The sequence below is a fragment of the Bacillus massilinigeriensis genome (genome assembly GCF_900117315.1).
Taxonomy (GTDB): domain Bacteria; phylum Bacillota; class Bacilli; order Bacillales; family Cytobacillaceae; genus Bacillus_BE; species Bacillus_BE massilionigeriensis.
This window is the reverse complement of record NZ_LT630337.1, coordinates 1,216,604-1,274,274: the sequence shown is the minus strand read 5'-3', so window position 1 is coordinate 1,274,274 and position 57,671 is coordinate 1,216,604. Positions and strand designations below refer to the sequence as shown.

Genomic DNA, 57,671 nt, shown 5'->3' with positions numbered 1-57,671 from the left:
AACGGTAAAAAATGAAGAACAGGACCAACCAAAAGAAGATAAACCATCATCTTTGATAGAAAAAATTCAACAATTAGGTCAAACGAATGTGCCTCAATTATCTCAGGATTCGAGAGTACATTGTCTAACAATCGTGGGTCAAATTGAAGGTCATATACAATTACCTCCACAAAATAAAACAACGAAGTACGAGCATTTAATTCCACAATTAGTAGCAATAGAACAAAATCCAAAAATTGAAGGATTGTTAGTCATTTTAAACACAGTAGGTGGTGACGTGGAGGCAGGCCTTGCTATTTCAGAGATGCTAGCATCCCTATCAAAGCCTTCTGTCTCCATTGTTCTTGGTGGGGGTCATTCTATCGGCGTCCCTATCGCTGTTTCTTGTGATTATTCCTTTATAGCTGAAACAGCAACGATGACGATTCATCCAGTCAGATTAACCGGTTTAGTTATTGGTGTCCCTCAAACCTTTGAGTATTTAGATAAAATGCAGGACCGAGTCATAAATTTTGTGACGAAGCACTCAAACATATCTGAAGAGAGATTTAAAGAGCTTATGTTTGAAAAAGGAAATTTAACAAGGGATATTGGTACAAACGTGGTTGGAACAGACGCAGTTAAATATGGTCTTATAGATGAAGTAGGGGGTCTAGGGGCTGCAATGAGAAAATTAAATGAGCTCATCGATCTGAACAAAGAAGAAAGTGAGGGAATGGTTCAGTGATTCTATATACGATGATGCCCCATGATTTAATTTTCCCTATGAATCAGGAGGATATTGGAAAGACAAAAATGGTTTCCTTTGAGGGTATTCCCTTACTTGTGGAATCAGGAGAAAATCATCAATATCGAGTGTTGAGAATTTTAAGTAGTGATCCAGTTCATTACTTAGACGCTAGATGTGAACCCGGATCTTATATTTCCATTCCATAATTAAGAAAATCGAAAAAAGATGTGATATAATGAGGACAAACTTCACGAGCAGCCAAATTGGGCTGCTTTCTTATTTCATACATAAAGGATAATAATGGAATAACAGGTATGGGGTCTTCCTGTTTTGCAAAAGATGTTATTACGATAACTGATAAGGTGATTATATGGCAAAGAAGAAGAAAAGAAAGACGAGACAAAAAGAACAATTTAAACGAACTGTACAATACGAGCTCATCGGTATTATTTTGATTGCCCTTTCTGCTATTTCAATGGCCAAGCTCGGAGCAGTAGGAACAGCTATTGTACTCTTTTTCCGATTTTTTATTGGTGAATGGTATATGGTTTGCCTCATCGGTTTAGTTGCTTTAGGTGGTTATTTCATGTGGAAAAGAACCCTTCCATTTTTTTTTCACACCAAATTAATAGCTCTATATTTAATCCTTGCAGCTCTGCTATTGTTAAGTCATTTGACATTATTTGATCTACTATCCAATGGGGAGAAATTTGAAAACCCTAGTGTAATTGAAAATACTTGGGAGCTTTATCGGATGGAGATCAGGGGAGAAACAAGCACTACGGACTTAGGTGGAGGAATGATCGGTGCGGTTCTCTTTGCTGCATTTCACTATTTATTCGATGCAGCAGGTACAAAAATTGCGGCATTTGTATTATTAATCATTGGATTTATTCTTTTAACAGGAAAAACATTTGGAGAGGTAGTAGGTAAGATTTTTATGGCATGCTTCCAATTTATTGGACAGCAATGGAAGGCATTTAAAGAAGACACGAAGGAATGGAAGAACAATCGGGCGAAGAAGAAAACTGAAAGAGTGGAGAAGCGAAAGGAACAAATCAAAATTGAAAAGTCAAAAGTTCATCAGCCCGTTGATGTAGTTGAGCCACAATCAGAGCCTATTATTTCAAGCTTTTCACAAAAAGTCAATCATCCACCCCATGCTAATGAGAATAATCAGAGAGAACAAATAAAAGAAATCGAAACTGAAGAGGTAGAGGACCACTCTCCACCAATTTCATTTACTGAAGTTGAAAATGTTGATTATCAATTACCACCTATGAATATATTAAAATTCCCAAGACATGCGGACCAAAGTGGGGAATATGAAATGATTCATGCTAATGCAGCCAAGCTTGAAAGAACATTTCAGAGCTTTGGTGTTAAGGCTCGTGTGACACAAGTTCATCTTGGACCAGCTGTAACAAAGTATGAGGTCCATCCGGATGTTGGGGTAAAGGTGAGTAAAATTGTGAATCTTAGTGATGATATTGCACTTGCGCTAGCAGCAAAGGATATCCGTATCGAAGCACCTATACCAGGAAAATCAGCAGTAGGAATTGAAGTGCCAAATTCTGAAGTCGCCATGGTTTCATTAAGAGAGGTTATTGAAACAACACAGAATGAAAAACCAGATTCCAAGCTTTTGATTGGTTTAGGGAGGGATATCACAGGGGAAGCAGTTCTTGCGGAATTAAACAAAATGCCCCATCTCTTAGTGGCAGGAGCTACAGGTAGTGGAAAAAGTGTGTGCATCAATGGAATCATTACAAGTATTCTCATGAGGGCGAAACCACATGAAGTGAAATTGATGATGATCGACCCAAAAATGGTTGAATTAAATGTCTATAATGGAGTTCCACACCTGTTAGCCCCAGTTGTTACAAATCCTAAGAAGGCTGCGCAAGCATTAATGAAGGTTGTAAATGAAATGGAAAGACGCTATGAACTCTTTTCTCATACTGGTACAAGGAATATCGAAGGTTATAACGATCACGTGAAGAGACACAATGCTGAAGAAAATGATAAACAACCCTTACTACCTTTTATTGTAGTGATAGTAGATGAGCTTGCGGATTTGATGATGGTTGCTTCATCTGATGTTGAGGATGCGATTACACGTCTAGCACAAATGGCACGTGCGGCTGGTATCCATCTCATTATCGCAACCCAGAGACCATCAGTGGATGTTATAACGGGTGTAATAAAGGCAAATATCCCGTCTAGAATTGCCTTCGCAGTTTCCTCCCAAACCGATTCACGGACTATTTTAGATATGGGTGGAGCCGAGAAACTTCTTGGCAGAGGTGATATGCTGTTTATGCCTGTCGGGGCCTCGAAACCAATCCGTGTTCAAGGTGCCTTTTTATCAGATGACGAAGTGGAAGAGGTTGTTGACTTTGTTATCTCACAGCAAAAGGCGCAGTATCAACAGGAAATGATTCCAGATGATATTCCAGAAATGAATTCTGAGGTAGACGATGAATTATACAATGCTGCAGTGGATTTAGTTATAGAAATGCAAACCGCTTCTGTTTCAATGCTACAGCGAAGGTTTAGAATTGGATACACTAGAGCAGCTAGGCTGATTGATGAAATGGAATTAAGAGGAGTTGTAGGTCCATATGAAGGGAGTAAGCCTAGAGCAGTGCTTATGCCAAAGTCCTCGGAGGAGGCTAGTTCTTCATTTTAGAAAGATACAGGATTAGTACTAATTCATATCAATGATTCATAACAATATAAAAAGTTCATAAAAAATTAACTTGAATAGAATGAATTTACAAATCATTCCATTCAAGTTTTTTTTAGCTAAGTTATGAAAACGCTTTATTTATCAGGGGTTCACATCAGAACTATTGATATTACTGACTTTGTCTGATTAATAGAATTATGACATAATCGAGAAAAATTTATAATCTCTATTTATTTATAATAGAAAAAATGGTATATTATTGACGATTAGTAGGAATGGTAAAACATCAGAGGTCTGATGTCTAAAGAGAAAAACTGGGGGAGTTCCTTCATGTCATCAATTAAGGCAGATAATCGGCATTTGTATTTACAAGTTATCGATCGGTTAAAGCAAGATATTGAGAATGGCATTTATAAAGAAAAAGAAAAATTGCCTTCAGAATTTGACTTAGCCAAACAGCTTGGTGTAAGCAGGGCAACACTACGGGAAGCGTTGCGTATTCTTGAAGAAGAAAACGTGATTATTAGGCGCCATGGTGTTGGAACCTTTGTTAATTCAAAGCCCTTGTTTACCTCTGGTATTGAACAATTGCAAAGTGTCACTGCTATGATTGAACAGGCTGGAATGGAACCTGGTACTATTTTTCTAAGCTCTGAAATACATCTGGCTACAGAAAAGGATATTCGTCGATTCTCATGTTTAAAGGATGAAGAAATGGTTGTGATTGAAAGGGTAAGAACGGCAAATGGTGACCCGGTGGTATATTGTGTGGATAAGATACCAGGAAAAATTTTGCCTACCAGGTTATCACAAATCGAAACATCTATTTTTAGTATTTTAGAAGATGTTTCAAATCGGAAAGTTACATATGCTGTTGCCCAGATAGAACCCATTGGTTATCATCCAAAGATTTCACCAATTCTTAATTGTGGACATGAATGCGCTTTACTTGTGTTAAAGCAAATGCATTACGATGAGATGGATGAACCCATTCTGTATTCAGTCAATTACTTTCGAGCAGACAAATTTAGTTTCCACGTTCTACGAAAAAGAATGTAATTCAGCAGAACTGGAAAAACTACATTTTGACGCAAGTTTAGAGCACATTTCTACCAAATCAAAATAAAAAATAGGGGGTAACATCCTTGAAAAAGCGTAAATTTGGTTTAGCGCTATCACTTGTTTTAGCTGCAGGAACAATTTTGGGTGCTTGTGGCAATAGTGAAAAAGACACTACAGCTGATAAAGGAAAAGAAGAGAGCAAATTCTCAGCTGCAATGGTTACAGATGTTGGTGGGGTTGATGATAAATCCTTTAACCAATCAGCTTGGGAAGGCCTTTCTGCCTGGGGTGAAGAAAATGGATTGGAGAAGGGTAAAGGTGGATATGACTACCTTCAATCTAAATCCGATGCTGACTATACAACTAACCTTCAACGTTTAGCTCGTGAAAAATTCAACTTAATCTTCGGTATTGGTTTCCTTCTACAAAAACCAGTTGAAGAAATTGCTAAACAACGTACAGATACAAATTTTGCAATTGTTGACTCAGTTGTAGAACAACCAAATGTTGCTAGCATTACATTTAAGGAACATCAAGGTTCATTCCTTGTTGGAGTTGTTGCTGGATTAGCTACAAAATCTAATAAAGTTGGATTTATTGGTGGCGTAGATAGTGACCTTATCAAAAAATTTGAAGTTGGCTTTATTGCAGGTGTAAAATCTGTTAACCCTAAAGCTACTGTAGATGTAGAATACGCGGCTTCTTTCGCTGATGCTGCAAAAGGTAAGTCTATTGCTGGTAAAATGTACGGGTCTGGTGTTGACGTAATTTATCATGCAGCAGGTGGTACTGGTGAAGGTATGTTTGCTGAAGCAGTAGAATTAAAGAAAAAAGATTCAAGCAAAAATATCTGGGCAATCGGTGTTGATAAAGACCAATATGACCTAGGTAAAGTTGATGAAAATACGAACATCGCTTTAACTTCAATGGTTAAACGTGTTGATATCGCTGTTAAAGACGTAACTCAAAAAGCAAAAGACGGAAAATTCCCTGGTGGAGAAGTACTAGCATATGGTCTTGAAGAAAATGCTATCGGAATCGCTCCATCTCAAGATAATTTAACAGATGATATGAAAAAGGCTGTTGAGGAATGGACAGCTAAGATTAAAAACGGTGAAGTAGAAGTTCCTCAAACAATTGATGAATTAAATAACTTCATTAAATAATTGATGTAAGGTTTCAAGGGCTATTTCTTTAGATGATAGCCCTTGATTTTCTAAAACTGTTCTATAAAATCACAAGGGAAGAATTGAAAATGGAAAAACGATTTCTATTCTTCCTTTAGGATTTTACCTAATAAATCGTATAGTTTTTTGTACATATGAGGTAAGACCTCTAACAACCTACAAGATTATTAGTTTGTTTTAAGGAGTGAAACAGGGTGGAATACGTAATTGAAATGCTTAACATTCGTAAAGAGTTTTCTGGTTTCGTTGCAAACGACAATATTACCCTGCAGCTGAGAAAAGGAGAAATACATGCTCTGCTCGGTGAAAATGGTGCTGGAAAATCTACATTAATGAATGTTTTGTTTGGGTTGTATCAACCCGAACAAGGAGAAATCCGCGTGAAGGGTAAGCCCGTAAAAATTACCAATCCAAACATCGCTAACGATTTAGGAATTGGAATGGTTCATCAGCATTTTATGTTGGTTGACAAATTTACTGTTACTGAAAATATTATTCTTGGGAAAGAACCAAAAAAAGGTACAACGGTAGACATTAAGAGAGCTGAAAAAGAGGTAAGAGAAATCTCGGAACGATATGGTTTAGCTGTAGATCCACAAGCCAAAATTTCTGATATTACAGTTGGTATGCAGCAACGTGTAGAGATTTTGAAAACACTCTACCGCGGTGCTGAAATCCTTATTTTTGATGAACCAACCGCTGTGTTAACTCCACAAGAAATTGTAGAATTTATTGGGATCATGAAAACCCTGATTAAAGAGGGAAAATCCATCATATTAATTACTCATAAATTGAAAGAAATCATGGAGGTAAGTGACCGAGTAACTGTTATTCGTAAAGGAAAAGGGATTGGTACACTAAATGTTTCTGATACAAATGTACATGAGCTAGCAAGCTTGATGGTTGGCCGTGATGTTGTCTTTAAAACCGAAAAAACTCCTGCAGAACCAAAAGATGTAGTTTTAGAAGTAGATAACCTAGTGGTCAAAGATTCACGGGGAATTGAAGCGGTTAAGGGTCTTAGCCTTTCTGTTCGCGCCGGTGAGATTGTTGGGATTGCTGGAGTCGATGGTAATGGTCAAACTGAATTAATCGAAGCCATTACAGGACTCAGAAAATCTGAAAGTGGTTCAGTAAAAATTAATGGAAAAGAAATACGTAATTTAACACCAAGAAAAATTGCTGAATCCGGTGTTGGACACATTCCTCAAGACCGGCACAAACATGGACTTGTGCTGGATTATCCAATTGCAGAGAATATGGTCTTACAAACCTATTATAAGCCTCCATATTCCAAGTCAGGGATTTTAAACTTCAAAAAAATCTATGAGCAGGCATCTAAAGTTATTAAGGAATTTGATGTCCGTACACCTAGTGAAAGAACATTAGCTCGCTCGCTATCGGGGGGTAACCAACAAAAGGCGATTATTGGGCGGGAAGTAGATAGAAATCCAGATTTACTTATTGCAGCTCAGCCTACTCGTGGTTTGGATGTTGGAGCAATTGAATTTATTCATAAACGCTTGATTGAACAAAGAGACCATGGTAGAGCTGTGTTACTAGTTTCATTTGAACTTGATGAAGTCATGAATGTAAGTGATCGTATAGCTGTCATTTTCGAGGGTCAAATCGTTGCCATTGTAAACCCTAAAGAGACAACTGAACAAGAACTTGGCTTATTAATGGCGGGAAGTAAAGGTAAGGGAGCAGGTGAAGAGAGCCATGTCTAATCGCATACAAAGAATAATTGTTCCAGTAATATCAGTATTACTAGGGATTATAGCCGGAGGAATTATCATGGTAATTAGTGGCTATAATCCGATTAGTGGCTATGCAGCACTTTGGAATGGAATATTTGGTGAAGTATATTATGTCGGGGAAACAGTAAGACAGATTACACCATATATATTGGCAGGTTTAGCTGTTGCATTTGCATTTAAAACAGGTCTCTTCAATATCGGTGTTGAAGGACAATTTATCGTTGGTTGGACAGCAGCTGTTTGGGTCGGAGTCACATTCGATTTACCAAAAATTATCCACTTGCCTTTAGCTTTATTAGCAGCTACTGTAGCAGGGGCGCTATGGGCATTCCTTCCCGGTTTATTAAAAGCAAAGCTAAAGGTTCACGAAGTTATCGTTACAATTATGATGAACTATGTTGCTTTACATGTGACAAATGCTTTTATTCATGCCATCGCTAAAGGCGATACTACAGAAAAGATTCATGGTTCAGCTTCCCTTCGCTCATCTATTTTAGAAGGATTAACTGATTATTCTAGGATGCATATAGGTATCTTTATCGCTCTTATTGCCGCTTTCATTATGTGGTTTCTTCTTGAAAAAACAACAATGGGATATGAGCTACGTTCGGTTGGATTTAACCAACATGCTTCTCAATATGCCGGGATGAATGTAAGTAGAAACATTATTCTATCCATGGTTATTTCCGGTGCCTTTGCGGGTCTAGGAGGGGCAATGGAAGGTTTAGGAACCTTTGAATATGCTTCCATAAAATCGGCCTTCACTGGCGTAGGTTTTGATGGTATCGCAGTGGCCCTTTTAGGAGCAAACTCAGCAATCGGTGTTATTATCGGTGCAATTCTATTTGGAAGCTTAAAGATTGGTGCATTAAATATGCCTCTTGAAGTCGGAGTTCCAAATGAATTAGTTGATATTGTTATCGCATTAATCCTTTTCTTCGTTGCATCTAGTTATATTATTACATGGACAATTAATCGCTTTAAAAAGGGGGCGAAATAAATGGATTTCATGCAGGTATTAGAATTCCTAATTTCATCTACGATATTTATGGGTGCTCCCCTTGTATTTACTGCATTAGGTGGGGTTTTCTCTGAACGTTCTGGTGTTATTAACATCGGATTAGAAGGTTTAATGATCTTTGGTGCATTTGTTGCAATCGTATTTAACCTCACATTTGCAGACACGCTTGGAGATTCTACGAAATGGGTAGCGCTACTCGTTGCAGCAATAATCGCTGGTGCCTTTTCATTAATCCATGCCGTTGCTTCCATTTCATTTAGAGCCGACCAAACGGTCAGTGGTATTGCTATCAACTTTTTAGCTCTAGGATTATCAATATTCCTAGTAAAGAAATGGTATGGCAAAGGTCAAACTGACGTAATTACAGATCGTTTTTATAAAACAGATGTTCCTATTTTAAGTGATATACCGATTATTGGAAGACTTCTCTTCTCTAATGTGTATTACACTTCTTTTATCGCAATTGGTGTTGCAATTCTAGGATGGTATATTTTGTATAAAACCGCATTTGGTTTAAGATTACGTTCTGTCGGTGAACACCCAATGGCCGCAGACACAATGGGTGTCAATGTCTATAAAATGCGTTATCTTGCAGTTGTAATAAGTGGATTCCTTGGTGGTCTTGGTGGAGCAGTATATGCCGAAACAATTACAATGAACTTTGGACATGCAACTATTAGTGGTCAAGGTTTCATGGCAATGGCCGCGATGATATTTGGTAAGTGGCATCCAATTGGTGCACTTGGTGCAGCTCTATTCTTTGGTTTTGCACAAAGCTTAAGTATTGTCGGATCCAGTGTTCCATTCCTTAAAGACGTACCAGATGTATATTTAAATATTGCGCCTTATGTCTTAACAATTTTAGCACTGGCAGGATTTATCGGCCGTGCTGAAGCACCTAAAGCAGATGGTGTTCCTTATATTAAAGGTCAAAGATAATTATTTAATAACCTATCAGTCTTGCGGGCTGATAGGTTTTTTTTACCCCACACATTATTTCCATTTTATCCAAAACTTGATACGATGAAGGATCACAAGTTATAGTAAGAATAGGTTTAAAAATTAGAGCAAAATATATACTTATTAGGTTCCTCATCTTACTTATGGTATTTTTGAGAAAACTAAATGATTTATTATTGAATTACATAGAATGAATAAACAGACTAGAAGGAGGATGGCTATGGCGATTATTTCTGAAACAGTGAAGGTAATGAAGGGATACACCCTTCATATCGTTAAGACTGAAAAATATAAAACAAATACATTCGTTTGGAAGATGAAATCACCATTAAAGAAAGAATCCTTAACTGAAAGGGCCTTATTGCCGTATGTTTTACAAAGCAGCTCCAAAAAATATCCAACGACAACTAGTTTGAGGACGTACCTTGATGATTTATATGGTGCTAGCTTATTTGTTGATTTAGCTAAGAAAGGTGAATATCATATCATTAGTTTTTCCATTGACATACCAAATGAAAAGTTTTTGTCTAATCAAACCTCTCTATTGCGAAAGGCGATTGAATTACTTGCCGAAATATTGAAAAATCCAAATATGAACGAATCTTCTTTTGATAAAGATACAGTTGAAAGAGAAAAGAGAACGTTAAAACAACGTATTCAATCTATTTATGATGATAAAATGAAATATTCGAGTAATCGTCTTGTCGAGGAAATGTGTGAAGGAGAATTGTATTCCCTTCCTACTCATGGGCAAATGGATCATGTAGATTCAATTACTCAAGAAAGTCTATACAACTATTATGAACAGGCATTTAATGAGGATGAGCTTGATTTGTATGTAATTGGGGATGTCAATGTTGAGGAAGTGACAGCTGTTGCAGATGAATTCCTTCAATTTTCTAACCGAACTCCTCAAATAGTGGAAAAACAGGCCGCGTCAGCAGCCATTGATCAAGTAAAAGAGGTAAAAGAAAACCAGGATGTAAAACAGGGCAAATTAAATATCGGTTTCCGCACAAATGTTTACTATGGAGATCAGGATTATTATGCTCTTCAGGTTTTTAACGGAATATATGGTGGATTCTCACACTCCAAATTGTTTATTAATGTCAGGGAAAAAGCAAGTCTGGCCTATTATGCAGCCAGCAGACTTGAAAGCCATAAGGGCTTAATGATGGTTATGTCAGGTATTGACAATAAAAATTACGATCAAACGGTTTCAATTATAAAAGAACAAATGGAATCGATGAAGAGCGGTGATTTTTCAGATCAAGAGCTTGAGCAGACTAAAGCCGTAATTAAAAATCAAATGCTTGAAACGATTGATTCCGCGAGGGGAATTGTCGAAGTCCTTTATCATAATGTAGTAGCCAAGGCAAATGTGACTTTAGACTCCTGGCTAGAAGAAACGGATAAGGTATCAAAAGAGGATGTTGTGAAGGTTGCGCAGAAGACCCATTTAGACACCATCTATTTTCTTACTGGATTGGAGGCGGGTAAATAGTGGAGAAGATTAGTTTTGACCAGCTTCAGGAAGAGTTGTTTCATGAAAGATTAGACAATGGACTTGAGGTCTATATTTTACCGAAAAAAGGTTTTAACAAAACCTATGCAACGTTTACGACAAAATATGGTTCTGTCGATAATCATTTCATTCCAGCCGGAAAGACAGAATTTACGAAGGTTCCAGATGGCATTGCTCACTTTTTAGAGCATAAATTGTTTGAAAAAGAGGATGGAGATGTTTTCCAGCAGTTTAGCAAACAGGGTGCTTCAGCAAACGCCTTTACCTCATTTACAAGGACAGCCTACTTATTTTCGAGCACCACAGATGTTGAAAAAAACCTAGAAACGCTCATAGACTTTGTTCAGGATCCATACTTTTCAGAGAAAACAGTTGAGAAAGAAAAAGGAATTATCGGTCAAGAAATTACCATGTATGATGACAATCCGGATTGGCGTTTGTATTTTGGATTAATTGAAAATATGTATAAAACCCATCCGGTAAGTATTGATATTGCAGGAACCGTTGAATCTATTTCACATATCACAAAAGATTTGTTATATGAATGCTATAATACGTTTTACCATCCGAGCAATATGCTTTTGTTTATTGTTGGACCAGTTAATCCAGAAGCCATAATGAAACAAATAAAGGATAACCAAGCAAAAAAGACATATCAGGAGCAACCCGAAATCAAGAGGCAATTCGATGAGGAAATTCACGGGGTTGCTGAGAAGAAACAAGTGTTAAAAATGAATGTCCAAACTTCAAAATGTTTAGTTGGTGTAAAAGCAGTTGATGTCGAGCTTCAAGGTGAAGAAATGCTGAAGAGAGAACTGACTATAAACCTTCTTCTTGATTTGTTATTTGGAAAAAGCTCGGAAAATTATAAAAAACTTTATGAGTCTGGATTAATTGATGACACATTTTCCTTTGATTATACGCAAGAAAAAGGCTTTGGCTTTTCGATGATTGGGGGCGATACAAGCGACCCAGACAAATTAGCTGAAACATTAAAGCAAATGCTTTTTGAGGCTCATGATGGGAAGATCACTGAAGAGGCATTAGAACGAACAAAAAAGAAGAAAATAGGTGGATTTTTACGTGCGGTGAACTCTCCAGAATATATTGCCAATCAGTTTACTCGCTATGCATTTAATGAAATGGATCTTTTTGATGTCGTTCCTACCTTGGAAAAAATCACTCTTAATGATGTATTATCCGCTGCTAAGGATTTTATTGATGAAGAGCGTTTTACGGTTTGTCAAGTCATTCCAAAAGGATAATGATAAATGGGTTCTATTCCTTTTAAAAGCGGTGGTTTTTGATTGGAATAGAGCCTGTTTTGATGTATCCCTGAAATATTAAATCTATGCTAAATAATTGAAGAGAAATAACGGAGTGGAGAAAATGCATAAATATATATTAATAACAGGAGCAAGTGGAGGGATTGGAAAAGCCATAGCTAAAAGACTGGCAAAAGAGGGATACTCCCTTTATTTACATTATTTTAAAAATAAAAAGGCAATCGAGGGTCTCTTAGATGAACTGAACCAATATGGTGGTGAATATTTGCCTATTTGCGCCGATTTATCCACTTCTGATGGATATAAAGTCGTTTTAAATAATATCTTTTCCCTTCATGGTATTGTACATAACAGCGGAAATAGTCATTTCGGAATGTTGATGGATGTAAATCAGGAGGACCTTGAGAAACTCTTTCGTATTCATGTGACATCTCCTATTCTATTAACAAAAGAATTATTGCCAAAAATGCTTCATCATCAATCAGGGAATATCATTTTTATATCCTCCATCTGGGGTCAAATTGGTGCAGCCTGTGAGACAGTTTATTCAGCTGCGAAAGGGGCACAAATTGCATTTGTAAAGGCCTTAAGTAAAGAGGTGGCATTAAGTGGTATTCGGGTAAATTCTGTTGCACCAGGAGCAATTGAAACAGCCATGCTTGAAGGCTTTACTAAAGAAGAATTAGAGGACATACAGGGAGAAATCCCAATGGGGAAAATAGGGAGTCCAGAAAACATTGCTGATGCGGTACATTTTCTGTTATCTGACCAAGCATCTTATATTACTGGACAAGTATTATCTGTGAATGGTGGTTGGTTTATGTAGATAACAAAAATGAAAAAGGGCAGATGTGTATATTTTCCTTATGCCTATGCAAAATATATATGTACTATCTAAAAAGGAGGATTTTACATGTCTGTACTTGATAATTGGCAACAATGGAAGGACTTTCTTGGTGATCGTTTAGATCATGCTCAAAATCAAGGAATGAATAAAGAAGTCATTAACGATCTTGCATTTCAAATTGGAGATTATCTAGCAAAACAGGTTGAACCAAAAAATGAACAAGAAAGAATCCTTGCCGATCTTTGGTCTGTAGCTACTCCAGAAGAGCAACATGCAATTGCAAGTATAATGGTGAAACTTGTTGATAAATAATCACTTATGTAAAAAAAGGGAGGGGGACCTCCCTTTTTTGTTTTAGACAGAAGATTTCTTGTGATGTACTATGGAAAAGGAGATTTTGAAAGTGGATAAAAGCTGTGAAAGAAACCCTAAAACGACAAAAAGTGGCATTATTTTAACATTTTAACTCAGAAACCGGTTTTTTCTTTCATCTTAATGGAAAATCATATATTATAGTATTTGAAATCTATTATGATTGTCATACCTAGCATTCATTGGGGGTTTTTTAGTGGAAAAGAAAGAATGGTATTTAGAATATGAAATTCAAAAAAACCGTCCTGGTCTGCTTGGCGATATTTCTTCATTATTAGGAATGCTTTCTATTAATATTGTAACAATAAATGGGGTAGATGAAGGTCGTAGAGGACTATTAATTTTGGCTAAAAATCACGACCAAATCGTTCGGTTAGAATCAATTTTAAATACAATGGACACAATTAAAGTAATAAAAATTCGTGAACCTAAATTACGTGACCGTCTAGCAGTTCGACATGGAAGGTACATACAAAGGGATGCGGATGATAAGAAAACCTTTCGATTTGTTAGAGATGAATTAGGATTACTGGTTGATTTTATGGCTGAATTATTTAAACAAGAAGGTCACAAATTGATTGGTATTCGCGGGATGCCTCGTGTCGGAAAAACGGAATCCATTGTTGCAGCAAGCGTCTGTGCTAATAAACGTTGGTTATTCGTTTCTTCCACTCTTCTAAAGCAGACAATAAGGAGTCAGCTTATTGAGGATGAATATAACGAAAACAACTTATTTATTATTGATGGTATTGTCTCAACTAGAAGAGCTAACGAACGTCACTGGCAGCTTGTAAGAGAAATTATGTCACTTCCTGCAGTTAAAGTAATAGAACATCCAGATATCTTTGTTCAAAATACAGAGTATTCCATGGAAGACTTTGATTATATTATTGAGCTAAGAAATGAACCAGGTGAAGAAATAAAATATGATGATGTAGAAAAAGACAATATGTTCTCTGATATGGATTTCGGGGGCTTTGATTTTTAGTATATTGGAAGGTGTTATCTTTGTCAGAACTAGGGAACAGACTCAAAGAAGCTCGAATCAATAAGAATATGAGTTTAGACGATTTACAATCGGTTACCAAGATTCAAAAGCGTTACTTAAAGGGAATCGAAGAAGGAAATTATGATATGATGCCGGGCTCTTTTTATGTTCGAGCATTTATTAAGCAATATGCTGAAGCAGTAGGTATTGAGCCAGAGGAATTGTTTTCACAATATGCTTCAGAAATACCAGCAACTCATACGGAAGACATTCCTGAAAAAATCTCTCGGGTGCAATCAAGAAGTAATATATCTCCAAATCGTTCCAAGATATTTGACATATTACCCAAAATTTTAATCGCAATAGTTGTCATTGGTGTGATTGCTGCTATTTATTATTATCTTCAAAAGAATGCTGGAGCAGAAGATAAGGAAGCTAAAAATAGCGATAACCAAACAGTTACATATGAGGAGTCTGAAAAGCTTCAAAAAGAAGACTCTAAAGCAGAAGAAAAGGCTACTGAAGAGGAAACAACTAAAGAAGAGGAAAATCCAGTTGTAGAGGATGAGAATCTTGAAGAGTCTACCCAAGAGATTTCTATATTAGAATCCAATGGCGATGAAACAACTTATGAGCTGAAAAATGCAGAGGATTTTCAAGTGAAGATTGTTTCAACTGGTGAGACATGGATTAATATGTTAAATGGGAAAGGCTATTCCTTCTTTCAAGGGACGTTGAAAAAGGGCGAAACGGATAGTAAGTCCGTTGATTATTCAAAAGAAGAAGAAGCAGTTATTATAGTTGGAAATGCTGCGAATACGGAAATTTACGTTAATGACCAATTGTTAGAGTATAAGGTTTCTCCATCAGAAGTGGTTACCCAGAATATAACCATTAAGAAGGTTTCGGAGGATTCAGTGAATGAATAGTCATCAATGGATGACTATTTTTCACTTTTTTTCCTTCTGCTATATTGGTTCATACGTTTTTTACTTACGGAGGTCACAATATGAATTTACCAAATAAGATTACTATTTCTAGGATATTTTTAATCCCCATCTTTTTAATTGTCATGTTAGTTCCTTTTTCATGGGGGAAATTAACACTGCTTGGTGCAACAATGCCAGTCACTCATTTTGTAGGTGCGATTATATTTATTGTGGCTTCTACAACCGATTGGATTGATGGGCATTATGCGAGAAAGTATAATTTAGTCACCAATTTAGGGAAGTTTTTAGATCCATTAGCTGATAAATTATTGGTTTCTTCAGCTTTAATCGTATTAGTAGATTTAGGTTATGCGGCGTCATGGATTGTTATTATTATCATTAGCCGTGAATTTGCTGTGACGGGTCTTAGACTTGTGCTTGCTGGAGAAGGTGAAGTAGTTGCCGCAAATATGCTTGGAAAGATCAAAACATGGACGCAAATAGTTGCCATATCTGCTTTGCTTTTGCATAATATTATTTTTGAGATGATTTCTTTTCCGTTTGATACGATTGCGTTATGGGTTGCAACATTCTTTACCATCTGGTCTGGTTGGGACTATTTTAGTAAAAACAAATATGCCTTTAAAAACTCAAAATGATTTACTTATACTAGATACTTTTGAATGATGTAGTGGGATAGATGAGCTTTTATTGATGGAAAAATACTTCTTAGAGGTGATGAATCAATGAACGCTGAGATCATAGCTGTTGGTTCGGAATTGCTCCTAGGCCAAATAGCGAATACAAATGCTCAATTTCTTTCAAAGGAATTAGCGGATCTAGGAGTAAATGTATACTTTCATACCGTAGTAGGAGATAACTCTTCTCGGTTACAATCGGCAATTGAAATGGCTGAAGGAAGATCCGATATCATTATTTTTTCAGGCGGCCTTGGACCAACAAAGGATGATTTAACTAAAGAAACTATAGCTAACTACTTAGGTAAAAAGCTATTAATTGACGAAGATGTCTTAATGTCCATAGAACAATTTTTTCAAAAAAGAAACCGTACGATGACTGATAATAATCGCAAGCAAGCATTAGTCTTTGAGGATGGTATCGTTCTTCAAAATGATCATGGAACGGCACCTGGGTTATTTCTTCAATCCAATAAAAAGATGTATATGCTATTGCCTGGACCACCAAAAGAACTAATACCAATGTTTTTAAATTATGGGAAACCAATGTTAACAGACAAGCTTGGTATGAATGAAAAAATTATCTCTCGGGTATTGAGATTTTTCGGCATCGGGGAGTCTATGCTGGAAACTCAAATTGAGGATTTAATTGATGGTCAAAAAAACCCAACCATTGCACCATTAGCTGGTGACGGGGAGGTTATCTTAAGATTAACAGCCAAGTACGAATCAATTGAAAAAGCTACAAGATTATTAGATGAAACGGAACAAAAAATCATGGAAAGGGTAGGTACGTTTTTCTACGGATATAATGATACTACCCTAATGAAGGAACTATTTCATGTTTTAGAACAAAAAGAACTAACCATTTCTTGTGCCGAAAGTTTAACAGGCGGTTTATTTCAAGAGAAATTCACTTCTCTTCCTGGTGCAAGTAATCATTTAAAGGGTGGCATTGTATGTTATACCAATGAAGTGAAAGAAAAAATCCTCAAGGTTAAGAGGGAGACTCTTGAAACCGATGGAGCTGTTAGTGAATCCTGTGCAAAGCAATTGGCTGAAAACGTAGCCGAATTACTACATTCAGATATCGGCATTAGCTTTACTGGCGTAGCAGGACCAGGTGCATTGGAAGGTAAGCCCGCTGGGACAGTCTATGTAGGAATCTATATCAAAAATACTCCTACAACAGTTAAAAAGCTCACCCTCGGAGGGACAAGAGAGGCAAATCGAATTCAAACGGTAAAATATGGATGCTACTATTTAATGAAACTGTTAAAAGAAGTCGCAGAAGGCGTATCATGAGCCTTCTGTGATTTTTTTGTTTAAAATAATATTTTCAGACAATGAGTGATTTCCAAATTTTACTCAGCATTTTCACTTCAAAAAATGAGTTTTCCATAGTAAAATTTCATTTTTGAACCAAAAATCCTTTCGAAAATAAACGAATGGATGTTCGATTTTTATCTCGACAAACAAATCAAAAACGGGTATAGTTAAGATAGTATTTCGAGCGAACTAGACTCGCCTGAAGGAATATTTGTTATTTAAAGGAGGATTTATTTGTGAGTGATCGTCAAGCAGCCCTTGAAATGGCGTTAAAACAGATAGAAAAACAATTTGGTAAAGGTTCCATTATGAAGCTAGGTGAACAAACGGATCGTGAAATTTCATCAGTGCCAAGTGGCTCATTAGCATTGGATGCGGCACTTGGAATTGGAGGATATCCTCGAGGAAGAGTTATCGAAATTTACGGACCTGAAAGTTCTGGTAAAACAACGGTTGCTCTACATGCTATTGCCGAGGTTCAAGCAGGTGGAGGACAAGCAGCATTTATTGACGCAGAGCATGCCCTTGATCCTGTATATGCACAAAAGCTCGGTGTTAACATCGATGAATTATTATTGTCTCAACCAGATACCGGTGAACAGGCCCTTGAAATTGCTGAGGCTTTAGTTAGAAGTGGGGCAGTAGATATTATTGTTATCGATTCTGTTGCCGCTCTTGTACCAAAAGCAGAAATTGAAGGAGAGATGGGGGATTCCCATGTGGGTCTTCAAGCTCGTTTGATGTCTCAAGCCCTTCGTAAACTCTCTGGAGCTATTAATAAATCAAAAACAATTGCTATTTTCATCAACCAAATCCGTGAAAAAGTGGGCGTTATGTTTGGAAATCCTGAAACCACACCAGGTGGACGTGCCCTTAAATTCTATTCTTCTGTACGTTTAGAAGTTCGTCGTGCAGAGCAATTAAAACAAGGTACTGATATCGTCGGAAATAAAACCAAAATTAAAGTTGTAAAGAATAAAGTAGCTCCGCCATTCCGTACAGCTGAAGTTGACATTATGTATGGTGAAGGGATTTCTAAAGAAGGGGAAATCGTTGACCTAGGATCTGAGCTTGATATTGTGCAAAAGAGTGGTGCATGGTATGCATACAATGGTGAGAAGCTTGGCCAAGGTCGTGAAAATGCTAAGTTATTCCTCAAAGAAAACCCTGATATTCGTCTTGAAATTCAAACTAAAATTCGTGAACACTACGGACTAGAACAAGCAGAACCAGTAAATGACGATGAAGGACAGGAAGAATTGGAATTAATCGATTAATGTAATGATGAAGAGAGTAACTACGGGTGAGTTACTCTCTATTGTTTTTCTTATTTTTAAATATTTACATAGTTATTAAGTTAAATTCAAAATATTAGAAATAGCATAAAGGACAAACCCTTGACAATAAAAATTCACAGCTTTACAATTAGGATGTATATTTTACATTTTTTTATGACTATTAAAACGTTTAAAAGCCTTTGAGCTGTATATTGAGGTAGAACAATGTACATGCCGACACTTTAGAAAACGTAACACAAACAAAGTTCATAGCAAGAGGAGGTGAAATGATGGATTTATTAGCAATCATCTCCATTTTGCTTGGTCTAATCGTAGGTGCAGTTGTTGGCTATTTTGTTCGTAAATCTTTTTCTGAAGCAAAAATAGCAGGAGCTAAGAATTCCGCTGAGCTTATTTTGGAAGATGCAAAACGTGAGGCGGATTCCCTGAAAAAGGAAGCCCTTCTTGAAGCGAAGGATGAGATTCATAAGTTGCGTTCTGAAGCTGAACGTGAAGTTCGTGATCGAAGAAGTGAACTGCAAAAACAAGAAAATCGTTTATTGCAAAAAGAAGAGAATCTTGATCGTAAAGACGAAACGCTAGATAAACGTGAAGCACAATTAGAAAAGAGGGACGATTCTCTAAACAAAAGACAACAGCATATTGAACAGATGGAAAGCAAAGTGGACGAGATGATACGTACACAACAAAGTGAGCTTGAACGCATCTCAGGTCTAACTCGTGATGAGGCAAGATCCATCATTTTAGAGCGAATTGAGCAAGAATTGTCTCATGAAACTGCTTTAATGATTAAAGAGAGTGAAAATAGAGTGAAAGAGGAATCTGATAAAAAGGCGAAGGAAGTCTTGTCATTAGCAATCCAAAGGTGTGCGGCTGACCACGTTGCCGAAACGACTGTATCAGTGGTCAATCTTCCAAATGATGAAATGAAAGGTCGTATCATTGGTCGTGAGGGTCGTAATATTCGTACTCTAGAGACCTTAACTGGTATTGACTTAATCATTGACGATACACCTGAAGCAGTCATTTTATCAGGATTTGATCCAATTCGTCGTGAAACCGCACGTCTAGCTCTAGAAAAGTTGGTTCAAGATGGTCGAATTCATCCAGCACGAATCGAGGAAATGGTTGATAAAGCTCGTCGTGAAGTGGATGAGCATATTCGGGAAATCGGGGAACAAACCACTTTCGAGGTTGGAGTTCATGGTTTACATCCAGACCTAATCAAGATTCTTGGACGCTTAAAATTCCGTACAAGCTACGGACAGAATGTTCTTAAACATTCAATAGAAGTTGCTCAATTATCAGGATTATTAGCAGCTGAGCTTGGGGAGGATGAGACTTTAGCACGTCGTTCCGGATTACTTCATGATATCGGTAAGGCAATCGATCATGAGGTAGAAGGAAGTCATGTTGAAATCGGTGTAGAGCTTGCTACCAAATATAAGGAGCATCCTGTCGTAATAAACAGTATTGCATCTCATCATGGTGACACCGAACCAACTTCAATTATTGCCATTCTTGTTGCTGCAGCTGATGCATTATCGGCCGCGAGACCAGGTGCGCGTAGAGAAACTCTAGAGAACTATATTCGCCGTCTAGAGAAGCTTGAAGAGATTTCTGAATCTCATGATGGAGTGGAAAAATCATATGCAATTCAGGCAGGTCGTGAAATCCGCGTAATCGTTAAGCCTGACCAAATAGATGATTTAGAAGCACATCGTTTAGCACGGGATATTCGTAAAAAAATCGAGGAAGAACTAGACTACCCTGGACATATAAAAGTAACAGTAATTCGTGAAACAAGAGCTGTTGAATACGCAAAATAAAGCGGTGCCACTGGCACTGCTTTATTTTTTGCCGTATTCAGTCTTTTTGCTTTTCCTTGAATAGAATGAACAGGGATTGTGATACAATCTTAATAAGATCTTTTTTATAATAGAAAGGGTTAGTACATGAATATATTATTTATTGGTGATGTTGTTGGTTCACTAGGAAGGGATATGGTACAAGAGTACCTACCTAAATTAAAGGAAAAGTATCGACCGCATGTGACGATTATTAATGGAGAAAATGCTGCGGGGGGGAAAGGGATTACAGAGAAGATCTATCGTGGATTTTTAGAAGCAGGTGCACAAGCAGTCACCCTAGGAAATCATACATGGGATAATCGTGAAGTATTTGAATTTATCGATAAGGCGAAATATTTAGTGCGTCCTGCTAATTTTCCAGAAGGGAATCCTGGAAAGGGAATGACCTTTATTAAACTAAATCAGTATGAGATTGCGGTAATTAATCTTCAAGGACGGACCTTCTTACCAGCAAATGATTGCCCATTTAGAAAAGCTGACGAATTAATCGCAGAGGCGAAAGAGCGAACTCCATTTATATTTGTTGATTTTCATGCTGAAGCGACGAGTGAAAAGCAAGCAATGGGTTGGTATTTAGATGGGCGTGTTTCAGCAGTGGTTGGGACACATACTCATGTTCAAACAGCTGATAATCGAATATTACCTGCAGGTACCTCCTTCATTACAGATGTAGGAATGACAGGACCATATGATGGAATATTGGGGGTAGAGAAAGACCTTGTTTTAAAAAGATTTTTAACCAATCTTCCAGTCCGTTTCGAGGTGCCAAAGAGTGGGAACACACAACTTAGTGCTGTAAATATTGAATTAGATGATAAAACGGGATTAGCAAAAAGAATAGAGCGAATTCTCATCAATCAAGATCATCCATTTTATTCTTAATTTACATAGAGCAAAAAAGCTTACCATTTGGTAGGCTTTTTTTGCCTTATGAACAATCATTACATAGGTTTATACTCTTCCATATTATAAAGGAGTTTTTTAAAAATTTTGACCAAGCCGGAATATGTGGAAAAAATAATGAATATAGTAGCAATGGAAGATATATACCTGACATGCCTAAATGGGCATCGGGATGGGAAAACAAGGAGGAGCTAGGAATGGAAATATTAAAAGTTTCAGCAAAATCTAATCCTAATTCTGTAGCAGGTGCGCTTGCAGGAGTTCTGCGGGAAAGAGGTGCTGCAGAAATCCAAGCCATTGGTGCAGGTGCATTAAATCAAGCCGTAAAGGCAGTAGCAATTGCAAGAGGATTTGTGGCACCTAGCGGAGTAGATCTGATTTGCATTCCCGCCTTTACAGATATACAGATCGATGGCGAAGAAAGAACGGCAATAAAACTCATTGTCGAACCACGCTAATAAAATTGTTAACCTGTTTGCAGTTTGCAATCAGGTTTTTTTCTTGAAATATCTATTTTTCCCAATAAATAGGTATAACTTATTTAGCATTATTTATATAATGAAAAAATATTCATATTTTCGTCAATATTTTGTCAAAAAGGGTTGCTTTTTTTAAAACATAGGTCTAGAATTGAAAGCGTTTAGTACCCCTCGAGGCATAATTATACAATTAATTCAACTAGGAAATAGTGACTAAATTGTAAACATTTATAAAGGGATACTATTCGAAAATATAAAAATATTACATAATTTTTTAGGTGTCTAAAGGGGTGTAAGTCATGATCAATCAACTTTCTTGGAAAGTTGGAGGACAACAAGGGGAAGGAATTGAAAGTACTGGGGAGGTTTTCTCCATTGCTCTGAATCGTCTAGGCTACTACTTGTATGGGTATCGTCACTTTTCTTCACGAATTAAAGGCGGTCATACAAACAACAAGATTCGCGTAAGTACTAAGCAAGTACGTTCCATTTCTGATGATTTGGATATTCTTGTGGCTTTTGATCAAGAGACAGTAGATTTAAACTACAAAGAACTTCATGATAACGGAATCATCATTGCTGATGCAAAGTTCGATCCAAAGAAACCAGAAGATACAAAAGCAAGTATGTATGCGGTTCCATTTTCGGAAATTGCAACTGAACTAGGAACATCATTAATGAAAAACATGGTAGCCATTGGAGCAACAAGTGCTATTTTAGATCTAGATATCTCTGTTTTCGAAGAAGTTATTCAGGAGATTTATGGAAAGAAAGGTCAACAGGTTGTTGACAAGAATATGAAGGCTGTTGAATCTGGATACAACTTTATGAAAGAAAAATTAGGTGCAACAAATCCACCAATGCATTTGGATAAGGCAGATGGGCAAAAGCGCTTATTTATGATTGGTAACGATGCGATTGCTTTAGGAGCTTTAGCCGGTGGATGCCGTTTCATGGCTGCATACCCAATTACACCAGCATCTGAGATAATGGAATATTTAATTAAGAAGCTACCAGCATTGGGTGGAGCTGTTATCCAAACCGAGGACGAAATTGCTGCTGTTACAATGGCAATAGGTGCAAACTACGGTGGTGTTCGAGCGTTAACAGCATCGGCTGGACCAGGCCTTTCACTAAAAATGGAAGCAATCGGTTTATCAGGGATTACAGAAACTCCACTAGTTATAGTTGATACACAACGCGGAGGTCCATCAACAGGTCTTCCTACAAAGCAAGAACAGTCAGATTTAATGGCAATGATCTATGGTACACATGGAGAGATTCCAAAAATCGTTTTAGCTCCAAGTACTGTTGAAGAAGCTTTTTATGATACGGCACAAGCATTCAATTTAGCTGAAGAATACCAATGCCCGGTTATTGTCTTATCTGATTTACAGCTTTCATTAGGAAAACAAACCGTCGAACCTCTCGATTATAATAAAATAGAAATCCGACGTGGTAAGCTCGTCAAAGACGAATTACCTGAGATTGAAAATAAAGGCTACTTTAAGCGCTATGAGGTTACGGAGGATGGTGTTTCACCACGTGTTGTTCCAGGAATGAAAAATGGAATCCATCACGTAACAGGGGTTGAACACGATGAAACAGGAAAGCCTTCTGAATCAGCTGCAAACCGTAACGCACAAATGAATAAGCGCTTCCGTAAAATAGAAAATATTAACTTTAATACACCAGTTTATGTCAATGCGCCACATGAAGAAGCAGATTTATTATTAGTTGGTTTTAACTCAACACGAGGTGCCATTGAAGAAGCAATGACACGTCTTGAAAAAGATGGAATTAAAGCAAATCATGCGCATGTTCGTTTAATTCATCCATTCCCAACTGATGAACTTTTACCTCTTATTAATAGAGCGAAAAAGGTCGCAGTAATTGAAAATAATGCTACAGGGCAGTTAGCGAATATCATGAAGATGAACGTCGGAAATGCCGAAAAAATTCATAAGCTACTAAAATATGACGGCAATCCGTTCTTGCCACATGAAATTCATACAAAAAGCAAGGAGTTGTTTTAAATGGCAACATTTAAAGATTTTAGAAATTCAGTAAAACCTAACTGGTGCCCTGGGTGTGGTGATTTCTCTGTACAAGCAGCCATTCAACGTGCAGCTGCCAATGTTGGATTAGAACCTGAAACTTTGGCTGTTATTTCTGGAATCGGATGTTCTGGCCGCATTTCCGGATACATTAATTCCTATGGTTTCCATGGAATTCACGGTCGTTCACTCCCTATTGCACAAGGTGTAAAAATGGCCAACCGTGATTTAACCGTTATTGCTTCAGGCGGTGACGGCGATGGATTTGCAATTGGTATGGGCCATACAATCCATGCAATTCGTCGTAATATCGATATTACTTATATTGTTATGGATAACCAAATTTATGGATTGACAAAAGGCCAAACGTCACCAAGATCACAAGCAGGATTCAAGACCAAGTCAACACCTGCCGGTTCAATTGAACAGCCAATTCATCCAATGGAAATGGCATTAACTGCTGGTGCAACCTTTGTAGCTCAAAGCTTTTCTACCGATTTAAAAGATCTTACCGCTTTAATTGAAGCCGGTATTAAACATAAAGGTTTTTCATTAATCAATGTGTTTAGCCCTTGTGTAACTTACAATAAAGTGAACACTTATGATTGGTTTAAAGAGAACTTAACAAAGCTATCTGATGTCGAAGGCTATGATCCTTCAGACCGTAAACAAGCGATGCAAACATTGATGCAGCATAATGGCTTAGTGACAGGTTTAATTTATCAAAATACAGAACGACAATCTTACCAAGAATTAATCAGTGGATATTCAGAAGAACCACTGAAAAATCTAGATCTTCAATTAGATGAAGCTCATTTTAATTCTTTGGTTTCAGAATTCATGTAATATTATCGATTTTAAAAGATAAAGAGGCAGTTCCACATTGCATTGTACATTGCTTGTGGAGCTGCCTTTCTTTTTTGATCAAATCTAGTAATATATCCGGGTGAGTTTTGTCACTCCAATAAATCTCCATATTCTTTATGATAAAAATGGGAATTAAATGTTTCGTTGAATCCACTTCCATTCTATTGTTTAATAGCCTAGAAACCCTTATACTATAATAATGTGCATATATCTTAGGTAGTATGCAATTGGATTGTAAAAAAGAATCTTCTCTAACCATATTCTTACCAAATAAAAGTAAAAATGAGGGATTCTTTGCATTTTGATAATAGACTTTTATCAAAGAGAAAGGAGATTTAATCTTAATGAATGAAAAACAACGATTAGAAAATCAACAAGTGAAAACGGCTAATTCTTCGGACAAAAAATCCGATAAGGATTATAGTCAATATTTTCAAAAGGTATATACTCCACCATCCTTGAAGGATGCGAAGAAACGTGGTAAAGAAGAAGTTCAGTACCATGATAATTTCTCCATCCCAGAAGAGTTTAGAGGAATGGGAAATGGTCGAAAGTTTTATATTCGCACATACGGATGTCAAATGAATGAACATGATACAGAGGTCATGGCAGGAATTTTCTTAGCGTTAGGGTATGAACCTACAGATTCAGTGGAGGATGCCAATGTTATTTTACTTAACACATGCGCGGTTCGTGAAAATGCGGAAAATAAAGTATTCGGTGAATTAGGTCATTTAAAGCATTTGAAAATGGAGAAGCCAGACTTACTTCTTGGTGTATGTGGATGTATGTCTCAAGAGGAATCTGTTGTTAATAAAATTCTTAAAACCTACCATCATGTGGATATGATTTTCGGAACTCATAATATTCACAGACTTCCAAATATTTTACATGAAGCATATATGTCAAAGGAAATGGTCGTTGAGGTATGGTCAAAAGAGGGAGATGTCATTGAAAATCTTCCTAAGGTACGCCAGGGCAATATTAAAGCTTGGGTGAATATCATGTATGGCTGTGACAAATTCTGTACGTATTGTATCGTACCTTATACACGCGGAAAAGAACGTAGCCGTAGACCAGAAGATATTATCCAAGAGGTTCGTCATCTAGCAGCTCAAGGATACCAAGAGATTACTCTACTTGGGCAAAACGTAAATGCTTATGGTAAAGACTTCGAGGACATGAAATACGGCTTAGGTGATTTAATGGATGAAATCCGTAAGATTGATATTCCAAGAATTCGTTTTACAACTAGTCATCCAAGAGACTTTGATGATCATTTAATTGAAGTATTAGCTAAGGGTGGAAACCTAGTTGAACATATCCACTTACCAGTACAATCAGGTTCAAATGAAGTCTTAAAAATCATGGCAAGAAAATATACAAGAGAACAATACTTAGAGCTTGTTAGAAAAATTAAAGAGGCTATTCCGAACGTCTCCTTATCGACGGATATAATTGTGGGATACCCAAATGAAACAGATGAGCAATTTGAAGAAACATTATCCTTGTACCGTGAAGTTGGATTTGAAATTGCTTATACTTTCATTTACTCTCCACGTGAAGGCACACCTGCTGCCAAAATGGTTGATAATGTTCCAATGGAAGTGAAAAAAGAACGTCTCCAAAGGCTCAACGCATTAGTAAATGAACTATCTGCTGAAGCAATGAAGAAGTTTGAAGGCCAAATTGTTGAAGTACTAGTTGAAGGGGAAAGCAAAAATAACCCAGATATACTGGCAGGCTACACTAGAAAAAATAAACTCGTTAATTTTGCAGGTCCAAAATCGGCAATTGGTAAAGTTGTCAAGGTGAAAATAAATCAAGCAAAAACATGGTCATTAAATGGAGAAATGGTGGAAGAATTTAAAGCGGCTGAGGTGAAATAAAATGGCGAAATTTACAAAGGATGACATTGTTGTAAAAGCTAGAGAAATTGCAAAGATGATTGCTGAAACAGAAGAAGTAGATTTTTTCAAAAAAGCAGAAGCTAAAATTCACGAAAACAAAAAGGTAACTGATTTAATTTCACAAATCAAGGGGTTACAAAAACAAGCGGTCAATCTTCAACACTATGGTAAAGAGGAAGCGTTGAAGAAGACAGAAGAAAGAATGGAAGCATTGGAACAGGAATTAGATGAAATTCCTGTAGTTAGGGAATTCAAGCAATCCCAAATAGATGTAAATGATCTTTTACAAATGGTTGCCAATACCATTTCAAATAAGGTGACAGATGAAATCCTAATTTCCACTGGCGGAAATCTATTAAGTGGAGAAACCGGAGCAGAGATTCGTAACAAAGAATGCTCACACCATCATTAATACAAAAAAAGGCTAACTTCTAGTTAGCCTTTTTTTACTTCAAAATATAGTTCCCACATCTCACCTCCCACATCTCACCTCCCACATCTCACATCTATAAATCACACATCTATGGGTAAACGCATAAAATGCACTATACTTCAAACTAATCCCGCATGAAAAAATATAATCACACTAGTCTAATATCCCGCATAGGATGAATTGAAAATGAATGAGGAGGTTCGCTCGTAATGGGAGAATACAGAGAGATTATTACAAAAGCCGTCGTAGCAAAAGGACGCAAGTTTACTCAGTCCAGCCATACCATTTGCCCAGATCGCCAACCGTCAAGTATTCTTGGCTGCTGGATTATCAACCATACGTACGAGGCAAAGAAACGTGGTAAGACCGTCGAAATTTGTGGCTATTATGATATTAACGTTTGGTACTCCTATAACGATAATACAAAAACAGAGGTTGTTACGGAGCGTGTTGAGTATTTAGACGTTATTCGATTAAAATATCGTGACCCAGATTGCCTTGATGATCAAGAAGTCATTGCACGTGTACTTCAACAGCCAAATTGCTGTGAAGCAGTCATTTCTCCAAACGGTAACAAAATCATTATTCATGTCGAAAGAGAATTTCTTGTTGAAGTCATTGGTGAAACCAAGGTCTGTGTAAAAATTTATCCTGGTGAATGCGAATGCGATGACGAAGACTGGGGATTTGAAGGCGTCAATGATGAAGAGTTTGAGGAATTAAACCCAGATTTCTTATTAGGAACTGAAGAAGAGTAAATCATAGCTAGGAAGGTAACGCTTCCTAGTTTTTTCTTTATTTTTTCATGATCCTGTTCAAGGATCTAAAAAATTCACGTTAGCTCAAAGAGTAGGAAATTATGTTATAATAAATAGCTGAAGAAATGATTTGAGAAAGTTTATTTTGGAGGATATTATGGCAACTTATACGCCGATGATACAACAATATTTACAGGTAAAGGCTGATTATCAAGACGCCTTTTTATTTTTCCGTTTAGGAGATTTTTATGAGATGTTCTTCGAAGATGCTGTTAATGCATCTAGAGAGCTTGAGATAACATTAACTAGTAGAGAAGGCGGGCTACCAGAAAGAATCCCAATGTGTGGAGTCCCCTATCATTCTGCTTCAACCTATATCGAACAATTAATAGAAAAAGGCTATAAAGTGGCGATTTGCGAGCAAACAGAAGATCCGAAGCAAGCAAAGGGTGTTGTTAGAAGAGAAGTAGTTCAGCTAATAACACCTGGAACGATGATGGAGGGTCGAGGGTTAAATGAGAAAGAAAATAATTATATTGCATCGATCTCTTCCTTCCAAGACCACTCCTATGGTTTTGCCTATAATGATCTTTCGACAGGTGAGAGTCGGGTAACAATTATTTTTGATCATTTTGATGATGTGTTAAATGAGTTATCTGTATGTGGAGCAAAGGAAGTAGTCATTAGTAGTAAGTTTGATGAAAGATTGCAGCAATTAATGAAGGAAAGATCTATTATCACTATATCCTTTGAAGATAACGAAGAAATGAATGAGAAATACAAACCATTACTAACTGATATAAATCATGAGAAGCTGGTACAAACGATTTCAAGATTATTTAATTATTTACACCGAACTCAAAAGAGAAGTCTTGATCACCTTCAACCGGTTGTTCATTATGAAATCGACCATTTCATGAAGATAGATTATTACTCAAAAAGAAATCTAGAGTTAACAGAAACCATCCGATCTAAGGGGAAGAAGGGTTCGTTAATTTGGCTGTTAGATGAAACAAAGACTGCCATGGGGGCAAGACTTCTAAAACAATGGATTGATCGACCTTTGATTAGTAGGAAAGAAATTGAAAGACGTCTTTCCATCGTCGAATCTTTAATCAACCATTATTTTGAACGTCAAGACCTTCGCGAAAAGCTAAGAGAAGTGTATGATATTGAGCGTCTTGCTGGAAGAGTGGCATTTGGGAATGTAAATGCAAGGGAATTAATCCAGCTGAAACGATCATTACAACAAATACCTCTCTTGAAGGGTATTTTGGAGCAATTTCATGATGAAGTAGTCACCTCTATTTCGAACCGTCTCGATCCTTGTGAAGAGATTTCAGACATGCTTGAAAGGGCATTAGTGGACAGTCCACCGATATCTGTGAAAGAAGGGAATATGATTCGGGACGGCTACCATGAAGATTTGGACAAGTATCGTGATGCTAGTAGAAATGGAAAAACGTGGATTGCTCAATTAGAAAGGCAAGAGAGGGAAAAAACAGGAATTAAATCGTTGAAGATTGGCTATAACCGAATCTTTGGCTATTACATTGAAGTTACCAAGGCCAATATTGGTTTATTACAGGAAGGCCGATATGAACGGAAGCAAACTTTGGCCAATGCAGAAAGGTATATTACACCCGAATTAAAGGAGAAAGAAGAATTAATATTACAAGCAGAAGAAAAAAGTATTGAGCTTGAGTATGAGCTGTTTTCTTCCATTCGGGAGCATGTTAAGGAATTTATTCCGAGATTACAAGGATTAGCAAAAACAGTCAGTGAATTGGACGTGCTTCAATGCTTTGCCACAATTGCAGAGGAACGGCAATATATAAAGCCAGTCTTTTCCGATGAAAGAACACTAGCGATTCAAGACGGTCGTCATCCAGTTGTCGAAAAGGTCATGAATGCAAGGAGCTATATCCCTAATGATTGTCATATGAATCAGGATAGAGAGGTTCTCTTAATTACTGGTCCAAACATGTCAGGGAAAAGCACCTATATGCGTCAAATTGCTTTAATCGCTATCCTTGCACAAATTGGCTCTTATGTACCCGCATCACAAGCGACCCTGCCTATTTTTGACCAAGTTTTTACTAGAATCGGTGCAGCGGATGACCTGATCTCTGGTCAAAGTACATTTATGGTAGAAATGCTTGAAGCGAAAAATGCTATTACCAACGCAACCAGTAATAGTTTAATACTTTTTGACGAAATTGGCCGGGGAACGTCAACCTATGACGGGATGGCTCTTGCTCAAGCCATTATTGAATATATTCATAACCATATCGGGGCAAAGACCTTATTTTCAACTCACTACCATGAATTAACCTCTTTGGAAGAGGAATTAATGAAATTGAAAAACGTCCATGTCAGTGCCATTGAACAAAATGGAAAGGTCGTATTCCTTCATAAAATAAAAGAAGGTGCAGCAGATAAAAGCTACGGAATACATGTGGCCGAATTAGCCGAATTACCTAAGGAACTCATTTTACGGGCTAAAGCGATTTTACAAACACTTGAGGAACAAGCACCAACAACCAATCATCAGCAAGAAAAAGCTGAGATTAATCATGTCGAAGAAGAAATAAAGCAAGTAAATGATGCTCAATTATCCTTTTTCGAGGAAATCGTTGATGAAAAGAAGCCGCAAATCTCTTCAAAGGAAAAGAGAATCCTTGATTCCATAAGAGAAGTAGATATTTTAGATTTGACACCTATGAAGGCGATGAATTTATTATATGAGCTTCATAAGAAATTAAAATAGGCGTATAGAAGGGAGGCGAATTCAATGGGAAAAATCATACAGTTGGATGATGCCTTATCAAATAAAATTGCCGCTGGTGAAGTGGTTGAAAGACCAGCCTCTGTTGTAAAAGAGTTAATAGAGAATTCGATAGATGCTGGAAGTACCGTCATTGAAATAGATGTAGAGGAAGCAGGACTAGCCCGAATTCAAATTATCGATAACGGAGATGGGATTGAAGAGGAAGATGTCCTACTCGCATTCTCTCGCCATGCCACCAGTAAAATAAAAGATGAAAATGATTTGTTCCGTATTCGCACTCTTGGATTCAGAGGTGAGGCGCTTCCAAGTATCGCTTCTGTTGCCCGATTAGAGATGTCCACATCAACTGGTGATGCTGGGACCAAGATTATTATTGAAGGTGGAAAAGTTATCGCCTTTGAAAAGGCACCAAGTAGAAAAGGAACAGATATCATCATATCGGATTTGTTCTTTAACACACCTGCACGACTTAAATATATGAAAACGATTCATACAGAATTAGGAAACATAACAGATGTGGTTAATCGCCTCGCATTATCCCATCCAGAGGTTTCCATTCGCTTGATGCATAATGGACGGAAATTGCTTTATACAAATGGAAATGGGGATGTAAGACAAGTACTAGCGGCAATTTACGGCTTAAGTATCGTTAAAAAAATGGTCCCAATCCATACTTCCTCTTTGGATTTTCGAATTTCGGGCTGGCTAGCTCTTCCTGAGATAACAAGGGCATCAAGAAACTATATAACAACGATGATTAACGGACGGTTCATTAAAAACTATCCGTTGGTCAAGGCTATTCAGGAAGGTTATCATACATTGCTGCCAATTGGACGGTTTCCAATCGTTTTGTTAAACCTTGAAATGGATCCGATTTTAGTGGATGTAAATGTTCATCCATCGAAAATGGAGGTTCGATTAAGCAAAGAGCAGGAACTAAATAAGCTAGTGACTGACTCAATTAAGGGTGTCTTTAAAAAACAAGAATTGATTCCATCAGGTTTTTCTAATGAAAAAAAAGAACGGCCGAAATCAGAACAAACAAGTTTGAATTTGGATCATATTCCTGTAATAAAGGAGGAGCCTCCTTTCAAGGATTTAATTCCAAGTGGGCAAGGATTAGCGAGTGAAGAAGTCACGAATGGGATCGTTCCAGATATAGGTTCTATGAGTGAAAAGTTTCAAACAGGCATAGATAATTCATTTGAGGCTCCTCATTTCGATTCGTTTTCTATTCCAGTTTCAGAAGAAGCATTTGAGGAATTAGATGACCATGAAGTATCAAACCTAGTTCGAGATATGGAGGAAAAAGAGTCTACAAGGGTGCCCCCACTATATCCAATTGGACAGATGCATGGGACCTACATTTTTGCTCAAAATGAGAAGGGGCTATATATTATTGATCAGCATGCTGCTCAGGAACGGATAAAATATGAGTTTTTTAAGGAGAAGGTTGGAGAGACCATTCAAGAACTTCAAGAGCTCCTCGTACCGTTGACGTTTGAATATTCAACTGATGAAACATTAAAGATTAATGAAAGTAAGGAAGAACTTGAAAAGGTTGGGGTCTTTATCGAACCGTTTGGTTTGAATAGTTTTATTGTAAGGTCACATCCAACTTGGTTCCCAAAGGGTGAAGAAAAAGAAGTAATTGAAGAGATGATTGAACAGCTTCTTTCAATGAAGGCAGTGGATGTCAAAAGGTTGAGAGAGGAAGCGGCTATCATGATGAGCTGTAAAGGATCTATTAAGGCCAATAGACATTTAAGAAATGATGAAATCCAAGCATTATTGGATGAACTAAGACAAACATCAGATCCTTTCACATGTCCACATGGCAGACCAATCATTATTCATTACTCTACCTATGACATGGAAAAAATGTTTAAACGAGTGATGTAAAAAGATAGGGAAAGGTGTCCGGCACCTTTCCCTATTTTTTTATAAAAAAAAATCCGGCACCTACAACCGGATCGAAAAATATGTTAAAAAAGGGGGCTGTGAAAAAGCTCCTCACTAGCTTCTTTCATATAATAACGGACAAAAATGAAAAAACTATGAAAAAATGATTAATAAATTTATAAGATATTAATAAATTTCATGTTTTTTCGGAGAAATTTGCAATAATTGTAAGCATATCTACCGACTTTCCATTATATTAGAATTAAGAAAAGTGAATGGAGGTGTTCACTTGGTCACATTTAGCATACTTATTGCCATAATACCGATTGTATTGATCTTTTTTATCATTGCCTACGCGATTAAAAGTAAGAATAAAGGAGATGAGGGTGTGTTCCGAAATTTATATACTTATCTAGTATTGTTTGCAACATTGATGATGGTTATTGGTGGGGGAATATCTATTTTTATGGCGGCAGCGGATTTAGTCAGTCCAACCTCTTATTATCAGAGCTATTCTGATTACCGACAAATGAGGCTATATGATAAATCAGCTACCGAACCAGCAAACATTTCAGAGGAAAAATTGCGGACAGAATACGAGCAGTTACAAAAAGATGAGAAGCAAAGGCAGCAACAGAACGCAAAGAATCAAATTATTAAAAGCTTAGGCTTCATCGTTATTCCATTGCCAATTTTTATATACTTTAATCGTAAAAGAAAACCGGAAGTTGATTAGTCAAAAAAATTTAAGGTATAAATATTTTTAGGAGCTGGTGCATTTACCAGCTCCTTTATTAATCGTAGGGATCTATTTATTTAGCCTCTTTTTGCAAGGTATTTAAATATTGTACAGCCTTCCCAGTACCAATGGCCACTGATTCCAACGGGCTTGGTGCTAGATGGACAGGAACAAAGATTTCTTGACTAATCCATTCCTGAAGTCCATTTAGCAAGGAGCCTCCTCCTGTTAAAATCACGCCACGGTCTACAATATCTCCACTTAGCTCAGCGGGGCTATCCTCTAAAGTAAGTCGGAGTGTTTCTAAAATTTGCGCTAGGGTATCCTTGATCGCGTGATGAATTTCAGTTGAAGTGAGCTCGATTGTTTTAGGTAATCCAGTCAAAAGATCTCTTCCTCGAACATTCATAGAAATCGGGTCATGGTCTTCTAGCGCATAACCTATCTCCATTTTGATTTTCTCTGCCGTATGCTCACCAATTAAGACATTATAGGCCTTTCGAACATAGTTTGATATATCCTCATCAAAACGCTCACCCCCAAAGCGGAGAGTATGACATGCAACCACTCCCCCAAAGGAAATGATGGCAACCTCCGTGGAGCCGCCTCCGATATCGACAATGACATTAGCAATAGGTTCATCAACAGGAAGCCCAGCTCCGATAGCTGCAGCAACGGATTCTTCAATTAAATGGACCTTCTTGGCACCAGCATTTCTTACGGCATCCTGAATTGCCTTTCTTTCAACACTTGTACAAACAGATGGTGTACATACAACCACGTTTGGCTTTCTGATTGAAAAGCCTAATTTTTTTGATGCGTTTTTTAATAGGAATCTCAGCATATTGGTTGTCAATTCATAATCGGCAATAACCCCGTTTTTAAGTGGACGGATTGCCTTAATCTTTTCAGGTGTTTTTCCAATCATCTCCTTCGCCTCACGACCGACTGCAAGGATTTTATTTGTGTCCGTCTCAATAGCGACAACAGAAGGCTCGTTCACAGCAACACCTTTATTTTTACTATATAACAATATATTTGCTGTTCCTAAGTCAATTCCAATATCAGATGTAGAAAACATATTTGTCTCACCCATTCCTTTCAATGTACAATTATAATTTTCATAAAGGGGTGAGCTTCTTTTGGGGGTAAAAGAGACGTTGTAATGAACTCGTAAGAAATGTAATATGTTTAAATGTTTCCATTAAAGAAATTTAATTTCCTTGATTAGAAAAATGGAAAGTGGGAATAATGCATAGATGTTCAACTGCTTTTAGTGAAATATGTTGCGGTTTATCCGAAAATGGTAATATGATTTATATGGATATAAAGTATAAGAAAGCAGTGTGAAGAGCTTTGAAGTCAAAGGAAAAATTATTGGTTATCATCGGTCCTACAGCCGTAGGAAAAACAAAGCTAAGTATTGAACTTGCAAAGAAATTTAATGGAGAAATCATTAGTGGCGATTCCATGCAAATTTATAAAGGTATGGATATTGGTACGGCAAAGATTAAAAAAGAAGAAATGGAAGGAATTACTCACCATTTAATTGATATTAAACAACCTGAAGAACCTTTTTCTGTTGCTGAATTTCAAGAAATGGTCCGAGAGAAAATTTCAGACATAACGATTAGAGGAAAACTGCCCATGATTGTTGGTGGCACGGGTTTGTATATTCAATCGGTAATCAATGATTATCATTTTTCTGATGCCCCATCCGACATACAATTTCGTGAAACACTTGAAAAAAGGGCAAGGGAAGAAGGTAATGAACGTCTTTATCAGGAACTAATGGAAGTAGACCCAAATAGTGCAGAAAAGATTCACCCTAACAATACCCGCCGAGTGATTCGAGCCTTAGAAATATTCCATTGTACAGGGAAAACGATGAAGGAATATCAAAAACAGCAAAGTCCAGATTTATTATATGATGTGGCTTTAATTGGCTTAACTATGGAACGAGAACAATTGTATGAGAGAATCAATCAACGAGTCGATCAGATGATAACAGAAGGGTTGATCGATGAAGTTAAACAACTTTATGATCAAGGACTAAGGGAGTGTCAATCGATTCAGGCAATCGGTTATAAGGAGCTATATGAATATTTTGATCAGCGAATAAGTCTAGAGAATGCAATTGATCATTTAAAACAAAATTCTAGACGTTATGCAAAAAGGCAAATGACTTGGTTTCGTAATAAAATGGATGTAAAATGGTTTAAAATGGATAATATCACTGATTCCTTTATGCTAGGAAAAAAAATCGAGGAAATTTCAGACTATATTGAAGGAAAGCTAGGAAATAAATAGAATACATAGTTATAGAGATAAAAGAGGAGGATTAAGTATGAAGCAACCCATTAATATCCAAGACCAATATTTAAATCAACTACGCAAGGACGGAACAAATGTTACGGTTTTCTTATTAAATGGATTTCAATTAAGAGGTCAAATAAAGGGCTTTGATAATTTTACTGTTCTTTTTGAATCCGAAGGAAAACAACAGCTAGTATATAAACACGCCATATCTACCTTCGCACCACAACGAAATGTTCAAATTGATTTAGAAGGTCAACAATCTTAAATATTAGTTATATAAAAAATAATGAAGAGGTCTTTTTCCAAAAGAAGAGGCCTCTTTTTTATGGTGTGAATGATCATATTTAGACAAAGAGTAAATAAAACCAAAACCTTTAATGAAATGTAAAGAACTTGAATAAATATAGTATATAGTTTGCATGCTTTGGACGAAAAGCAAAGGCAAGCGAACGGGTATATGATTTGTACCAATTCATCCTTATGATTAAGCCTTATTATCACCCCATATAGGCGAATGTCACAACTTTGAGGATTGTTGCGTATAATGTTCTTGATAAGTGAGGTGAACACTTTGGACCAACCGATACGAATGAAGAATAATGGTCAAATAAGCGTGGTTCTAAATTCGAAAAAGAAAAAGTCACTAAACCGTGTGCTACAAGATCCTGAAGTTGTTCCAAAGGTTCTTCCACCAGAGCACGCTGTATTACGAGAGATTGAAGACGAATTAAGTGCTCTCGTTGGTATGGAAGAAATGAAAAAAATGATTAAAGAAATATATGCATGGATTTATGTGAATAAAAAACGTGATGAAGCAGGTTTAAAAGTCGGGAAACAAGCCCTCCATATGATGTTTAAGGGAAATCCTGGTACGGGAAAAACAACCGTCGCAAGATTGATTGGGAAGCTATTTCAAAGAATGAACGTGCTTTCGAAAGGACATCTTATTGAAGCGGAAAGAGCTGACCTAGTGGGAGAATATATCGGTCATACAGCCCAGAAAACTCGGGACCTTATAAAAAAAGCAATTGGTGGAATTCTTTTTATAGATGAAGCCTATTCATTAGGCCGAGGGGGGGAAAAGGATTTTGGTAAAGAAGCCATTGATACGATGGTTAAACATATGGAGGACAAACAACATGAGTTTATTTTGATCCTAGCAGGTTATTCTAAAGAAATGAATCAATTTCTTACCTTAAATCCAGGATTACATTCTAGGTTTCCGCTGGTTATTGACTTCCCAGATTATACAGTGGATCAACTAATGGAGATATCAGATCGAATGTTGAAGGAAAAAGAATACACATTAAGTCATGAAGCAGAGAAAAAGTTAAGAGAACATCTCATATGGAAAAAATCGATTATGAGTTCGATAAATTTTTCTAATGGTCGGTATGTTAGAAATGTAATTGAAAAATCTATTCGAGCTCAAGCGATGAGACTTTTACTTCAAAATCATTATGATCGCCATGAATTAATGACTTTAAGGAGCAATGATCTCATTTTTGAAGAGGATTAATAGATGAGGGGCAAAAGACAAATACGGTCTTGCCCCTTTTTTGTTTTAGAAATCCTTTTAAAGACATTAGAAATATTATCTTTATTGGGAGGAATATTAAAGGAAGGAAATAATCGATGGAGGGAAACGGATGGGATCTAAATCAGAAAATGAGGGCTTTCTTCAGCTCGTAAAAAAGGGAAATAAATCTTCTGCGATTGCCATGGGGGGAAATGCATTCATTGCTGCCATTAAATGGGTGGCTGCTTCAATGAGTGGAAGTGGGGCAATGTTTGCATCTGCTACCCACTCATTAGCAGATGCTGTTAATCAAGGCTTCGTCTTTATTGGAAGTGTATTGTCTGAAAAGAGACCAACTAAGCAATTTCCCACAGGATTTGGAAGAATGATTAATATATTTTGCATGATAGCGGTAATAGTAGTAACCATCATGGCGTATGAAACCATTAAAGAAGGACTTCATTTAATGAAGCATCCAGTAACGCTAGGAAAGGGAATTTGGCTTAATGTTTTGGTTTTGATTGCTAATCTGGCAATCGATGGTGGGATTTTGGTTAAAGCGATGAAGGAAATTAATATAGAAGCTAGAGGGGAGGCAAAGGGTTTAGAAATCCTTTTTGGAGCCTTCAAAAATGTAGGTCGGGCGGCACCACCAACAAGATTAGTGTTTTACGAGGATTTAGTTGCTGTTACGGGTGCATTACTTGCACTTATTGCTGTGGTTGTAACATCCTTTACTAATTTTGCTATTTTAGATGGTATAAGTACATTATTAATTGGAATATTAATGATCGGTGTTGCATTTAAGGTAGGATATGATAATATGGTCGGCTTAATTGGTGTAGCAGCACCAAAAGAAATAGAGGAGAAAGTCGTCAATATTATTATGGGTGATAAAGACGTAACGGATATTAATAAACTCCGGATTATTCAAGAAGGTCGCTATTATCATGTAGAAGCATTAGTTGAGCTCAGAGAAGGTTTATCCTTGGCAGATGCAGATGACATAAAGTTCAAGGTACAGGATTTATTAATGGAAAATGGAGATATTACAGATGTTACATTAAGTATTATTGAGGATAATGGTGTTCAGGATTGGAAACAATCGCAAATGGAGGAATTAATATAATAAAAGGTGTCAGGCACCATTTGGTAGTGGTGCCGAACCTCTTATCGAATTCCTTTTTTATGATTCTGATATTTCCTTTTTGGCTTTCTTTTTCTTCATTCTTCCTATCATGACAACCCCTAAGACGACGATAATAATAAATCCCCATTTTAATACAGGATTATCTTCAAAAATTCCTTTTAGGAAATTTTCATCTGTGATCATTTTTGCAGCTGTATAAGCAAGAACAGCAGCTCCTAGAGTAATAATAATGGGAAATCGCTCAACCCATTTTATGATTAAGGTACTCCCCCATACAACAATAGGAATTGATATTAATAAACCACATAGTACCAGAATAAAGCTTCCATGTGCTGCTCCTGCGACTGCCAGAACATTATCAAGACCCATTAAAGCATCAGCGATGATGATTGTTTTTATAGCTGCCCAAAAGTTCTCCCCAGCTTCAACATCGTGACCTTTTTCTTCTATTAACAATTTATAAGCAATCCAAATCAAAAGAACTCCACCTATAAGGAGAAGACCTGGTATTTTTAGTAGCCAAACAACGATGAAGGTTGCCAATGCACGAATCCCAATGGCACCTACAGTCCCCCAAATTATGACCTTCTTTTGAAGACTTTTTGGTAAGTTTCGGGCAGCGAGACCGATAACAATGGCATTATCACCTGCAAGCACTAAATCAATCACAACTATGGAAAGAAGCGCAGACCAAAACTCGGTTGTAAAAAAATCCATATTTTTTTCCTCCGTTCAAATCAAATCCTTCTTAGTAATAGAATTTAAAGGGAGTCGATTCTATTTTATTCTTGCAATTGAAGCAGTAAAACTTCTCTGACAAGAAAGTTTATTAAAAATTTGGATAATCTATTGTAAACAATAGAAATAATAAGGAATAACTACTTTTAGTGTTCTCTAGCTTCTAGAATTTCATTAAGTTTGATTATTCCATTTAAACCAGCACAGAAAGAAAAAGGAAGATGGTATGATGATTAGAGTTTCTTACTTGATTTTGGTATGATGAAGATTAAGTAGAAGATAGAAAGAAGATGATTTCTTGGAGCAAAAACAGGTACAGGAAAAGGTAATTCTTGTAGGCTGTGAAACAGTTGAAGAAGAATCAAGATTTTCCTATTCGATGGAGGAACTTGCCTCTCTAACTGAAACAGCTAAAGGAGAAGTTGTAGCTTCTTTAACACAAAAAAGAGAGCGAATCCATCCCTCTACATATATAGGAAAGGGCAAGGTTGCTGAATTAAAAGCATTAGCATTGGAACTTCAGGCCGATTTAATTGTTTTTAATGATGAATTAACACCTAGTCAGGTACGGAATATTTCCAGTGAAATTGAAGCAAGAATTATTGATAGAACACAATTAATACTAGATATTTTTGCTCAAAGGGCTCGCTCTAAGGAAGGGAAGCTTCAGGTAGAACTAGCGCAGCTACAATACTTACTACCAAGACTTGGAGGTCAAGGAATACAGCTTTCAAGACTGGGTGCTGGAATAGGAACGAGGGGACCAGGTGAAACGAAGCTTGAGTCTGATCGTCGCCATATCCGCCGGAGAATTGATGATATTAAGTCACAGCTCTCTGTCATTGTTCAGCATCGTGATCGTTATCGCGAAAGAAGGAAAAAGAATAAAACCTTTCAAATTGCTCTTGTTGGATATACAAATGCAGGAAAGTCCACCCTTTTTAATCGATTAACCGAAGCGGATGCTTTTGAAGAAAATCAATTGTTTGCAACTCTCGATCCTTTAACCAGAAAATTGATACTACCAAGCGGGTTTACCACCCTACTGACTGACACAGTCGGTTTCATACAAGATCTACCTACGACATTAATCGCAGCTTTTCGTTCAACTTTAGAGGAAGTAAAAGAAGCAGATCTATTATTGCATGTGGTCGATATGTCAAATCCGGACTATTTTCAACATGAAAAAACAGTCAATGGTTTATTAGAGGATATGGATGTTATTCAAATTCCTCAATTAACCGTTTATAATAAAAGGGATTTGCAGCATCCCGATTTCGTTCCAACCGCTAAAACAGAGACAATGTTAATCAGCGCATATAACGAAGAAGACTGTAATCTTTTAAAGCAAAAAATTGAGAGTGTCATCATTAGTCAGATGGTTGCTTATGATGTAGATATCCCTGCTACTGAAGGAAAATTACTCTCCCAATTAAAAAATGAAACCATCCTTAGAAGGCTAATATTTGATGAAGAGAAGCAGCTATATGTATGCAATGGTTTCTATCTGCGAGGTCATCAAATATCAGGAAAGCTACAACAATATATAAAATAGATAGGAGAGCAACATGTTTAAGCATTTACAAAATGGGGAGAAGCTAGAACCAATCGTTCAAGCGGTTGAAAAACAAGTGTTATCCATTCATAAGAAAATAGATGAAAGAATGGAATCGAATCAATTTCGTGTATTAAAAAGCTTTCAGGATCATAAGGTGAGTGATTCACATTTTATTCCTTCAACAGGATATGGTTATGATGATATTGGCCGAGATACATTAGAAAAAATTTATGCTGATGTTTTTGGAGGTGAAGCCGGTTTAGTTCGCCCTCAAATCATTTCTGGAACCCACGCTATTTCCATTGCGCTTTTTGGAGTTCTTAGACCAGGGGATGAGCTCCTTTACATAACTGGAAAACCCTATGATACATTAGAAGAAATTGTTGGGATAAGAGGGAATGGAGTGGGATCACTAAAGGATTTTCAAATTGAGTACAATAGTGTTCCTCTTCAGGAAGATGGTACGGTAGACTTCCAAGCGGTAAAAGAAGCCATCCACTCGAATACGAAAATGATTGGAATACAACGTTCAAAAGGATACGCAACAAGGCCATCCTTTACCATCTCTGAGATTGAGGAAATGATTCGTTTTGTTAAGGAAATTAAATCGGATGTCGTTGTTTTTGTTGATAATTGTTATGGCGAATTTGTAGAGGAAAGGGAGCCATGTCACGTTGGTGCTGATCTAATAGCTGGGTCATTAATAAAAAATCCAGGAGGCGGTTTAGCCAAAACTGGGGGATATATAGTAGGAAAACAAGAATGGGTCGAAGCATGTTCCTATCGAATGACCTCTCCAGGAATTGGTGCTGAAGCAGGTGCTTCCCTTTATAGCTTGCAGGAAATGTATCAAGGTTTCTTTTTGGCCCCACACGTAGTTGGGCAAGCATTAAAAGGGGCTGTATTTACTGCCGCGATGCTTGAGAAACTTGGAATGAATTCGAATCCAAAATGGGATGCAGAGAGAACAGATTTAATTCAATCCGTTCAATTTGATGATCGTGATAAGATGGTTGCTTTTTGCCAAGCCATTCAGTTTGCCTCTCCTGTTAATTCCTACGTAACGCCATATCCTAGTTATATGCCTGGCTATGAGGATGATGTCATCATGGCAGCGGGTACATTTATTCAAGGGGCTAGTATTGAATTAACAGCTGACGGACCAACGAGACCTCCGTATGTTGCCTACGTACAAGGGGGACTTACCTATTCTCATGTCAAGATAGCAATCTGCATTGCTTTAGATCGATTACTTGAAAATGGACTGATTAAGCTTAATGAATAGAGAGAGGGGAGCAGCTGTGAGGTTGTTCCTTTTCTCCGTTTTAGCTGATTAATGGAGAAAATTTTTTTAGTTCAGAAATTTATTAAAAATACTATGTTATATTTTCTTACATTAAATTGACAACTTTTATTACATTGACATATAATGATATCAAGATTTATAGGAAATGGGGAATAGTCAGATGAGTGGAAGCGAAATTCGCCGTTCTATGCCTCTTTTTTCAATTGGAATTGTCATGAAGCTAACTGATCTATCTGCTAGACAAATTCGTTATTATGAAGAACATGAATTGATATCACCTGCAAGAACTGAAGGAAATAAACGCTTATTCTCTTTAAATGATATTGACAAATTACTAGAGATTAAAGATTTAATTGACCAAGGTGTGAATATGGCTGGGATTAAGCAAATCTTCCAAGTCAAGGAAGAACAGCACCTAGTCTCTGAGCAAGTTCAGCAAAAAGAAAAAGTAAAACGCGAATTGAGTAATGATGAATTAAGAAAACTCCTACGTGCTGAATTAGTGCAGGCAGGTCGATTTAATCGAGCATCATTACGACAAGGAGATATGTCACGCTTTTTCCATTAAGTTAAATAAATATTTTTTTTGAAACAAAAAGGAGGAACAAGGATGAGCAAGTACACAAAAGATGATATTAAAAAAATGGCAGCGGACGAAAATGTTAAATTTATTCGTTTACAATTCACAGACATTTTAGGAACAATCAAAAACGTGGAGATTCCAATTAGCCAGCTTGAAAAAGCATTGGATAATAAAATGATGTTTGATGGTTCATCGATTGAAGGATTTGTACGTATCGAAGAATCCGATATGTATTTATTTCCTGATTTAGATACTTGGGTTATTTTCCCTTGGACTGCTGAAAAAGGAAAGGTTGCCCGTCTAATTTGTGATATCTACAACTCAGATGGAACTCCATTTGCAGGAGATCCTCGAAATAATTTGAGAAGAGTTCTAAAGGAAATGGATGAATTAGGATTCACTGATTTCAACTTAGGACCTGAACCGGAATTCTTCTTATTCAAGCTAGATGAAAAAGGGGAACCTACATTAGAGTTAAACGATAATGGTGGTTATTTTGACCTAGCACCAACCGATTTAGGAGAAAACTGCCGTCGTGATATCGTTCTTGAACTAGAAGAAATGGGCTTTGAAATTGAAGCTTCTCACCATGAAGTAGCTCCCGGTCAACACGAAATAGATTTCAAATATGCGGATGCCTTAACAGCATGTGACCAAATTCAAACTTTTAAACTAGTAGTTAAAACTATTGCACGTAAACATGGCCTTCATGCAACCTTCATGCCGAAGCCATTATTTGGTGTAAATGGTTCTGGAATGCACTGTAACTTATCGTTATTTACCAGCGAAAAGAATGTTTTCTTTGATCCAAAAGGGGACCTAGAGCTTAGCGATACAGCTTATCATTTTATCGCAGGAGTATTAAAACACGCACCTGGTTTTACAGCCGTAACCAACCCAACTGTAAACTCCTATAAGCGTTTAGTCCCAGGATATGAGGCACCTTGTTATGTTGCTTGGTCTGCTAGAAACCGTTCACCATTAATTCGTATTCCAGCTTCTCGTGGATTGAGTACTCGTGTTGAGGTACGAAGTGTTGACCCATCTGCTAACCCATATCTAGCAATGGCCGTATTATTAAAAGCAGGATTAGATGGAGTGAAAAATAAATTAACTCCTCCGACCTCAGTGGACCGCAATATTTATATCATGAGCAAAGAAGAAAGAGAAGAAGCGGGAATCCATGATTTACCTGCCACTTTAGCCGTAGCATTAGATACATTATCAAATGACCATGTGATAGTTGATGGACTAGGGGAACATATTTTTGAACACTTTATCGAAGCAAAAGAGATTGAGTGGGATATGTTCCGTACACAAGTCCATCCATGGGAACGCGAGCAATATATGAAAATGTATTAATAAAAGCAGCCTTAACACTTTTTCATTCGTGTTAAGGCTTTCTTTATGCAACCATTCTTTGTTCTTCATCAAATGTACGTAATTCACTATTTGAAGAATGATCATTATGTGGTTCATCTCCTCCTTTAAAGTAGCATTATAAAAAAATGAGCGAACCATTTGTATCGTAATCCGAAGTATTTAAATCTCAAGAATCCTACTGTAAGCTAGTTTCTTGGATTCAGTAGGCTTGTAAACAGAAAAAATGCCTCCCTGAAGAAGGCATTTTTTTGATTAGCATTTCTTATTTTAATTCCCTATCAATATAAGATGCGTTCACCCAACCATTTTTTCCTGATGAAAGCTTCACTTGATACCAGGTTTTTGAGCTGTTCATCACGATATTTCCATCTTTATCTAATACTAGTTGAACATATTCATTTAAATTGAAAATACCAATCGGACTATTTACTGTGGACGCATCCGGTCGTACATTTAACCCAGAAACATTTACTCTGCCGAGATTCTTTACTGAAAGATAACTACTGTAACGGTCAAATTTGACCCCAGAAATCCAATATTCCTTACCTTGATATTGAACCCTAATCCAATAATCATTCGTTTTTTCTAGAAGGCTAAATTCAGCCCCTTTTTTTAATTTTGCAGTAGTGGTAGAATCCCCTTTTTTGTTCCTCAATTCAAGATCGGTTTTTGCGATTGCCTGTATGTTCTTTGGAAATACCTCACTTAATGCAGGAATAGGGGGGCTTGAGAATGTTCTTGTGTCTGGTGTAGCTCCTTTATAATCCGCCTTGTTATAAGGTAAGATATTTTGCATATGGGCGGCAATCTTTGCTCCCCAGCTCGGGTCTGATGCATAATAGAAGTTCATGCCCTCGCTATTTGCATCTATTCGAGTATTAGTCATCGTCTTCGTACTATATCCTAAATAGGCTCCATGATACTTCCAATTCTTCTCATTTAAGTAGGTTGCCTTCATTTCTTGTGCAATGTATTCGATATTTTCATCAACCGTTTTAAATCGGTAGGCTGAAATGAATTCTGTTGCATCATATGCCCCAAAACCAAAAAGATTGAATTTGCCAAGTGATATATTAGATGTCCCATAAGCGCTTTCATGGATAGCATGAGCTGCTAAATAAAGGGCATTTACTCCATATTTTTCTCCCGTCTGTATGAACAGTTGACCTTTCTTAGATAGAACGCTTGGTTTGCCGGTTAATTTCACATAGGATTGAATGTAATTATCAATTTGTGTAGCTGTAACCTTTGATTTTGTGCGTAAATCAATAAACTGATATCCATCACGATGACTGATTGGATCACCAGTCTTGACTTCTTGGAGATGATTCCCTAACAAATATCCAATTTTTCCTTCAAAACTGACCTTGTACCATCCGTTTGAGGTCTGATGTGTAGGTACGACCAATTTTCCTTTTGGAATAATCGCGAAGCTCTCACTAGTGTCCGATGCCATTTTTCTAAGATTTAACTGTTCCAATAGTAAAAGAGTTTTTCCTGAAATGGCTTCTTCTGTATATGGAATTTCTGGTTGGTTCGGAACTTCTTCTTGGGTTAATTCTTCAAAATCCCCTTTGAAAATATAGCCAGTTTTCTTTTCGATTGTGACTTTATACCAGTCTCCGATTGAATAGGAAGATGAAATCATTTGATCCTTTTGTATACTCGCAATCGACTTATATGCCTTCCCATATTTTTCATAAAGGGTTGTTTTGTTTTTTGCCTTGAAATTTGTACTTGAAAAAGTGGTAGGAGTTACTTTTTTAACTGAGTTGCTATTGATATAAACTGTTTTCCCACTAAAGGAAACGCGGTACCAGGTCTGACCTATGGCGTTTATAATTTTCTGCGTTGAATAAAGACCATTATTATTTGTGAGATTATAGTAAGGTTTTTTCTTCGTATCTGGAGTAGGGTAAAGCCCTGTCGATTTATTTGTAAAATAATAGGAACCATTAATCTTCATGTATTGATAGTATTCTTTTAAATAGGTTTTATTGACCCAACCACTTTTTGTTATCTTTTTTCCCTTCGAGTCAAAGGTGTACATGACCTTATACCAAGTACCATATTTTTCGGTGGCATACACGACTTTGCTTTTAGGAATAGTTAAAAGTAAGGGGTATTTTGTACCGGCTTTTGTTCGTAAATTTAGATTTGCAGTTGTCTGAAATGCTGTTTTAGTCATTTTTGTTGTACTTGCAGCTTCAGCTTTATTCAAATCATGTGCACTAAGCGATCCAGCTGAGAAAAGAATCATCAACATGGCTGTTAGAATAAACGTTTTCATTCTCGTTTTCATATCATTTTTCCTTTGCCCTTTCGTATGCTTCATGAGTTATGTGAAATCTACATGTAATCTATTATTTTATTATAATTTGAATAGAGTAAAAGATAAATATAATAGAAGGAATATAATACAAAAAACTGGATGGTACTTTTGACAAGTCATTGTACCATCCAGTCATAATTGTTATTTCAGTTCCTGAGCTAAATAAGATTTGCTCACCCAGCCTGTTTTTCCATTACTCAGTTTAATTTTATACCAGGTTTTCGAACTATTCATTGTGAGTTTCCCGTCTTTATTTAAAACCAATTGAACATATTGGTTAAGCTTTAAGGAACCAATCGGTTTTTTTGATGTAGAAGCTGTAGGGCGCACATTTAAAACAGGGGTGGTGACTCTACCCAAGTTTTTAACAGATAAGTAGCTATTATACTGATCAAATTTTATACTTGATGTCCAATATTCTTTTCCGGCATATTTAACACGTACCCAAAAATCATTTGATTTTTCGAGAATGATAAACTTCTTGCCTTTACTCAATTTTTTTACAATAGAAGTACTACCCTTTTTATTCGATAATCCCAGGTCTTTTTTCGATACGGCAATGATTCCAGAAGGGAACTTGTCGCTTCCAGTTGGTTTTGGTGGAGCTGGAAAAACCTTCGTATTTGGCTTGGCTGCGCTATAGTACCTTTTATCATAAGGTAAGATTTTCTGCATATGTGCAGCAATTCCTTTACCCCAGAGTGGATCGCTGGCATAGTAGAAATTCATTCCTTCGCTATGATCATCGACACGAGCATTCTTCAAGGTTTTTGTGGTAAAACCAAGATGCGGACCGTTATACTTCCAGCTATTTGGATTTAAATAAGTAGCCTTCATCTCTTGAGCGATATATTCAATATTTTTGTTTACTGATTGAAAGCGGTAGGCCGCAACATAAGGAGCAGCGTCAAAAGCTCCAAACCCAAAGAGGTTGTTCTTCCCTAATGAAATATTGGAAGTGCCATAAGCACTTTCATGAATCGCATGGGCCGCTAAATAGAGGGCATTAACGCCATATTTATTCCCGGCATCAATGAAGGCTTGCCCTTTACCAGTTAGCACACTTTTCTTTCCAGTTAACTTTACATAATTGGCGATATACTGGTTAATTTGTTCTGCTTTAACTGGAGACTTCATTCGAAGATCAATAAATTGATAACTATCTCGATTCTTTAAAGGATCCCCAGTTTTCACTTCTTTAATATAGGAGCCAGAAACGTAACCTGTTTTCCCTGAATAGGTCAATTTGTACCAACCGTTCGACACCTTGTGAGAAGGAACAACAATTTTTCCCTTAGGAATGACTTTAAGAACCGTAGATTTGCTTTCAGCCGTCTTTCTTAAATTAAGATTAGATGTAACATAAAAGGTTTTTCCAGAGAGTAAAGTCTCTTTTAATTTCTCCTTAATGTACTTTTCTACCACCCAACCCGTTTTATTCATCTCTTTATCTCCAGATTTGTAAGAATAGGAGACTTTGTACCAGCTACCTCTTTTCTCACTCGCGATAACTGTTTTTCCTTTAGGGACCAGAACGATTTTATTGGAATCCATACTTGCATTAGAACGCAAATAGATATTTGCAGTAGTTTGGTAGCTAGTTTTATTTATTTTTACTGTTGTAGCTGCTTCAATCTTGTCTAAACCCTCCAAGTTGTAAGTTATGGCTACTCCACCTAACACAATACTTGTAGATAAGAATACTACCTTTAATAGCTTTTTATTCATTAAATCACTTCTCTTTCTATAAAACTTCTTTTAAATCAATGTCAATCAATGCAAATATGGAGAATATATTTGTCAAAATATGCTGTTATTAGGTCAAATTTATTTTGATTCTACTTTATTTCTACAAAAAACCCCATTCTTATTATAAAGATATTAGAATCAAAAGTTAAGACTATAGTAGAAATTAGTAGAATTTGTAGAAAAAAGTGTTTGAGAAGAGAGGGGGTTGAGGGTTTTGGCGCATACAAATAGGGGGATGAAAGACAAAATGTTGGTAATATGGGGGGATTTGTATTCATAAGGCAGATGAGGGCCATAAGGGTGAATTAACTGGAGGGAATTGTCTTTCATCAGGTGGATGCAGGCCAAAATGAGGTACCAACAGCAGAAAATAGCCCCTTAAAAAATGAAAAATAATCATGATATTAAACTATTTTTACATATAAATAGGACAAGAGGAACACTAATTGAGGCAGGCAAAAATATAATGTATTAGCTTGTATGCTTATTAATCTCCGTAAAGGAACAATGTATTTAGCATGAAATAATGCCGTTAAGAGTATGCAAGCACAACTCATGTCAAAGGAAGAGGGGTGTTAATTTTGATAAACTGGAAGGTTCGAATAAAAAATAGGCTATGGGTCACTTCCTTCATTGCACAGGTCTTTATACTAGTGGAGTTTTTATTATTGGGGGCTCATTCCATTGGACTAACAGATTTTCAATTGACAGAGGAGCTTGAGAATTGGGTAATAGGGGTCGTTAATGCGGTATTTATGCTCCTATCCACTTTAGGCCTTATTCAAGATCCAACAACCAGAGGATTAAGTGATAGTGAACAAGCAAGTAAATATGATGCTCCAAAATAAAAAACAAGCTCCTCAAGAGCTTGTTTTTTACTAGTTTCGTAAGGTTAGTGTATATGACGATAAACACCAATGACTTTTCCAAGGATAGATACACTGTTGAGAATAATTGGCTCCAAAGTAGAATTCTCAGGCTGTAAGCGAAAATAGTTTTTTTCTTTAAAGAAACGCTTCACTGTAGCTTCATCTTCTTCTGTCATTGCTACGACGATTTCTCCATTATTAGCAGTATGTTGCTGTTTAACAATGACGTAATCGCCATCTAATATTCCAGCTTCAATCATACTATCTCCCATAACCTCTAGCATAAAAACTTGTTCATCAGAAGGAGCAAAACTATCAGGTAATGGAAAATATTCTTCTACATTTTCGATGGCAGTGATCGGTTGTCCAGCGGTCACTTTCCCTACTACAGGTACATTGATAACATTGTGCTTTGGAATATTAGAATTCGAATCGAACTCTAAGATTTCAATCGCACGAGGCTTTGTCGGATCTCTTCGAATAAGCCCCTTGCTTTCAAGTCTTGCTAAATGTCCGTGTACAGTAGAACTTGAAGCTAGTCCAACAGCCTCCCCGATTTCTCTGACTGAAGGAGGATAACCCTTGGAACGAACCTCTTCCTTAATGAAGGTTAATATATCTTGTTGACGTTTTGATAATTTAGTCATAATCGTGCACCTCTATGGTTTTTCTTGGTTGTATTATAGCATGAATTACCAGTTGATACAAACATAAGTTCGAATATTTTTCTTGACTCAAACAAATGTTCGTAATATGATAAAAATAAATAAATCGAACAAACATTCGTAACCAGAGGTGTCTTATATGAAAAAAATTTGGAATCAATATTGCTATATTATCCTATTAATTATTATTAGTTTTGCTGCAGCTTTCATATTTTCTGGTAAACTACATGGAAATGAATCAACGAATTATGTAAAGGTCACCATTCAAGATGGTCAATCTCTTTGGAATATTTCAGAAAAATATGCCTCAGATCACCAGCTTTCTTCAAATGAATTCATTAAATGGGTTGAAAAAACTAATGGAATTTCAGGGGATCAAATTTATCCTGGAGAAGAGATTATTATTCCCGTAAAAAATGAGGATTACCAACCTACCCAAATAGCTAGCTCAGATTATTAATACAAGAGGAGATCATATGAAAAGTGTAATATATTGCAGAGTCAGTACAACAAAGGAAACCCAAGAAACTTCCTTGCAAAGGCAGGAGGAGGAGCTAATTGACCTAGCCCACAGAAATGGCTTTATTATCGCCGAGGTCATTAAGGAGAAGGCAAGTGGTTATGACTTGGAAAGAGATGGTGTCTTTGAATTACTAAATGCAATAAAGAACCCTGAAGTAAAAGCTGTTCTGATACAGGATGAAACACGATTGGGAAGAGGAAATGCCAAAATTGCCTTATTACATTGCATTATTAAAGAAGGGGTAAAGCTTTACTGTTTAAGTCATAATGGAGAATTACAACTTTCAGAAGCAGACTCCATGGTATTAGAAATTGTAGGCATTGTAGAGGATTATCAAAGAAAAATACATAATATGAAAATTAAAAGGGGAATGCTACGTGCTGTAGACCGTGGATTTCACCCGGAAAATAATTTGAAACATAAAGGAGTAAATGCTGGGAGGGAAAGAAAGGAAGTTCCATTAGAGGAAATTATCCGATTAAAGAAAAATAAATTAACCTTCGCAGAAATAGCTGCAACCTTAAGAGGCTTTGGTTATGAAATATCAAAGGCGACCGTACATAGAAGGTATCAAGAGTTCATGGAGCAAAATGAAGAATAGGCAGTTTGCTTGTCAATAATCACTATTTCTAGTAAGATGTTGATTATTATGAACAATCATAAAGGAGCTTTTCAATGATTTCAAAAGAAAAACTTGCAAGAATAAATGCCTTAGCGAAAAAGTCCAAAGAAGAAGGATTAACCGTAGAGGAAGCAAAAGAACAATCTAGCCTACGTAGCGAATATTTGAAGGGCTTTCGATCATCTATGTTTAATACATTAAAGGGCGTCACGGTTATTGATCCTCTTGGAAATGATGTAACACCGAATAAAATTAAACAACTTAGGGATAAAAAGAATCTACACTGATCACTAACTTATAAAAGTAAGTTGGTTACTAGTGTAGATTTAATTTTAGAAATATCTTTATTCAGCCTATCACATAAATTTGTAATTATTTTGTCAAATTAATGATTAATAGGGCTTTTTTTTATGTAAATTCTTGTATTAATGGATTCCTAACTATAATATTAATATTGGACTGATTAGATAACGAAAGGAATGAAAGAAATGTTTGATAAGATTGATCAATTATCGATAAATTCAATCCGTACTTTATCGATTGACGCAATTGAGAAAGCGAATTCAGGGCACCCAGGTATGCCAATGGGAGCTGCTCCAATGGCCTATACTCTTTGGACTCGTTTTATGAATATGAATCCTAAAAATCCTGAATGGTTTAATCGTGACAGATTTGTTTTATCTGCAGGTCACGGTTCTATGCTTCTATATAGTTTACTTCATCTAGCAGGATATGAAGTTTCTATGGAAGATATTAAACAATTTCGTCAATGGGGTAGCAGAACACCAGGTCACCCAGAATTCGGACATACTCCTGGGGTAGATGCCACCAGTGGTCCACTTGGACAAGGTATTTCTATGGCAGTTGGTATGGCGATGGCTGAAAGGCATCTAGCTGCAGTTTATAATAAGGATCAATATGAGGTTGTTGATCACTATACATATAGTATTTGTGGTGATGGAGATTTAATGGAAGGTGTATCTGCTGAGGCAGCATCATTAGCAGCTCACTTAAAACTTGGAAAATTAGTCGTTCTATATGATTCAAATGATATTTCATTAGATGGGGATCTTTCTAAGTCTTTTTCTGAAAGTGTTCAACAAAGATTCCAAGCCTATGGCTGGCAATATATTCGGGTAGAAGACGGAAATGACCTAGATGAGATTGCAAATGCCATTGAGGAAGCTAAAAAGGATATCAACCGTCCAACATTAATTGAAGTTAAAACAGTAATTGGATACGGTTCACCAAATAAATCTGGAAAATCAGCTTCACATGGTGCACCTCTTGGGGCGGATGAACTTAAGCTTACAAAAGAAGCATACAAATGGACTTTTGAAGAAGACTTCCATGTTCCGGACGAGGTTTATAGTCACTTTAAGAAACATATTGCTGATAATGGGGAAAAGAAAGAGAAGGAATGGAATGAGTTATTCACTTCTTATAAAAATCAATATCCAGAGCTTGGGTCTCAGTTAGAGCAAGCCATGAAGGGTGAACTACCTGAAGGCTGGGATAGAGATCTTCCAAAATATGAACTAGGAAAGAGTCTGGCAAGCCGTGCATCTTCTGGTGAATCAATCAATGGACTGGCAAAAAATCTTCCAACAATGTTTGGTGGATCTGCAGACCTTGCAGGTTCAAATAATACAATGATTAAAGGGCAAGGAGATTTCACTCCAGACTCTTACGAAGGTCGTAATATTTGGTTTGGCGTTCGTGAATTTGCTATGGGTGCAGCTTTAAACGGTATGGCACTTCATGGTGGTTTAAAGGTATTTGGTGGAACATTCTTCGTATTCTCTGATTACTTAAAACCGGCTATTCGCCTAGCTGCTCTTATGAAATTACCTGTAACCTATGTATTTACCCATGATAGTATCGCTGTTGGAGAAGACGGACCAACTCATGAACCTATCGAACAATTAGCAGGCTTAAGAGCCATGCCAAATCTATCTGTGATTCGACCTGCAGATGGGAATGAAACGGCAGCAGCTTGGAAATTAGCAATAGAATCACAGAACCAACCAACTGCCCTTGTTTTAACTCGTCAAAACCTACCTACTTTAAAAGGTACGCTTGAAAATGCCTATGAAAAAGTATCTAAAGGTGGTTACGTTGTATCACCAGCAAATAAAGAAGTTGCTGATGTTCTTCTAATTGCTGCAGGATCTGAAGTAAACCTTGCTGTCGATGCTCAACAAGTGTTAGCAGAAGAAGGAATCGAGGCATCGGTTGTAAGTATGCCATCATGGGATCGTTTTGAGGCTCAATCTAAGGAATATAAAGAAACTGTCATTCCTAAGAGCGTGAAAAAACGACTTGCTATTGAAATGGGTTCTTCACTTGGCTGGCATCGTTATGCTGGGGATGAGGGTGAAGTATTGGCAATTGATCAATTTGGTGCCTCTGCACCAGGAAATATCATCCTAAAAGAATACGGCTTCTCCGTTGAGAATGTTGTTGCCCGTGTTAAAACCTTATTACAAAATTAATAGGATATTGAAGTAAAGATATAGAAAAAAGGAATGAGGGTGCTTATCACTCTCATTCCTTTTTTCATATGTCCCATTAAATAGGTAGAGCAATATTTTATTTTTTTGAAAAATATGAATATATAATGAATTCGACAAAAAAAGTGAAATTTTTTGACGCCTTCAGACAAACAATTGAAAGAATATTCTATATAATGGTTAAAAAGGGTTGTCCTAGAAGGAGGGGTTTCGGTGAGAATTTATCAAGTATATTTAATAGAAGATGAGTTTGCCACCCATTACTTCGGAAGAGAGCGGATGTTTTTTCAACTATTTGATGAATATAAAAATGCTAAAGGTGAATTGAGAAAAATATTAGAAAAACAAATTGATTATATAACAAAATCTATTCCAAACTTAAGATTGCATCAATACATTTACCAGCAATTACAAAGGAAAAAGGATTTTCGAATAGAAAATGGGATATATTATATAGAGAATAGGAAGCAAGGTAGTGCGAAATTAGAATTATTTGAAAAAGCATTACTTTTGCAATCCTTTGGAAGCTATGAAGCAGAAACATTATTTTTTGAAGTCCTTAGGAAAAGTGAGACTTCATTTATTGCCATCGACCTTGAGAATAAGAGATATGGATGGCTTAGACCGATAAAAGAGAGGAAATTTGTATAAAAAATAGAAGAAATTATTTCGCAAATATTGTATAATACCTTTTGGTCTAGTACACTGTAAGTTAGACAACATGAAGGAGGAAGTATTAAATGTGGATCTACATTCTAGTTGGTATACTAGCTCTTTTAGCTGGTGTAGCACTAGGATTTTTCATTGCTCGTAAATATATGATGAGCTACTTAAAGAAAAATCCGCCAATTAATGAACAAATGTTAAAAATGATGATGATGCAAATGGGCATGAAGCCTTCGCAAAAGAAAATCAATCAAATGATGGCTGCAATGAACAAACAACAAATGAAATAAGTGAGAATAAGCTGTCCAAAATGGTGCCTGCCACCTTTTTGGACAGCCTTTTCTTTTTTATGGGGGAGCATTTTAAAAGGTAAGTATGTGAATCTTCCATATTTTTGAAATATTTGTTAAACTAAGAAGGCAACTCTTTAAGGATGACTTAGTTTATTTTTTATTTTAGAATAGTTTTGAATAGATAAAAAAATCAAAATCTCACATAACAAAAATATGGAGGCTTCTATGAAAGTATTTTTAGACTTATTGTGGTTCTTTAAACAGGAGAAGAAGTCATATATATTTGGAGTCTTGTTATTGTTAATTGTTGCTCTACTGCAATTAATCCCTCCGAAAATTATAGGTGTAGTAGTTGACGAAATCCAAAATCATACGTTAACTAAGGCAACTTTAGTTCAATGGATTGTCGTTTTGATTGTTTCAGGAGTCATCATGTACGCCCTCCGTTATTATTGGGGGATCATGATTTTTGGATCATCTGTGAAGCTTGGAAGACAGCTAAGAAACCAGTTATATGAGCACTTTACAAAAATGTCACCCCACTTTTATCAAAAAAGAAGAATTGGGGATTTAATGGCCCATGCAACGAATGATTTACAAGTGATAAGAGAAACAGCAGGATCAGGTGTACTCACTTTAGTGGATTCTCTTGCAACCGGTGGCTTTGTGATTATAACAATGGCAACAACGATTAGCTGGAAGCTCACTCTCATTAGTCTTATCCCTATGCCGCTTATGGCGATTTTAACGAGTTATTATGGAACTTTATTACATAAACATTTTCATAAGGCACAGGAGGCATTCTCCTCATTAAATGACAAAACACAGGAAAGTATTACAGGGATAAAAGTAATCAAGACTTTTGGTCAAGAGGCTGAAGATATCGAGGATTTTCGTAAACAATCTGAGGATGTAGTCGATAAGAATGTATTGGTAGCAAAAGTAGATTCTCTTTATGATCCAACGATTTCGATTATTGTAGGGTTGTCGTTCTTTCTATCAATAGCCTTTGGGGCAAAGTATGTACTCAATGGGGAATTAAGCATTGGTGAATTAGTCTCCTTTACAACCTATCTAGGATTACTGATTTGGCCTATGCTTGCCTTTGGTTGGCTTTTTAATATCGTAGAAAGAGGTCGAGCCTCCTATGACCGAGTGACAGCATTATTGGCTGAGAAAGAAGAAATTGTTGACGATGAAAATGCATTGGCGATTACCCCAACAGGTGACATTCAATATGACATCCATCAATTTTATTATCCTGAAGAAAGGAAACCTGTTTTAGAGGATATTTCTTTTTCTGTTAAACGTGGAGAAACCCTGGGGATAGTTGGTAAAACCGGTGCTGGAAAAACCACTTTATTAAAATTACTAATTAGAGAATTCGATGTGGAAGACGGCGATATCTATATTGGTGAGCACCCTCTTTCCTATTATAAAATGAACTCTTTAAGGGAAGCCGTTGGATATGTCCCGCAGGATCATTTCCTTTTTTCAACCACTGTTGCTGAAAATATAGCCTTTACTGATCCTTCTGCAACGATGGAAAAAATAACACAAGCAGCGGAAATAGCCAATATTCATGAAGATATTCTAAATTTTACCGATGGATATAAAACGCTTGTTGGAGAAAGAGGAGTATCTCTGTCTGGTGGACAAAAACAAAGGATTTCAATTGCAAGAGCCTTATTTATGAATCCTGAAATTCTTGTTTTAGATGATTCCTTATCAGCTGTCGATGCGAAGACAGAGGAGGCCATTCTTTCTGCATTAAAAGAAAATCGTATGGGGAAGACAACCATCATAACGGCACATCGTCTAAGTGCAATCCAGCATGCTAATATAATTCTAGTTTTAGACGAAGGCAAAATTATTCAACGGGGTACCCATGAGGAACTAATGTCGGTAAACGGATGGTATAAAGATATGTTTTTACGCCAGCAGCTTGAGGAACTTGTGGAGCACGGAGGATAACAATATGAAAAGAAAAATGGCAGTAGTAGAGTCACGTGAACAGAGAAAAGTTTTATTACGGCTCTTGAAGTATGCAAAGCCACATATGAAGCTAATCATTATTGCCTTTACTTTTCTCTTACTAACGACAATTGGTGATGTTTTAGGTCCAATTATTGTGAAGATCTTTATTGATGATTATTTAACGCCGCGGGATTTAGCTTTTCAATCGATATTTACTTTAGGAGTAATTTATATAGGAATTCAAATATTGAATGTCCTGTTTTCCTATTTTCAATTAGTAAAATTCCAGGAAATTGCTTTAAAAATAATTCAACAGCTTCGAATTGATGTTTTTACAAAGGTTCAATCGTTAGGATTAAAGTATTTTGATCAAACTCCTGTTGGCAGTATTGTATCAAGGGTAACGAACGACACAGAAGCGATTAAGGATATGTTTGTTAGTGTGCTTGCAACCTTTATACAAAGTGGCTTTATGTTGACGGGTATTTTTATCGCCATGTTTATTCTTGACGTAAAGCTAGCCTTTTTCTGCTTGTTTATTATTCCTCTGCTTATTTTCATCATGAGCATTTACCGGAAATATAGCACGAAATTTTATCAGGATATGCGTGAAAGACTGAGTCAATTGAATGCAAAATTGAGTGAATCGCTATCAGGTATGGCAATGATTCAGATTTTTAGGCAGGAAAAAAGGATGCAAGAGGAGTTTGGGATTATAAATGAAAATCATTATAAAGCGGGAATGCGTAATATTAAAGTTGATGGGTTATTACTCAGACCTGCAATCGATTTGGTTTACACCATTGCGTTAATTATTGTATTAACATTTTTTGGTATTACTTCTTTTAATAGCCCAATTGAAATAGGTGTTTTATATGCATTTATCAATTATTTGGATCGGTTCTTTGAGCCAGTGAACAATATGATGATGCGCTTATCCTTTTACCAGCAGGCGATTGTTTCCGCATCGAGGGTGTTCAAACTTCTTGATGAAGAACAATTAGAACCTAAGCAGAATGATATCAATGAAACAATAAAGGCAGGAGAGGTGGAATTTCGCAATGTCAGCTTTTCCTATGACGGGAAAAGGGATGTGTTGAAAAACATTTCATTTGTAGCAAGACCTGGTGAAACCATTGCGCTTGTTGGTCATACAGGAAGTGGCAAAAGCTCAATCATTAATTTAATGATGAGATTCTATGAATTTGATCGGGGAGAAATATTAATAGATGGAATTTCTATTAAAGAATATCCAAAAAAAGAGCTGCGTGAAAGACTAGGTTTGGTATTACAGGATCCTTTTCTGTTCTATGGAACTGTGAAGGATAATATACGCCTCCACAATAAGAGCATTAGTGACGAAAATATAGAGTCTGCTTCAAGATTTGTTCAAGCTCATACATTTATTGAGAAGCTTGAAAATGGCTATGATCAAAAAGTGGTAGAACGAGGTTCAACTTTTTCTAGTGGTCAGAGACAACTAATAGCCTTTGCTCGAACCATTGCTGCTAA

At 36.7% G+C, this 57,671-nt stretch carries 50 protein-coding genes (2 of these 50 running past the window's edge); 45 read left to right on the top strand and 5 right to left on the bottom strand.

The features are described 5' to 3' along the window. The 28 genes from BQ6100_RS06390 to BQ6100_RS06255 form a co-directional block, all read left to right on the top strand. Positions 1-727 carry the 3' portion of a ClpP family protease gene (locus tag BQ6100_RS06390; RefSeq protein WP_075980872.1) on the top strand. 26 nt of this gene lie to the left of the window's left edge, so 727 of the gene's 753 nt are visible here — the last part of the coding sequence; its start codon lies off the left edge, out of view; its stop codon occupies positions 725-727. Beyond that, positions 724-936 (top strand): YlzJ-like family protein, encoded by a 213-nt coding sequence (locus BQ6100_RS06385; protein ID WP_075980871.1) that lies wholly within the window; start codon positions 724-726, stop codon positions 934-936. The genes BQ6100_RS06390 and BQ6100_RS06385 overlap by 4 nt, the downstream gene beginning before the upstream one ends. 164 nt (positions 937-1,100) lie before the next feature. Continuing rightward, entirely contained in the window at positions 1,101-3,422 is a 2,322-nt protein-coding gene (locus BQ6100_RS06380) for an FtsK/SpoIIIE family DNA translocase (protein WP_075980870.1), read from the top strand. A gap of 330 nt (positions 3,423-3,752) precedes the next feature. Beyond that, entirely contained in the window at positions 3,753-4,481 is a 729-nt protein-coding gene (locus BQ6100_RS06375; RefSeq protein WP_075980869.1) for a GntR family transcriptional regulator, read from the top strand. An 86-nt stretch (positions 4,482-4,567) separates the two neighbouring features. After that, on the top strand, positions 4,568-5,650 hold the full coding sequence (locus tag BQ6100_RS06370; protein ID WP_075980868.1) for a BMP family lipoprotein: 1,083 nt from the start codon (positions 4,568-4,570) through the stop codon (positions 5,648-5,650). A gap of 215 nt (positions 5,651-5,865) precedes the next feature. Continuing rightward, positions 5,866-7,401, top strand: coding sequence for an ABC transporter ATP-binding protein (locus tag BQ6100_RS06365; protein ID WP_075980867.1), 1,536 nt, complete (start codon positions 5,866-5,868; stop codon positions 7,399-7,401). Continuing rightward, complete coding sequence (locus tag BQ6100_RS06360) at positions 7,394-8,431, top strand: ABC transporter permease (RefSeq protein WP_075980866.1); 1,038 nt, start codon at positions 7,394-7,396, stop codon at positions 8,429-8,431. Before BQ6100_RS06365 ends, BQ6100_RS06360 begins: the two co-directional genes overlap by 8 nt. Continuing rightward, positions 8,432-9,391 carry an ABC transporter permease gene (locus tag BQ6100_RS06355; RefSeq protein WP_075980865.1) on the top strand — a complete coding sequence of 320 codons (960 nt, stop codon included), beginning with the start codon at positions 8,432-8,434 and terminating at the stop codon, positions 9,389-9,391. A gap of 241 nt (positions 9,392-9,632) precedes the next feature. Next, positions 9,633-10,916, top strand: coding sequence for an EF-P 5-aminopentanol modification-associated protein YfmF (gene yfmF, locus BQ6100_RS06350; RefSeq protein ID WP_075980864.1), 1,284 nt, complete (start codon positions 9,633-9,635; stop codon positions 10,914-10,916). After that, a complete protein-coding gene (gene yfmH, locus BQ6100_RS06345) occupies positions 10,916-12,202 on the top strand; it encodes an EF-P 5-aminopentanol modification-associated protein YfmH (RefSeq protein WP_075980863.1) in 1,287 nt (428 codons plus the stop codon). The genes yfmF and yfmH overlap by 1 nt, the downstream gene beginning before the upstream one ends. Positions 12,203-12,326: 124 nt before the next feature. After that, positions 12,327-13,049 (top strand): elongation factor P 5-aminopentanone reductase, encoded by a 723-nt coding sequence (ymfI, locus tag BQ6100_RS06340; RefSeq protein WP_075980862.1) that lies wholly within the window; start codon positions 12,327-12,329, stop codon positions 13,047-13,049. 87 nt (positions 13,050-13,136) lie between these two features. Then, positions 13,137-13,382, top strand: a complete 246-nt coding sequence (locus BQ6100_RS06335; protein WP_075980861.1) for a DUF3243 domain-containing protein — start codon at positions 13,137-13,139, stop codon at positions 13,380-13,382. Positions 13,383-13,638: 256 nt separating this feature from the next. Then, positions 13,639-14,430 carry a DUF3388 domain-containing protein gene (locus BQ6100_RS06330; RefSeq protein WP_075980860.1) on the top strand — a complete coding sequence of 264 codons (792 nt, stop codon included), beginning with the start codon at positions 13,639-13,641 and terminating at the stop codon, positions 14,428-14,430. An 11-nt stretch (positions 14,431-14,441) separates the two neighbouring features. Next, positions 14,442-15,359 carry a helix-turn-helix domain-containing protein gene (locus BQ6100_RS06325; protein WP_315970012.1) on the top strand — a complete coding sequence of 306 codons (918 nt, stop codon included), beginning with the start codon at positions 14,442-14,444 and terminating at the stop codon, positions 15,357-15,359. 80 nt (positions 15,360-15,439) lie between these two features. Further along, the gene (gene pgsA, locus BQ6100_RS06320; RefSeq protein WP_075980858.1) at positions 15,440-16,018 is read left to right on the top strand and encodes a CDP-diacylglycerol--glycerol-3-phosphate 3-phosphatidyltransferase; all 579 of its coding nucleotides are present in this window, start codon (positions 15,440-15,442) and stop codon (positions 16,016-16,018) included. An 87-nt stretch (positions 16,019-16,105) separates the two neighbouring features. Then, positions 16,106-17,362, top strand: coding sequence for a competence/damage-inducible protein A (locus BQ6100_RS06315; protein WP_075980857.1), 1,257 nt, complete (start codon positions 16,106-16,108; stop codon positions 17,360-17,362). 260 nt (positions 17,363-17,622) lie between these two features. Further along, positions 17,623-18,663, top strand: coding sequence for a recombinase RecA (recA, locus tag BQ6100_RS06310; protein WP_075980856.1), 1,041 nt, complete (start codon positions 17,623-17,625; stop codon positions 18,661-18,663). A gap of 287 nt (positions 18,664-18,950) precedes the next feature. Continuing rightward, positions 18,951-20,513: a ribonuclease Y gene (gene rny, locus BQ6100_RS06305; protein ID WP_173719815.1), complete on the top strand. Its 1,563-nt coding sequence runs from the start codon at positions 18,951-18,953 to the stop codon at positions 20,511-20,513. Between the two features lie 126 nt (positions 20,514-20,639). After that, positions 20,640-21,437, top strand: coding sequence for a TIGR00282 family metallophosphoesterase (locus tag BQ6100_RS06300; RefSeq protein WP_075980854.1), 798 nt, complete (start codon positions 20,640-20,642; stop codon positions 21,435-21,437). 218 nt (positions 21,438-21,655) lie between these two features. Continuing rightward, on the top strand, positions 21,656-21,916 hold the full coding sequence (spoVS, locus tag BQ6100_RS06295; protein WP_003181955.1) for a stage V sporulation protein SpoVS: 261 nt from the start codon (positions 21,656-21,658) through the stop codon (positions 21,914-21,916). Between the two features lie 320 nt (positions 21,917-22,236). After that, positions 22,237-23,973 carry a 2-oxoacid:acceptor oxidoreductase subunit alpha gene (locus tag BQ6100_RS06290; RefSeq protein ID WP_075980853.1) on the top strand — a complete coding sequence of 579 codons (1,737 nt, stop codon included), beginning with the start codon at positions 22,237-22,239 and terminating at the stop codon, positions 23,971-23,973. Then, complete coding sequence (locus BQ6100_RS06285) at positions 23,974-24,840, top strand: 2-oxoacid:ferredoxin oxidoreductase subunit beta (protein ID WP_075980852.1); 867 nt, start codon at positions 23,974-23,976, stop codon at positions 24,838-24,840. 365 nt (positions 24,841-25,205) lie between these two features. Then, on the top strand, positions 25,206-26,750 hold the full coding sequence (gene miaB / locus BQ6100_RS06280; RefSeq protein WP_075980851.1) for a tRNA (N6-isopentenyl adenosine(37)-C2)-methylthiotransferase MiaB: 1,545 nt from the start codon (positions 25,206-25,208) through the stop codon (positions 26,748-26,750). A gap of 1 nt (position 26,751) precedes the next feature. Next, positions 26,752-27,183 (top strand): RicAFT regulatory complex protein RicA family protein, encoded by a 432-nt coding sequence (locus BQ6100_RS06275; RefSeq protein ID WP_075980850.1) that lies wholly within the window; start codon positions 26,752-26,754, stop codon positions 27,181-27,183. A gap of 230 nt (positions 27,184-27,413) precedes the next feature. Beyond that, positions 27,414-27,962 (top strand): outer spore coat protein CotE, encoded by a 549-nt coding sequence (locus BQ6100_RS06270; protein ID WP_075980849.1) that lies wholly within the window; start codon positions 27,414-27,416, stop codon positions 27,960-27,962. A gap of 157 nt (positions 27,963-28,119) precedes the next feature. Beyond that, positions 28,120-30,732: a DNA mismatch repair protein MutS gene (mutS, locus tag BQ6100_RS06265; protein ID WP_173719814.1), complete on the top strand. Its 2,613-nt coding sequence runs from the start codon at positions 28,120-28,122 to the stop codon at positions 30,730-30,732. Positions 30,733-30,756: 24 nt separating this feature from the next. Next, positions 30,757-32,655, top strand: a complete 1,899-nt coding sequence (gene mutL, locus BQ6100_RS06260; RefSeq protein ID WP_075980848.1) for a DNA mismatch repair endonuclease MutL — start codon at positions 30,757-30,759, stop codon at positions 32,653-32,655. 289 nt (positions 32,656-32,944) lie between these two features. Next, positions 32,945-33,391: a hypothetical protein gene (locus BQ6100_RS06255; RefSeq protein WP_075980847.1), complete on the top strand. Its 447-nt coding sequence runs from the start codon at positions 32,945-32,947 to the stop codon at positions 33,389-33,391. Positions 33,392-33,467: 76 nt separating this feature from the next. Here the strand turns inward: BQ6100_RS06255 and mreBH are convergent, their stop codons facing one another. Beyond that, positions 33,468-34,475, bottom strand: coding sequence for a rod-share determining protein MreBH (gene mreBH, locus BQ6100_RS06250; RefSeq protein ID WP_075980846.1), 1,008 nt, complete (start codon positions 34,473-34,475; stop codon positions 33,468-33,470). 275 nt (positions 34,476-34,750) lie between these two features. Here mreBH and miaA point away from each other — a divergent pair, with 275 nt between their 5' ends. The 4 genes from miaA (at position 34,751) to BQ6100_RS06230 (ending at position 38,361) form a co-directional block, all read left to right on the top strand. Then, on the top strand, positions 34,751-35,704 hold the full coding sequence (gene miaA / locus BQ6100_RS06245) for a tRNA (adenosine(37)-N6)-dimethylallyltransferase MiaA (protein ID WP_075980845.1): 954 nt from the start codon (positions 34,751-34,753) through the stop codon (positions 35,702-35,704). Positions 35,705-35,741: 37 nt separating this feature from the next. Beyond that, the gene (gene hfq, locus BQ6100_RS06240; protein WP_075980844.1) at positions 35,742-35,978 is read left to right on the top strand and encodes an RNA chaperone Hfq; all 237 of its coding nucleotides are present in this window, start codon (positions 35,742-35,744) and stop codon (positions 35,976-35,978) included. A 306-nt stretch (positions 35,979-36,284) separates the two neighbouring features. Next, the gene (spoVK, locus tag BQ6100_RS06235; protein ID WP_075980843.1) at positions 36,285-37,232 is read left to right on the top strand and encodes a stage V sporulation protein K; all 948 of its coding nucleotides are present in this window, start codon (positions 36,285-36,287) and stop codon (positions 37,230-37,232) included. Positions 37,233-37,362: 130 nt separating this feature from the next. Further along, entirely contained in the window at positions 37,363-38,361 is a 999-nt protein-coding gene (locus BQ6100_RS06230) for a cation diffusion facilitator family transporter (protein ID WP_075980842.1), read from the top strand. A gap of 57 nt (positions 38,362-38,418) precedes the next feature. Here the strand turns inward: BQ6100_RS06230 and BQ6100_RS06225 are convergent, their stop codons facing one another. Further along, positions 38,419-39,099: a TerC family protein gene (locus BQ6100_RS06225; protein ID WP_075980841.1), complete on the bottom strand. Its 681-nt coding sequence runs from the start codon at positions 39,097-39,099 to the stop codon at positions 38,419-38,421. Positions 39,100-39,418: 319 nt separating this feature from the next. On the opposite strand from BQ6100_RS06225, the gene hflX reads away from it, so the two are divergent. From hflX to glnA, 4 genes are all read left to right on the top strand, one after another. Continuing rightward, entirely contained in the window at positions 39,419-40,675 is a 1,257-nt protein-coding gene (gene hflX, locus BQ6100_RS06220) for a GTPase HflX (protein WP_075980840.1), read from the top strand. Between the two features lie 13 nt (positions 40,676-40,688). Beyond that, complete coding sequence (locus BQ6100_RS06215) at positions 40,689-41,963, top strand: methionine gamma-lyase family protein (RefSeq protein WP_075980839.1); 1,275 nt, start codon at positions 40,689-40,691, stop codon at positions 41,961-41,963. Between the two features lie 181 nt (positions 41,964-42,144). Then, on the top strand, positions 42,145-42,552 hold the full coding sequence (locus tag BQ6100_RS06210) for a MerR family transcriptional regulator (RefSeq protein WP_075980838.1): 408 nt from the start codon (positions 42,145-42,147) through the stop codon (positions 42,550-42,552). 42 nt (positions 42,553-42,594) lie between these two features. Further along, positions 42,595-43,929, top strand: coding sequence for a type I glutamate--ammonia ligase (gene glnA / locus BQ6100_RS06205; protein ID WP_075980837.1), 1,335 nt, complete (start codon positions 42,595-42,597; stop codon positions 43,927-43,929). Between the two features lie 283 nt (positions 43,930-44,212). On the opposite strand, the gene BQ6100_RS06200 is transcribed toward glnA, so the two are convergent. Both BQ6100_RS06200 and BQ6100_RS06195 read right to left on the bottom strand, forming a co-directional pair. Beyond that, positions 44,213-46,252 (bottom strand): SH3 domain-containing protein, encoded by a 2,040-nt coding sequence (locus BQ6100_RS06200; RefSeq protein WP_075980836.1) that lies wholly within the window; start codon positions 46,250-46,252, stop codon positions 44,213-44,215. Between the two features lie 171 nt (positions 46,253-46,423). Continuing rightward, on the bottom strand, positions 46,424-48,010 hold the full coding sequence (locus BQ6100_RS06195) for an SH3 domain-containing protein (RefSeq protein WP_075980835.1): 1,587 nt from the start codon (positions 48,008-48,010) through the stop codon (positions 46,424-46,426). Between the two features lie 602 nt (positions 48,011-48,612). Here BQ6100_RS06195 and BQ6100_RS06190 point away from each other — a divergent pair. Next, a complete protein-coding gene (locus tag BQ6100_RS06190; RefSeq protein WP_075980834.1) occupies positions 48,613-48,879 on the top strand; it encodes a phage holin in 267 nt (88 codons plus the stop codon). A 44-nt stretch (positions 48,880-48,923) separates the two neighbouring features. On the opposite strand, the gene lexA is transcribed toward BQ6100_RS06190, so the two are convergent. Then, on the bottom strand, positions 48,924-49,547 hold the full coding sequence (gene lexA, locus BQ6100_RS06185) for a transcriptional repressor LexA (RefSeq protein ID WP_075980833.1): 624 nt from the start codon (positions 49,545-49,547) through the stop codon (positions 48,924-48,926). Between the two features lie 157 nt (positions 49,548-49,704). On the opposite strand from lexA, the gene yneA reads away from it, so the two are divergent. The 8 genes from yneA to BQ6100_RS06145 all read left to right on the top strand — a co-directional run. After that, positions 49,705-50,025: a cell division suppressor protein YneA gene (yneA, locus tag BQ6100_RS06180; protein WP_075980832.1), complete on the top strand. Its 321-nt coding sequence runs from the start codon at positions 49,705-49,707 to the stop codon at positions 50,023-50,025. A gap of 16 nt (positions 50,026-50,041) precedes the next feature. Continuing rightward, on the top strand, positions 50,042-50,689 hold the full coding sequence (locus BQ6100_RS06175; protein ID WP_075980831.1) for a YneB family resolvase-like protein: 648 nt from the start codon (positions 50,042-50,044) through the stop codon (positions 50,687-50,689). Positions 50,690-50,763: 74 nt separating this feature from the next. Continuing rightward, positions 50,764-50,997: a DUF896 domain-containing protein gene (locus BQ6100_RS06170; RefSeq protein ID WP_075980830.1), complete on the top strand. Its 234-nt coding sequence runs from the start codon at positions 50,764-50,766 to the stop codon at positions 50,995-50,997. 201 nt (positions 50,998-51,198) lie between these two features. Next, positions 51,199-53,205: a transketolase gene (gene tkt / locus BQ6100_RS06165; RefSeq protein ID WP_075980829.1), complete on the top strand. Its 2,007-nt coding sequence runs from the start codon at positions 51,199-51,201 to the stop codon at positions 53,203-53,205. A gap of 231 nt (positions 53,206-53,436) precedes the next feature. Beyond that, complete coding sequence (gene sirA / locus BQ6100_RS06160) at positions 53,437-53,874, top strand: sporulation inhibitor of replication protein SirA (protein ID WP_075980828.1); 438 nt, start codon at positions 53,437-53,439, stop codon at positions 53,872-53,874. 89 nt (positions 53,875-53,963) lie between these two features. Beyond that, positions 53,964-54,179 carry a YneF family protein gene (locus BQ6100_RS06155; protein WP_075980827.1) on the top strand — a complete coding sequence of 72 codons (216 nt, stop codon included), beginning with the start codon at positions 53,964-53,966 and terminating at the stop codon, positions 54,177-54,179. Positions 54,180-54,407: 228 nt separating this feature from the next. After that, positions 54,408-56,156, top strand: coding sequence for an ABC transporter transmembrane domain-containing protein (locus BQ6100_RS06150; RefSeq protein ID WP_075980826.1), 1,749 nt, complete (start codon positions 54,408-54,410; stop codon positions 56,154-56,156). A gap of 4 nt (positions 56,157-56,160) precedes the next feature. Next, positions 56,161-57,671, top strand: the 5' portion of a protein-coding gene (locus tag BQ6100_RS06145; protein WP_075980825.1) for an ABC transporter ATP-binding protein. It continues 280 nt past the right edge of the window; 1,511 of the gene's 1,791 nt are visible here — the first part of the coding sequence; its start codon is at positions 56,161-56,163; the stop codon falls past the right edge of the window.

What these genes read in the sequence shown, in the direction of transcription:
- BQ6100_RS06230 (WP_075980842.1), top strand. Translation starts at nt 37,363, where the DNA reads ATGGGATCTAAATCAGAAAATGAGGGCTTTCTTCAGCTCGTAAAAAAG.
- BQ6100_RS06270 (WP_075980849.1), top strand. Translation starts at nt 27,414, where the DNA reads ATGGGAGAATACAGAGAGATTATTACAAAAGCCGTCGTAGCAAAAGGA.
- BQ6100_RS06285 (WP_075980852.1), top strand. Translation starts at nt 23,974, where the DNA reads ATGGCAACATTTAAAGATTTTAGAAATTCAGTAAAACCTAACTGGTGC.
- yfmF (WP_075980864.1), top strand. Translation starts at nt 9,633, where the DNA reads ATGGCGATTATTTCTGAAACAGTGAAGGTAATGAAGGGATACACCCTT.
- BQ6100_RS06195 (WP_075980835.1), bottom strand. Translation starts at nt 48,010, where the DNA reads ATGAATAAAAAGCTATTAAAGGTAGTATTCTTATCTACAAGTATTGTG.
- BQ6100_RS06355 (WP_075980865.1), top strand. Translation starts at nt 8,432, where the DNA reads ATGGATTTCATGCAGGTATTAGAATTCCTAATTTCATCTACGATATTT.
- glnA (WP_075980837.1), top strand. Translation starts at nt 42,595, where the DNA reads ATGAGCAAGTACACAAAAGATGATATTAAAAAAATGGCAGCGGACGAA.
- tkt (WP_075980829.1), top strand. Translation starts at nt 51,199, where the DNA reads ATGTTTGATAAGATTGATCAATTATCGATAAATTCAATCCGTACTTTA.
- BQ6100_RS06215 (WP_075980839.1), top strand. Translation starts at nt 40,689, where the DNA reads ATGTTTAAGCATTTACAAAATGGGGAGAAGCTAGAACCAATCGTTCAA.
- hfq (WP_075980844.1), top strand. Translation starts at nt 35,742, where the DNA reads ATGAAGCAACCCATTAATATCCAAGACCAATATTTAAATCAACTACGC.
- BQ6100_RS06360 (WP_075980866.1), top strand. Translation starts at nt 7,394, where the DNA reads ATGTCTAATCGCATACAAAGAATAATTGTTCCAGTAATATCAGTATTA.
- BQ6100_RS06275 (WP_075980850.1), top strand. Translation starts at nt 26,752, where the DNA reads ATGGCGAAATTTACAAAGGATGACATTGTTGTAAAAGCTAGAGAAATT.
- yneA (WP_075980832.1), top strand. Translation starts at nt 49,705, where the DNA reads ATGAAAAAAATTTGGAATCAATATTGCTATATTATCCTATTAATTATT.
- BQ6100_RS06225 (WP_075980841.1), bottom strand. Translation starts at nt 39,099, where the DNA reads ATGGATTTTTTTACAACCGAGTTTTGGTCTGCGCTTCTTTCCATAGTT.
- miaB (WP_075980851.1), top strand. Translation starts at nt 25,206, where the DNA reads ATGAATGAAAAACAACGATTAGAAAATCAACAAGTGAAAACGGCTAAT.
- spoVS (WP_003181955.1), top strand. Translation starts at nt 21,656, where the DNA reads ATGGAAATATTAAAAGTTTCAGCAAAATCTAATCCTAATTCTGTAGCA.
- mutS (WP_173719814.1), top strand. Translation starts at nt 28,120, where the DNA reads ATGGCAACTTATACGCCGATGATACAACAATATTTACAGGTAAAGGCT.
- BQ6100_RS06170 (WP_075980830.1), top strand. Translation starts at nt 50,764, where the DNA reads ATGATTTCAAAAGAAAAACTTGCAAGAATAAATGCCTTAGCGAAAAAG.
- rny (WP_173719815.1), top strand. Translation starts at nt 18,951, where the DNA reads ATGATGGATTTATTAGCAATCATCTCCATTTTGCTTGGTCTAATCGTA.
- BQ6100_RS06150 (WP_075980826.1), top strand. Translation starts at nt 54,408, where the DNA reads ATGAAAGTATTTTTAGACTTATTGTGGTTCTTTAAACAGGAGAAGAAG.
- mutL (WP_075980848.1), top strand. Translation starts at nt 30,757, where the DNA reads ATGGGAAAAATCATACAGTTGGATGATGCCTTATCAAATAAAATTGCC.
- BQ6100_RS06315 (WP_075980857.1), top strand. Translation starts at nt 16,106, where the DNA reads ATGAACGCTGAGATCATAGCTGTTGGTTCGGAATTGCTCCTAGGCCAA.
- BQ6100_RS06290 (WP_075980853.1), top strand. Translation starts at nt 22,237, where the DNA reads ATGATCAATCAACTTTCTTGGAAAGTTGGAGGACAACAAGGGGAAGGA.
- pgsA (WP_075980858.1), top strand. Translation starts at nt 15,440, where the DNA reads ATGAATTTACCAAATAAGATTACTATTTCTAGGATATTTTTAATCCCC.
- BQ6100_RS06175 (WP_075980831.1), top strand. Translation starts at nt 50,042, where the DNA reads ATGAAAAGTGTAATATATTGCAGAGTCAGTACAACAAAGGAAACCCAA.
- BQ6100_RS06380 (WP_075980870.1), top strand. Translation starts at nt 1,101, where the DNA reads ATGGCAAAGAAGAAGAAAAGAAAGACGAGACAAAAAGAACAATTTAAA.
- BQ6100_RS06375 (WP_075980869.1), top strand. Translation starts at nt 3,753, where the DNA reads ATGTCATCAATTAAGGCAGATAATCGGCATTTGTATTTACAAGTTATC.
- ymfI (WP_075980862.1), top strand. Translation starts at nt 12,327, where the DNA reads ATGCATAAATATATATTAATAACAGGAGCAAGTGGAGGGATTGGAAAA.
- lexA (WP_075980833.1), bottom strand. Translation starts at nt 49,547, where the DNA reads ATGACTAAATTATCAAAACGTCAACAAGATATATTAACCTTCATTAAG.
- BQ6100_RS06335 (WP_075980861.1), top strand. Translation starts at nt 13,137, where the DNA reads ATGTCTGTACTTGATAATTGGCAACAATGGAAGGACTTTCTTGGTGAT.
- BQ6100_RS06155 (WP_075980827.1), top strand. Translation starts at nt 53,964, where the DNA reads ATGTGGATCTACATTCTAGTTGGTATACTAGCTCTTTTAGCTGGTGTA.
- BQ6100_RS06200 (WP_075980836.1), bottom strand. Translation starts at nt 46,252, where the DNA reads ATGAAAACGAGAATGAAAACGTTTATTCTAACAGCCATGTTGATGATT.
- BQ6100_RS06300 (WP_075980854.1), top strand. Translation starts at nt 20,640, where the DNA reads ATGAATATATTATTTATTGGTGATGTTGTTGGTTCACTAGGAAGGGAT.
- BQ6100_RS06210 (WP_075980838.1), top strand. Translation starts at nt 42,145, where the DNA reads ATGAGTGGAAGCGAAATTCGCCGTTCTATGCCTCTTTTTTCAATTGGA.
- mreBH (WP_075980846.1), bottom strand. Translation starts at nt 34,475, where the DNA reads ATGTTTTCTACATCTGATATTGGAATTGACTTAGGAACAGCAAATATA.